Annotated in this window: 53 protein-coding genes, 8 tRNA genes and 1 other RNA gene (2 of these 62 running past the window's edge); 49 read left to right on the top strand and 13 right to left on the bottom strand. The window is 47.6% G+C overall.

All coding sequences use genetic code 11. From position 1 onward, the window contains the following. From serA to zapA, 5 genes are all read right to left on the bottom strand, one after another. A protein-coding gene (gene serA, locus Pcarn_RS11605; protein WP_261834024.1) for a phosphoglycerate dehydrogenase crosses the window boundary here: on the bottom strand, positions 1 to 717 show its 5' portion. The gene continues 513 nt to the left of window position 1, outside the view; 717 of the gene's 1230 nt are visible here — the first part of the coding sequence; its start codon is at positions 715 to 717; its stop codon lies beyond the left edge, outside the window. Between the two features lie 187 nt (positions 718 to 904). Continuing rightward, positions 905 to 1561 (bottom strand): ribose-5-phosphate isomerase RpiA, encoded by a 657-nt coding sequence (gene rpiA, locus Pcarn_RS11600; protein WP_261834023.1) that lies wholly within the window; start codon positions 1559 to 1561, stop codon positions 905 to 907. 101 nt (positions 1562 to 1662) lie between these two features. Beyond that, complete coding sequence (locus Pcarn_RS11595; RefSeq protein WP_261835677.1) at positions 1663 to 2244, bottom strand: 5-formyltetrahydrofolate cyclo-ligase; 582 nt, start codon at positions 2242 to 2244, stop codon at positions 1663 to 1665. Between the two features lie 5 nt (positions 2245 to 2249). Next, positions 2250 to 2434: non-coding RNA, 6S RNA (ssrS, locus tag Pcarn_RS11590), on the bottom strand. Between the two features lie 7 nt (positions 2435 to 2441). After that, positions 2442 to 2744: a cell division protein ZapA gene (zapA, locus tag Pcarn_RS11585; RefSeq protein WP_261834022.1), complete on the bottom strand. Its 303-nt coding sequence runs from the start codon at positions 2742 to 2744 to the stop codon at positions 2442 to 2444. Positions 2745 to 2985: 241 nt separating this feature from the next. On the opposite strand from zapA, the gene Pcarn_RS11580 reads away from it, so the two are divergent. Genes Pcarn_RS11580 through Pcarn_RS11570 form a run of 3 tightly spaced genes read left to right on the top strand, consistent with a single transcriptional unit; the run spans position 2986 to position 5928 of the window. Beyond that, the gene (locus Pcarn_RS11580; RefSeq protein ID WP_261834021.1) at positions 2986 to 3552 is read left to right on the top strand and encodes a UPF0149 family protein; all 567 of its coding nucleotides are present in this window, start codon (positions 2986 to 2988) and stop codon (positions 3550 to 3552) included. Between the two features lie 8 nt (positions 3553 to 3560). Then, positions 3561 to 4724 carry a 2-octaprenyl-6-methoxyphenyl hydroxylase gene (ubiH, locus tag Pcarn_RS11575; protein WP_390904438.1) on the top strand — a complete coding sequence of 388 codons (1164 nt, stop codon included), beginning with the start codon at positions 3561 to 3563 and terminating at the stop codon, positions 4722 to 4724. Between the two features lies 1 nt (position 4725). Then, on the top strand, positions 4726 to 5928 hold the full coding sequence (locus Pcarn_RS11570; RefSeq protein ID WP_261834020.1) for an FAD-dependent 2-octaprenylphenol hydroxylase: 1203 nt from the start codon (positions 4726 to 4728) through the stop codon (positions 5926 to 5928). 33 nt (positions 5929 to 5961) lie between these two features. Here the strand turns inward: Pcarn_RS11570 and Pcarn_RS11565 are convergent, their stop codons facing one another. The 3 genes from Pcarn_RS11565 to ygfZ all read right to left on the bottom strand — a co-directional run bounded on the left by Pcarn_RS11565 (position 5962) and on the right by ygfZ (position 7788). After that, the gene (locus Pcarn_RS11565; protein WP_261834019.1) at positions 5962 to 6168 is read right to left on the bottom strand and encodes a DUF1107 domain-containing protein; all 207 of its coding nucleotides are present in this window, start codon (positions 6166 to 6168) and stop codon (positions 5962 to 5964) included. 245 nt (positions 6169 to 6413) lie between these two features. Further along, on the bottom strand, positions 6414 to 6884 hold the full coding sequence (locus Pcarn_RS11560) for an aminoacyl-tRNA deacylase (protein WP_261834018.1): 471 nt from the start codon (positions 6882 to 6884) through the stop codon (positions 6414 to 6416). Next, the gene (gene ygfZ, locus Pcarn_RS11555) at positions 6877 to 7788 is read right to left on the bottom strand and encodes a tRNA-modifying protein YgfZ (protein WP_261834017.1); all 912 of its coding nucleotides are present in this window, start codon (positions 7786 to 7788) and stop codon (positions 6877 to 6879) included. Before ygfZ ends, Pcarn_RS11560 begins: the two co-directional genes overlap by 8 nt. Before the next feature lie 154 nt (positions 7789 to 7942). Here ygfZ and Pcarn_RS11550 point away from each other — a divergent pair, with 154 nt between their 5' ends. After that, complete coding sequence (locus tag Pcarn_RS11550) at positions 7943 to 8203, top strand: FAD assembly factor SdhE (protein WP_261834016.1); 261 nt, start codon at positions 7943 to 7945, stop codon at positions 8201 to 8203. Between the two features lie 28 nt (positions 8204 to 8231). Here the strand turns inward: Pcarn_RS11550 and nadB are convergent, their stop codons facing one another. Next, complete coding sequence (gene nadB / locus Pcarn_RS11545) at positions 8232 to 9842, bottom strand: L-aspartate oxidase (protein ID WP_261834015.1); 1611 nt, start codon at positions 9840 to 9842, stop codon at positions 8232 to 8234. A 364-nt stretch (positions 9843 to 10206) separates the two neighbouring features. On the opposite strand from nadB, the gene rpoE reads away from it, so the two are divergent. From rpoE to acpS, 11 genes are all read left to right on the top strand, one after another. Beyond that, entirely contained in the window at positions 10207 to 10785 is a 579-nt protein-coding gene (gene rpoE / locus Pcarn_RS11540; protein WP_261834014.1) for an RNA polymerase sigma factor RpoE, read from the top strand. Between the two features lie 20 nt (positions 10786 to 10805). After that, a complete protein-coding gene (locus tag Pcarn_RS11535; protein WP_261834013.1) occupies positions 10806 to 11411 on the top strand; it encodes an RseA family anti-sigma factor in 606 nt (201 codons plus the stop codon). Then, positions 11408 to 12367, top strand: a complete 960-nt coding sequence (gene rseB / locus Pcarn_RS11530) for a sigma-E factor regulatory protein RseB (protein WP_261834012.1) — start codon at positions 11408 to 11410, stop codon at positions 12365 to 12367. Before Pcarn_RS11535 ends, rseB begins: the two co-directional genes overlap by 4 nt. Then, positions 12364 to 12843: a SoxR reducing system RseC family protein gene (locus Pcarn_RS11525; protein WP_261834011.1), complete on the top strand. Its 480-nt coding sequence runs from the start codon at positions 12364 to 12366 to the stop codon at positions 12841 to 12843. Before rseB ends, Pcarn_RS11525 begins: the two co-directional genes overlap by 4 nt. Positions 12844 to 12942: 99 nt before the next feature. Next, positions 12943 to 14736 (top strand): translation elongation factor 4, encoded by a 1794-nt coding sequence (gene lepA / locus Pcarn_RS11520; RefSeq protein ID WP_261834010.1) that lies wholly within the window; start codon positions 12943 to 12945, stop codon positions 14734 to 14736. Positions 14737 to 14833: 97 nt separating this feature from the next. Further along, positions 14834 to 15730 carry a signal peptidase I gene (lepB, locus tag Pcarn_RS11515; RefSeq protein ID WP_261834009.1) on the top strand — a complete coding sequence of 299 codons (897 nt, stop codon included), beginning with the start codon at positions 14834 to 14836 and terminating at the stop codon, positions 15728 to 15730. 11 nt (positions 15731 to 15741) lie between these two features. Further along, on the top strand, positions 15742 to 16419 hold the full coding sequence (gene rnc / locus Pcarn_RS11510; RefSeq protein WP_261834008.1) for a ribonuclease III: 678 nt from the start codon (positions 15742 to 15744) through the stop codon (positions 16417 to 16419). Beyond that, complete coding sequence (gene era / locus Pcarn_RS11505) at positions 16412 to 17398, top strand: GTPase Era (protein WP_261834007.1); 987 nt, start codon at positions 16412 to 16414, stop codon at positions 17396 to 17398. Before rnc ends, era begins: the two co-directional genes overlap by 8 nt. A gap of 54 nt (positions 17399 to 17452) precedes the next feature. After that, positions 17453 to 18172 carry a DNA repair protein RecO gene (gene recO / locus Pcarn_RS11500; protein WP_261834006.1) on the top strand — a complete coding sequence of 240 codons (720 nt, stop codon included), beginning with the start codon at positions 17453 to 17455 and terminating at the stop codon, positions 18170 to 18172. After that, positions 18169 to 18900: a pyridoxine 5'-phosphate synthase gene (gene pdxJ / locus Pcarn_RS11495; protein ID WP_261834005.1), complete on the top strand. Its 732-nt coding sequence runs from the start codon at positions 18169 to 18171 to the stop codon at positions 18898 to 18900. The genes recO and pdxJ overlap by 4 nt, the downstream gene beginning before the upstream one ends. Beyond that, positions 18900 to 19280, top strand: a complete 381-nt coding sequence (gene acpS, locus Pcarn_RS11490; protein WP_261834004.1) for a holo-ACP synthase — start codon at positions 18900 to 18902, stop codon at positions 19278 to 19280. Before pdxJ ends, acpS begins: the two co-directional genes overlap by 1 nt. 14 nt (positions 19281 to 19294) lie before the next feature. Here the strand turns inward: acpS and barA are convergent, their stop codons facing one another. After that, positions 19295 to 22060 (bottom strand): two-component sensor histidine kinase BarA, encoded by a 2766-nt coding sequence (gene barA / locus Pcarn_RS11485; protein ID WP_261834003.1) that lies wholly within the window; start codon positions 22058 to 22060, stop codon positions 19295 to 19297. 142 nt (positions 22061 to 22202) lie between these two features. Here barA and rlmD point away from each other — a divergent pair, with 142 nt between their 5' ends. From rlmD to rpoS, 13 genes are all read left to right on the top strand, one after another. Continuing rightward, complete coding sequence (gene rlmD, locus Pcarn_RS11480; protein ID WP_261834002.1) at positions 22203 to 23516, top strand: 23S rRNA (uracil(1939)-C(5))-methyltransferase RlmD; 1314 nt, start codon at positions 22203 to 22205, stop codon at positions 23514 to 23516. A gap of 109 nt (positions 23517 to 23625) precedes the next feature. Next, positions 23626 to 25848, top strand: coding sequence for a GTP diphosphokinase (gene relA, locus Pcarn_RS11475; RefSeq protein ID WP_261834001.1), 2223 nt, complete (start codon positions 23626 to 23628; stop codon positions 25846 to 25848). 50 nt (positions 25849 to 25898) lie between these two features. Continuing rightward, positions 25899 to 26696 (top strand): nucleoside triphosphate pyrophosphohydrolase, encoded by a 798-nt coding sequence (gene mazG / locus Pcarn_RS11470; RefSeq protein ID WP_261834000.1) that lies wholly within the window; start codon positions 25899 to 25901, stop codon positions 26694 to 26696. 146 nt (positions 26697 to 26842) lie between these two features. Then, complete coding sequence (locus Pcarn_RS11465; protein ID WP_261833999.1) at positions 26843 to 28480, top strand: CTP synthase; 1638 nt, start codon at positions 26843 to 26845, stop codon at positions 28478 to 28480. Positions 28481 to 28564: 84 nt separating this feature from the next. Then, positions 28565 to 29863, top strand: coding sequence for a phosphopyruvate hydratase (eno, locus tag Pcarn_RS11460; RefSeq protein WP_261833998.1), 1299 nt, complete (start codon positions 28565 to 28567; stop codon positions 29861 to 29863). A 343-nt stretch (positions 29864 to 30206) separates the two neighbouring features. Then, entirely contained in the window at positions 30207 to 30482 is a 276-nt protein-coding gene (gene ftsB, locus Pcarn_RS11455; RefSeq protein WP_261833997.1) for a cell division protein FtsB, read from the top strand. Positions 30483 to 30501: 19 nt separating this feature from the next. Further along, positions 30502 to 31197, top strand: coding sequence for a 2-C-methyl-D-erythritol 4-phosphate cytidylyltransferase (gene ispD, locus Pcarn_RS11450; protein ID WP_261833996.1), 696 nt, complete (start codon positions 30502 to 30504; stop codon positions 31195 to 31197). After that, positions 31194 to 31673: a 2-C-methyl-D-erythritol 2,4-cyclodiphosphate synthase gene (gene ispF, locus Pcarn_RS11445; RefSeq protein ID WP_261833995.1), complete on the top strand. Its 480-nt coding sequence runs from the start codon at positions 31194 to 31196 to the stop codon at positions 31671 to 31673. Before ispD ends, ispF begins: the two co-directional genes overlap by 4 nt. A gap of 7 nt (positions 31674 to 31680) precedes the next feature. Beyond that, on the top strand, positions 31681 to 32709 hold the full coding sequence (gene truD / locus Pcarn_RS11440) for a tRNA pseudouridine(13) synthase TruD (RefSeq protein ID WP_261833994.1): 1029 nt from the start codon (positions 31681 to 31683) through the stop codon (positions 32707 to 32709). Next, on the top strand, positions 32706 to 33446 hold the full coding sequence (surE, locus tag Pcarn_RS11435) for a 5'/3'-nucleotidase SurE (protein ID WP_261833993.1): 741 nt from the start codon (positions 32706 to 32708) through the stop codon (positions 33444 to 33446). The genes truD and surE overlap by 4 nt, the downstream gene beginning before the upstream one ends. Before the next feature lie 3 nt (positions 33447 to 33449). Next, the gene (locus Pcarn_RS11430; RefSeq protein ID WP_261833992.1) at positions 33450 to 34076 is read left to right on the top strand and encodes a protein-L-isoaspartate(D-aspartate) O-methyltransferase; all 627 of its coding nucleotides are present in this window, start codon (positions 33450 to 33452) and stop codon (positions 34074 to 34076) included. A gap of 4 nt (positions 34077 to 34080) precedes the next feature. After that, on the top strand, positions 34081 to 34917 hold the full coding sequence (locus Pcarn_RS11425; RefSeq protein WP_261833991.1) for a peptidoglycan DD-metalloendopeptidase family protein: 837 nt from the start codon (positions 34081 to 34083) through the stop codon (positions 34915 to 34917). 48 nt (positions 34918 to 34965) lie between these two features. Beyond that, positions 34966 to 35943 (top strand): RNA polymerase sigma factor RpoS, encoded by a 978-nt coding sequence (gene rpoS / locus Pcarn_RS11420; protein WP_261833990.1) that lies wholly within the window; start codon positions 34966 to 34968, stop codon positions 35941 to 35943. Between the two features lie 44 nt (positions 35944 to 35987). Here rpoS and mutS read toward each other — a convergent pair whose 3' ends face one another. Continuing rightward, the gene (gene mutS / locus Pcarn_RS11415; protein WP_261833989.1) at positions 35988 to 38561 is read right to left on the bottom strand and encodes a DNA mismatch repair protein MutS; all 2574 of its coding nucleotides are present in this window, start codon (positions 38559 to 38561) and stop codon (positions 35988 to 35990) included. Between the two features lie 73 nt (positions 38562 to 38634). Between mutS and Pcarn_RS11410 the strand changes: the two genes are divergently transcribed. The 21 genes from Pcarn_RS11410 (at position 38635) to luxS (ending at position 55498) form a co-directional block, all read left to right on the top strand. Beyond that, positions 38635 to 39129: a CinA family protein gene (locus Pcarn_RS11410; protein WP_261833988.1), complete on the top strand. Its 495-nt coding sequence runs from the start codon at positions 38635 to 38637 to the stop codon at positions 39127 to 39129. A 106-nt stretch (positions 39130 to 39235) separates the two neighbouring features. Next, positions 39236 to 40261, top strand: coding sequence for a recombinase RecA (recA, locus tag Pcarn_RS11405; protein ID WP_261833987.1), 1026 nt, complete (start codon positions 39236 to 39238; stop codon positions 40259 to 40261). A 63-nt stretch (positions 40262 to 40324) separates the two neighbouring features. Beyond that, positions 40325 to 40792, top strand: a complete 468-nt coding sequence (recX, locus tag Pcarn_RS11400) for a recombination regulator RecX (protein WP_261833986.1) — start codon at positions 40325 to 40327, stop codon at positions 40790 to 40792. Between the two features lie 165 nt (positions 40793 to 40957). Next, the gene (gene alaS, locus Pcarn_RS11395) at positions 40958 to 43549 is read left to right on the top strand and encodes an alanine--tRNA ligase (protein WP_261833985.1); all 2592 of its coding nucleotides are present in this window, start codon (positions 40958 to 40960) and stop codon (positions 43547 to 43549) included. A 146-nt stretch (positions 43550 to 43695) separates the two neighbouring features. Beyond that, positions 43696 to 44868 (top strand): aspartate kinase, encoded by a 1173-nt coding sequence (locus Pcarn_RS11390; protein WP_261833984.1) that lies wholly within the window; start codon positions 43696 to 43698, stop codon positions 44866 to 44868. Between the two features lie 77 nt (positions 44869 to 44945). Then, positions 44946 to 45143, top strand: coding sequence for a carbon storage regulator CsrA (gene csrA, locus Pcarn_RS11385; RefSeq protein ID WP_004415691.1), 198 nt, complete (start codon positions 44946 to 44948; stop codon positions 45141 to 45143). Positions 45144 to 45316: 173 nt separating this feature from the next. Then, positions 45317 to 45409, top strand: a tRNA-Ser gene (locus tag Pcarn_RS11380). Between the two features lie 31 nt (positions 45410 to 45440). Beyond that, positions 45441 to 45517, top strand: a tRNA-Arg gene (locus Pcarn_RS11375). Between the two features lie 22 nt (positions 45518 to 45539). Further along, positions 45540 to 45632: transfer RNA gene (locus Pcarn_RS11370), tRNA-Ser, on the top strand. 83 nt (positions 45633 to 45715) lie between these two features. Then, positions 45716 to 45792 (top strand) — tRNA-Arg (locus Pcarn_RS11365). A gap of 56 nt (positions 45793 to 45848) precedes the next feature. Continuing rightward, positions 45849 to 45925 (top strand) — tRNA-Arg (locus Pcarn_RS11360). A gap of 56 nt (positions 45926 to 45981) precedes the next feature. Further along, a tRNA-Arg gene (locus tag Pcarn_RS11355) sits at positions 45982 to 46058 on the top strand. A gap of 58 nt (positions 46059 to 46116) precedes the next feature. Beyond that, a tRNA-Arg gene (locus tag Pcarn_RS11350) sits at positions 46117 to 46193 on the top strand. A gap of 58 nt (positions 46194 to 46251) precedes the next feature. After that, positions 46252 to 46328: transfer RNA gene (locus Pcarn_RS11345), tRNA-Arg, on the top strand. Between the two features lie 282 nt (positions 46329 to 46610). After that, positions 46611 to 46874, top strand: a complete 264-nt coding sequence (locus Pcarn_RS11340) for an oxaloacetate decarboxylase subunit gamma (RefSeq protein ID WP_261833983.1) — start codon at positions 46611 to 46613, stop codon at positions 46872 to 46874. Between the two features lie 24 nt (positions 46875 to 46898). Beyond that, positions 46899 to 48680 carry a sodium-extruding oxaloacetate decarboxylase subunit alpha gene (gene oadA / locus Pcarn_RS11335; RefSeq protein WP_261833982.1) on the top strand — a complete coding sequence of 594 codons (1782 nt, stop codon included), beginning with the start codon at positions 46899 to 46901 and terminating at the stop codon, positions 48678 to 48680. Between the two features lie 12 nt (positions 48681 to 48692). Beyond that, entirely contained in the window at positions 48693 to 49823 is a 1131-nt protein-coding gene (locus tag Pcarn_RS11330) for a sodium ion-translocating decarboxylase subunit beta (RefSeq protein ID WP_261833981.1), read from the top strand. A 120-nt stretch (positions 49824 to 49943) separates the two neighbouring features. Then, complete coding sequence (locus Pcarn_RS11325; RefSeq protein WP_261833980.1) at positions 49944 to 50399, top strand: YqaA family protein; 456 nt, start codon at positions 49944 to 49946, stop codon at positions 50397 to 50399. 9 nt (positions 50400 to 50408) lie between these two features. Further along, a complete protein-coding gene (locus Pcarn_RS11320; protein ID WP_390904436.1) occupies positions 50409 to 53279 on the top strand; it encodes a M16 family metallopeptidase in 2871 nt (956 codons plus the stop codon). 124 nt (positions 53280 to 53403) lie between these two features. After that, the gene (gene gshA, locus Pcarn_RS11315; protein WP_261833979.1) at positions 53404 to 54969 is read left to right on the top strand and encodes a glutamate--cysteine ligase; all 1566 of its coding nucleotides are present in this window, start codon (positions 53404 to 53406) and stop codon (positions 54967 to 54969) included. Between the two features lie 13 nt (positions 54970 to 54982). Further along, complete coding sequence (gene luxS / locus Pcarn_RS11310; RefSeq protein WP_261833978.1) at positions 54983 to 55498, top strand: S-ribosylhomocysteine lyase; 516 nt, start codon at positions 54983 to 54985, stop codon at positions 55496 to 55498. Positions 55499 to 55553: 55 nt separating this feature from the next. Here luxS and Pcarn_RS11305 read toward each other — a convergent pair whose 3' ends face one another. Beyond that, on the bottom strand, positions 55554 to 56816 hold the full coding sequence (locus Pcarn_RS11305) for an HlyC/CorC family transporter (RefSeq protein ID WP_261833977.1): 1263 nt from the start codon (positions 56814 to 56816) through the stop codon (positions 55554 to 55556). 91 nt (positions 56817 to 56907) lie between these two features. Continuing rightward, positions 56908 to 57671, bottom strand: the 3' portion of a protein-coding gene (locus Pcarn_RS11300; protein ID WP_261833976.1) for a cytochrome C assembly family protein. The gene runs 31 nt beyond the window's last position; only the last 764 of its 795 coding nucleotides appear in the window; its start codon lies off the right edge, out of view; it ends in the stop codon at positions 56908 to 56910.

Below are 57671 nucleotides of genomic sequence, written 5' to 3'. Positions count from 1 at the left end.
AGCAGCATTAATGAAGATTGAACCCGGTTTCATCATGGCAAACTCTTCGGCGCCCATCATGTTCTTGGTTCCTGCAGTTTCTGGTACGTGCAAGCTGATCACATCACACTTGTTTAGTAGCTCTGCCATGGTCGGGATCTGAGTAGCGTTACCAAGCGATAGCTTATTCTCGATATCGTAGAAATATACGCGCATACCTAGGTTTTCAGCGATGATGCCTAGCTGAGTACCGATATGGCCGTAGCCGATAATACCAAGGCGCTTACCACGTGCTTCGTAAGAGTGATCGGCACTCTTCTTCCAGATACCACGGTGGGCAAGGGCGTTCTTCTCTGGGATACCGCGAAGTAGCAGCAGGATTTGGCCTAGCACTAGCTCAGCCACACTGCGGGTGTTAGAGAAAGGTGCATTGAATACAGGCACACCTCTAGCTGCGGCGGCATTTAGGTCGACTTGGTTAGTACCAATACAGAAGCAGCCGATAGCAACTAGCTTGTTGGCTGCTGCAAGTACACGTTCATTAAGGTTGGTGCGAGAGCGGATACCGATAAAGTGAACATCTTTGATAGCTTCAATTAACTCTTCTTCCGATAGAGAGCCTTTAAGATATTCGATGTTGGAGTAACCAGCGCTTTCTAGTACCTCTACTGAAGAAGGGTGTAGTCCTTCCAAGAGTAAGATTTTGATTTTATCTTTATGAAGCGAGACTCTGGTCATGATAGTCGTTCCTTAACGTATAGATCGAAGAAGTTACAAAAAAGCAATCGTTTACCTGTGACGGTTTATGATTAAGTTAACAAAAAAACTAAGTCATGGGTAAGAAAATTACTTAAAAAAAAGCGATGGACCCATTTTAGGGCCCATCGCTGTAATTTTTTAACAATTTTTTAGAATTGCTTATTCTTTACTCTTCGACTTTTGCGCCTTCAGGAGTACCTGTGATTACCACGTCAGCACCACGGTGTGCGAATAGACCTACGGTTACTACGCCAGGAAGAGCGTTGATTTGATCTTCAAGCTGCTTAGGGTTCTCGATAGCCATACCGTGTACATCGAGGATAACGTTGCCGTTGTCGGTAATAACGCCTTCACGATACACAGGATCACCGCCAAGCTTCACTAGCTCACGTGCCACGTATGAACGTGCCATTGGGATAACTTCTACTGGAAGTGGGAATTCACCAAGAACGTCAACGCCTTTGGTGCCATCAACGATACATACAAACTTGTCAGAGATAGCCGCTACGATTTTTTCGCGAGTAAGAGCAGCACCGCCACCTTTGATCATCTCACGAGCTGGGTTGATTTCATCTGCGCCATCAACATAAACATCAAGACCTGCAACATCATTGCAGTCGAAAACCTGAATACCTAGTGCTTCTAGTTTCTCAGTAGAGGCTACTGAGCTAGAAACTGCCCCTTTAATTTTGTCACTCATGGTGCCCAATGCATCAATAAAGTGATTTACGGTAGAACCTGTACCAACACCAACAATAGATCCAGCTTCAACATATTTAAGTGCTGCCCAACCAGCTTCTTTTTTCATTTCGTCTTGGGTCATTTTTAGTTCTCCGAGAGTAAGGGGGAAAGACGTCGCGATTATATACAGATGCAGTATAGATGACACCTGTTAATCGTTTTCGTCTTCAATTTTCTCGACCTTTACCACTGCCAGATTTGGCTTGGGGTAACGATCTTCTGCAGTGGCATATCCCAGCTCTCTATCGGTACCTTGTCTATCTTTTGCTGGTCGAAAGCGAGTCCTATGGCTAGCGGTTTATGATTGGTCTGAAATGGCGCTAGTGTTCGGTCATAGTAGCCACCGCCCATACCTAAACGATGCCCAAGATCATCAAAGGCAACCAATGGAGTGAAAATGATATCCAACTCACTCACAGGGCAGATATTTTGCATGTCGAGTCTGGGTTCTGAGATCCCATACTTGTTGGTAACCAGTTCTGTACTTGCAGTGAAATGGAGAAACAATAAATGTCCCTTAGAGAAGGGATGCAGAACGGGAACATAAACGTCGATGCCTTGTTGCCACAGCCATTTGATACTCGGCATAGGGTTTAGCTCACCATCGTTAGCCAGGTACAGGGCAACTTTCTTAACGGATTTAAGCTCAGTTAACTGCGCAATGTGAGTTTTTAGATTAAGGCTAGCTTGGTCGATAAATGATGATGAAAGAGTGTTGCGTATGGAGCGCATCTGCTGTCGGATTTGTTGACGAGAAGAGGAAATCATAAGGGTACCCCAGAGTGCCGTTGAGGATTGTGGCCCTTGAACCAGCTGGTTCAAGGCGGATCAGCAATGATGACCGTAGGCTTCTCGATACGAGTCGAGCTTGCTCAATAGCTACCAAGTACTAACCCTTAAGGATTGCTTATCGGCTCAGGGACTTAAATCCTGCTGACGCACACCCCAGGGTAAATCTAATCTTATGCTATTTGACTTTTATCTTGCAACGCTTGTTCTAGCTTTCCATCCAATAGCTCGAGACGCTGTTCGATGTCGCTTTGTTGTTGCTCGTCAATTTGCCGTTCCAAGAGTTCATAACATACGTTCAAAGCGGCGATAGTCATCAATTTTTCGGTATTGGCTACCTTAGTTTTGTCTGCCATTTCTTTGATACGACGATCAAGGTCGCGGGCGGCTTGACGCAGTGCGTCTTCCTTCCCAGCGGGGCAATTTACTCGGGTAACTTTACCTAAAATTTCAATTTCTACTGCTTGGCTGCTCATGTTCGATAACTCGTGATGGCTTAAGTAAGCATGTGCGTCCGGTGCACCTACAGGAAAGAAACTATAGAAAAACCCATTTTAAGATTCAAGCTTTTCCGCCCTGTGGCGAGACGTCTGCGTCCTATTTACACAAAGGTTGGTGAAATCTGCTTCGCAAAACCGCAACCTGATGCTTTTTTGCGATGTATCGGTCTATAGCTAGTGTTACTATAACCTTAAACATTATCGTCGAGATTTAACTATGAGCCAAACTAAACTCCCTCAATATCAGTCAACTGCAGACCAATTTGCGAGCTCAGGCCTATCTGTGTCGCCAGCTGAAATGCACGGTTTGTTGGTGGGAATGCTAAGTGGTGGCTTACAGACAGATAGTGACGGCTGGCAACCACTTATTTTTGATTACACTAATGATGGTCAAGGTTGGCCAATGGCAAGCCTTGCTGCTGCTGAGTTAGCACTCAAGGCGACTCAGGAAGAACTAAATGACCAAGGCTTTGAATTGAGTCTTTTGCTTCCAGAAGACGATGAGTTAGTCGCTTATGCTGAAGCTCTGAGTGAATGGGTGAGTCACTTTGCATCAGGGCTTGGTTTGATTGGTGCGAAAGTAGATAAAGCAAGTGAGCAAGCCCAAGAGGCTCTTGAGGATTTGCTAGAGATTTCTAAGCTTGAGATTGACCCTGAGGATGATCTTCAAGAGCAAGCTCTGCTTCTTGAGCAAGTGATTGAGCACGTGAAGGTATGCGTGCTGACCATTCATGCTGACTTAGGACAAAAGCCAGCAGAAACAGAATCTAAAACTATTCATTAAGGATATCCGTGCGCTTCGATGTAGTAATTTCTGGAGCAGCGATGAGCGGAGCAACACTTGCTCTCGCTCTAACTAGACTTGCAGGTAAAAAGGTAGCTGTGGTCGACCCACACAGGCCAAGCAAGGAACACCCTGGGTTCGATGCCCGCTCCATCGCACTCTCATATGGCACCATAGAGCTGTTAAAGCGCTTCCAACTCTGGGATGCGCTTGAAGAGCAAGCGAGTCCAATACGCACCATTCATGTCTCTGATAAAGGACACTTCGGCCAAACCGGTTTCGAAGCCGATGCGATGAATAAGCCTTATTTAGGCTCCGTCGTAGAGCTTGAAAAGGTAGGCCAAAGCTATTTTCAGTTGCTTGAAAATGAGCCTGAAATCACCTTGTTTTGTCCCGATAGCGTAGCGTCGGTGACCCAGTTTCAGGACAAGGTTGAGGTTGGTCTTAGTAGTGGTGAGACGCTCGAGGCTGAGCTTCTGGTTGCAGCTGATGGCACTCGTTCTAAGGTGGCTGAACTCCTTAAAATACCGAATCAAATTGAAGAGCTGGGTCAGAATGCGCTGATAGCGAATATTGAACTTGCGGAGCCTCATCAAGGTCAGGCATTCGAGCGTTTTACTGAGAATGGCCCACTGGCCTTGCTACCTATGACACAGCAACGTATGTCGTTGGTGTGGTGTCTGGATGACGCTCAGCTTGCACAAGCTACACAATGGGATGACGAAACCTTCTTAGCGCAGTTGCAACAAGCCTTTGGTTGGCGTTTGGGTAAACTGGTTAAGGTAGGTTCAAGATTTTCTTATCCGCTCTCTTTGTATACTCGCGAGCGTACTATCCATCATAGAATTGCCTTTGTCGGCAACGCCGCACAAACCCTGCACCCAATCGCAGGGCAAGGTTTCAATCTAGGTATTCGAGATGTCGCCACGTTAACAGAGGTTATTGCTCAATCTACCGATGTAGGGAGCTACCGGTGTCTCTCTGAATACCGCAGTGCAAGAGAAGATGACAGGAATGCAACCGTGGGTATGACCACTGGGCTGGTTCGCCTTTTCTCAAATAATTGGGCGCCAACAGTAGTTGGACGAAATCTAGGCCTAATGGCCTTCGATACCCTGACACCGGTGCAAGCATGGATAACCAACAGAAGTTTAGGATTGGTAAAGAATTAGTATGATTAAGAACGTGGACTTAGCCATTGTTGGCGGGGGTATGGTCGGGCTTACTTTGGCGCTGGCACTGAAGGATACGGATATGCGTATCGCAATCATCGAAGGGGCAGAAACCAAAGAGATCAGTGATGAGCCGGCTTCTCGCGTCTCTGCATTGAGTCGTGCCAGTGAGCGTATTCTAGAGCGCTTAGGTGCTTGGGATAATATCGCCCAGCACAGGTGCACTCCTTACAATCAGATGCAGGTGTGGGAGAAGGATAGCTTCGCCAAGATTGAATTCACTGCCAATGATGTGCTTCAAGATAACCTAGGCTATATCGTTGAAAATCAGATTATCGCATCAGGCCTTCTAAAGCAGGTTGAGCAGATGCCAAACGTGACCTTTTATCGTCCTAATCGCTGTCAAAGCTTGGCAGTAGGTGAGCGAGAGGCATGGCTAACTCTCGACAATGGTCAGAATCTGACGGCAAAACTTGTGGTTGCCGCAGATGGCGCTAACTCTTGGGTGAGGCAGCAACAGGATATTCCTCTAACAGAGTGGGATTATGACCACACCGCGATAGTATGCAATGTTGAGATGGAAGAGCCACATCAGCATACTGCGCGCCAAGTATTTACTAAACACGGCCCGCTGGCTTTCCTACCTCTCGACGATGACAAATTGTGCTCTATCGTATGGTCTCAGCAGACAGATAGAGCGACCGAGTTACTCAACCTTTCTGAAGAAGATTTCATTAAACCCTTGGTAGTAGATTTTGACCTTCAACTCGGTCGAGTTCAAAGTATCTCAGAGCGTCAGGGGATCCCGCTTCGAATGCGTTATGCAAGAGACTTTGCTCGCTCACGTATCGCTTTGGTGGGGGATGCAGCACATACTATCCACCCGCTTGCGGGGCAAGGTGTAAACCTAGGCATGTTGGATGCCGCTAGCCTTGCTGAAGAGCTACAGAAACTTTGGGATTCGGGCAGGGATATAGGCGATTACCTTAACCTAAGACACTATGAACGTTGGCGTAAAGCTGAAGCTGTAAAAATGATCTCTGCTATGCAGGTATTCAAAGAGTTGTTCAGTGGGGACGATCCAGTGAAAAAACTGGTGCGTGGTATGGGCATGAACCTAGCAGGCAGTCTACCCGGATTTAAGAACGAGGTGATGCATCGAGCTCTGGGTCTCAAAGGCGACCTGCCTAAATTGGCAAGATAAAAAAAAGAGGAGGCTAAGCCTCCTCTTTTGGTATTACACGTAACATTCTCTAAGTCGTTTGATCTCTACGTTTACTTCTTTTACTGCTTTGAAGTGACGCTCCTCAGCGTGGTGAGGCAAGATCAGTTTACCCTGGTCAAATTCGAACTTACCAATGCCGTAGATATAAATTCGTCCCTTGAACAATCTACTTATGTGCTTGGCAATCAAAGATGGAATATAACGCTTAAACAGTCTCATTACTGATACCTTTTATAGTTTTGCTGTGCCTCCATGGCGAAGCACATTATAGGCTATTTGGTATTACGAAATTGTGATGTGGCTGGATTTATAAACAGAACGGCTCACATGCACGAAACTTTCATCTGAATAGGTGACATAAGTCGGAGTTATATTGCATAAAGGTGTAAGTGGTTGAACGTTAAAACTTTTGTCACTGATAGTTGGATGAATTAATGTTCAACTAGTTCAAAAATCATCGAACTCTATTTGTAACGAACTATGTCATTGATGTGTGGGGTGCACAGTTCAAGCATATCTTGGGTGCTGAGAAGCACACCTGCCATGTCTGTTCCACTACTGATGGTCACTTGAGGCAACTCTAATATCTGCCGATCAAAGATAACTTGAATATCTCGTGAAAGGTGAAAAGGAGTGAGTGTGCCAGGCTTATAACCTGTAATGGATTGCACCTCTTCAAAACCGACACAAGTAACGCGTCTGCACTCAAAGTGGGCTCGGACCTTTTTCGGGTCGACCTGCTGATCTCCGGGAACACAGGCGACGAACATCAGTCCTCCCATATCTCGAAGTAGCATGGTCTTTAGCATGATGCTAGGGCTGATGCCGCGTTGACGAGCCGCGTCTTCGATAGAAACGGCAGGGGTTTTATGTGGAAGCAGGGTGTAAGATACACCCTGCTGGTCTAGATATTGGGTTACTGAGGTATCAGTCATCGAGGGCGTAAGGCAGTGGTTCAAGCTTCCAGATGTTCTCGGGTGCTTCTTTTAGGCGAAGTTTGGTCTCGTCCTCTAGGTCTTTGTTAACCACGATAAGCGCCATAGCTGTACCGTCCTCGGCTACATAGTGCGCTAGCGCTTCACCTGCGCCGCGCCAGTTTTCACCTACCTGACGTTCAAACTCAAAACTATCACCCTGTGCCGTACCTGAGATGATGCGCATGACTCGCTTATTCATACCACGGTACTTAGCGCGAGCCACGGTTTCTTGGCCTGTGTAGCAGCCTTTCTCAAAGCTAACCCCACCTAGAGCTTGTAGGTTCAGGTTTTGCGGAATGTGCTGACTTTGATCTTTGGCTTCAATGCGAGGGATGCCTTGCGCGATATCCAGACCGTCCCAGATACCAGCGTCCAGTTGTTCAGTATCTGTCAGTTTGGCTTTGAGCTGCTCTGCTGTGTTGCTATCAACAAGCAGGAGCCAACGCTGGTCATCGACTTTAACCGCTGAACCACCTTCGATAGCGCGCACTGAATCTCGGCTCTCACTTAAGGTGTCGATAAAGGTTTCTGCTTTTTCACCCAGAACACCCAAGCTGACTGCATCACTGATGTTCATCTCTACCTTAGAGAACACAGAATACTTCTTTAGCTCTGTAAATGCGGTATCTATACCTGAGGCAGGCTGCCAAAGGGCATAGCCTTCAGCGTGATTAAATAGACGGAAGATGCTCCACATCTTTCCTTTAGCATCGCAGTGAGCACCTAGGGTTGAGGAGCCTAGGTCTAAGGTTACTAAGTCACAGGTAACTTGGCCTTGAAGATAGCTCTTCTTATCGTCGCCAGTTACTGTGATGGCTTTCCATTGGTTGAGCTCTGTCCATGCTAAAGCGGGTAGGTTCATGGTGTTTCCTTGCTTCGAAATTATAGGCACATGGTAATAGTTAAATCTGAGCTTGTCTAAGCGAGTTAAAAAGCTGTGATTTAATTAATGGTTACGACCTCTCGCTATTGATACACTCGGGTAAAACGAAAATGGATTATTAAGAGGTTAACTCATGTTTACAGTTGAGGATAAAGCACGTATCAAGTGGGCATGCCGTCGTGGAATGCTAGAGCTAGATGTGGTTATCATGCCTTTTTTCGAAGAGTGCTTCGAAGGTTTGACGGAACAGGAACAGAGAGATTTTGTATCCCTACTAGAATGCGATGACCCAGACCTATTTACTTGGGTAATGGGCCACGGTCGCAGTGAGAACTTAGCCCTTGCCTCTATGGTAGATAAGGTGGTTGCTCACAATATGAGTAAGGTTAGATAAAACAAAAAAGGCGCCGAGGCGCCTTTTTTTATGGTTCTAGGATGGTCGGTTTTGCCTCTGGTAAGGTGTCCGGATAATCCAAGGTGTAATGTAGGCCACGGCTCTCTTTGCGCTCCATGGCGCTTTTCACCATAAGCTCAGCCACCTGAAGTAGGTTACGCAATTCAAGCAGGTTGTTGGATACGCGGAAGTTGCTGTAGTAGTCGTGTACCTCTTGCTGAAGCAGCTGAATACGACGAAGTGCACGCTCAAGGCGCTTATCGGTGCGCACGATACCCATGTAGTCCCACATAAATAGACGCAGTTCGTGCCAATTGTGTTGCAGCACTACCTCTTCATCTGAGTTACATACCTGGCTTTCATCCCAGTTTGGAAGTTCGCCTGGCATATCGGCCGCATCGATTTCTTGCATGATGCTTTTAGCTGCCGCCCATGCATAAACCACGCACTCTAGCAGTGAGTTTGAAGCCATGCGGTTTGCACCGTGCAGACCTGTGTAGCTTACCTCACCGATGGCATACAGACGCTCAACATCCGTCTCACCCTTTGTGTTCACCATGACACCACCACAGGTGTAGTGAGCGGCAGGTACGATAGGGATCTGCTCTTTAGTCATGTCCAAACCAAGGTCTTGTAGACGCATATAGATGGTTGGGAAATGCTTCATGATAAATTCTGGAGACTTGTGAGTGATGTCCAGGTACATGCAGTCTGCACCCAATCGCTTCATCTCAAAGTCGATGGCGCGTGCCACGATATCACGCGGTGCCAGTTCTTCACGTTCATCGAAGTCCGGCATAAAGCGTGTGCCGTCTGGACGACGTAGGTAAGCGCCTTCACCACGCAGTGCCTCTGTTAGAAGGAAGTTACGAGCCTCTGGGTGGTACAGGCAAGTAGGGTGAAACTGGTTAAATTCCAGGTTAGCTACACGGCAACCTGCACGCCATGCCATCGCAATACCGTCACCAGAGGATACATCTGGGTTACTGGTGTATTGATACACCTTAGACGCACCGCCCGTTGCCAGAACAACGAATTTCGCAGCTACTGTCTCTACGTGTTCGGAATCACGGTTCCAGATATAAGCGCCGACGATCTTTTTGGCATTGCCGCCTTCTTTTATCTTGTCTTCAGTGATCAGGTCGACTGCATTGTGGCGTTCAAGAACAGTGATGTTCGGATGGTTGAGTACGTTTTCTTGCAGAGAAGTTTGCATCGCCATGCCGGTTGCATCGGCAGCGTGCAGGATACGTCTGTGACTATGACCGCCTTCACGGGTCAGGTGGTAGCGAGGTTCATCGCTCTCTTCATCTGTTTCTTCCTGATCGAAAGGAACACCGCCGTCGATGAGCCATTGCACACATTCACGTGCGTTTTCTGCAATAAACTGAACCTTATCTTTTTCACAAAGGCCAGCACCAGCAATCAAGGTATCATCTACGTGCGACTCAATAGTGTCGCTCTCGTCAAAAACGGCCGCTATACCACCTTGGGCATAGAAGGTCGCGCCCTCACGACTCAGGCTCTTGCTGAGTACTATTACCTTTGCCTTATTGGCGATACGAAGTGCCAGAGACAGGCCAGCCGCGCCACTGCCTACAACCAGAACATCGCACTGTTGCTGAGTATTTGAATTCATCGAAATGTCGTTCCCTATTTATATTTGCTAGCTCTAACTCACTGGATAGGTATTTGTAGTTTTTACTTGTTATTAACTTCAGTGATAGTTAGGGTGCTACTATTCGACTATGTGTCGTTTTTATGCGCCTTGTGTTGAATCAAAATGCGCCGAATTCGGACGCTAAATAAGAAGAAAAAGGCGTAAATACACGCGTAGTACATCACATTTTTGATTAAGTTTGAAAAAAACTTAATCAATTTGAACTTTTGCAGGCCCTATAGGTCACAATAGTGCTCAAGCGAATAGTGGTGTCAATCATAGATCACATTCTAATACACCCACACCTGAGAAGGTGCGGATGAACATAGGAGTATAAGCTCGAATGAACGAGCAGTTGACCGATCAGGTTCTGATTGAGCGCATTCAAAATGGGGACAAACAGGCATTTAACCTGCTGGTGGTCAAGTACCAGAATAAAGTATGTAACTTGATCTCCCGATACGTGAATAACCCGAGTGATGTGGCGGATGTAGCCCAAGAAGCTTTTATAAAGGCATACCGAGCTATCCCAAACTTTCGTGGAGAGAGTGCCTTTTACACTTGGCTTTACCGTATCGCCGTAAACACGGCCAAGAACCATATTGTTGCTCAAGGGCGCAGACCTCCTGCTACCGACGTAGATGCGGAAGACGCTGAATACTACGAAACAGGAAATGCGCTCAAAGAAATTTCGAACCCAGAGAATTTGGCATTGTCGAAAGAATTGAAGCAGGTGGTATTTGATGCGATCGAAGCACTACCTGAAGACTTGAAAACGGCGATGACGTTACGTGAATTGGATGGCCTCAGTTATGAGGAAATAGCGGCTGTAATGGAATGCCCCGTTGGGACAGTACGCTCCAGAATTTTCCGTGCGCGTGAAGCGGTAGAAAAGAAGATGAAACCGCTTCTGCAACGATAGTGACCATTAAGGTGAAACTAATGTCTAACAAAGAAAATATTTCTGCTCTACTCGATGGGGAGACCATCGATAAGGCCCTGCTTGCCGACCTAGAGCATGACAAGGATGCGCAGCAGACATGGCAGAATTATCATCTCATAGGTGATGTAATGCGAGGTGACGCCCCTCAATCTGCGGATTGGGATATCGCTTCTCGAGTAGCTCTTGCTCTAGAAGACGAACCAGCACACTCGACTAACGTTAAACCTATGATGGAGCCTCAGCCTACACCTTCGCAGGCTAAGAAGGCGTTGCCACAATGGCTAACCCAGTTTGGTCAAGTAGCGGTTGCTGCTTGCGTATCTTTTGCGGTTATTGTGGGCGTACAACAGTACGGTGGCAGTATTGACGGTAATGGCGTGGAGCAAAGTGAGATTCCAGTGCTTCAAACCGTTCCACTAGCAGGTAGTGTAGAGCCAGTGAGCCTGACCCGTGAGTCAGTGCGTCCTCAGGCTGAGACCGCAGCGAGCGATGAAAAAATCGCCGAACAGCGTCGTCGTATCAATACTATCTTGCAAGACTACGAACTACAGTTACGCTTGAACCAAGGTTCAGAACCATCCACACAAGATTCGGAAATCAAATGAAAAAATTCCTGGCCAGTGCCGTTGCACTGATCAGTCTTTCCCTTCCATCCATCGCGTCGGCCAACGAAGGTGCGTCGGTGCTGTTGGATAAGATGAGTGAAGCGAGCCATTCGCTTAACTACGAGATGTCTTACGTACTGATTCGTAAGAGCAGTATCGAACCCCTTGTATATCGCCAAGCCGTAGATAACGGCAATCAACTTGCACAACTGGTGTATCTCAGTGGACCTGTCCGCGAGGTGATCCAGCGTGGCAACCAGGTGAGCTACATTGAGCCTGGCATTGACCCTTTTACCATTGAGTCTGATAAGATGGTGGCCCCTTTGATGCCTATGCTGAAGGTGGACGTTAACAAGCTCAAAGACAACTATGACGTAGTCAAGGTAGGCAGAGCACGCGAGGCTGGTGCGGCAACGGATGTTATCCGTGTGGTCCCAAAAGATGGCCAGCGTTACTCCTATATCGTCTGGGTTGAAGAACAAAGTGGATTACCACTGCGTGCTGATCTCATTGACCGTGATGGTGAAATCCTAGAGCAGTATCGTACCGTTTCTTTCTCTGTTACTGACCATCTAGTCCCTGTAATGAAAGGGCTGGAAAAAGCGACATTGCCTGAGGTGGTAACTCTGCCTGATAGTCAGGTAACACAAGTAGGCTGGCAAGCCACTTGGATGCCGCAGGGCTTTAAGAGTAAGAAGATCCAGAGTCATCCATTGTTTGGCTCAAACCGTGTAGTAGAGAGTCAAATCTATACCGATGGTCTGTTCCAATTCTCTATCTATGTTGCACCGGAAGACGATTTCTCGTTGAAGCGCCAACTTGTGCGGCAAGGCCGACGTACTCTACAAAGTGCTGTAGTCGATAAGCACGAGGTGATCGTGGTGGGCGATATCCCGCCGAGCACTGCGCAACGTATCCTACAATCTGTAACCTTCCAGTCGGTACTCGTGCAATGATGCGAGCACTGGCTGAGGTGACTAGCGTGTCATCCGACCCAAAAGACTCTGCGAGTTACATCGTGGGGCTTTCTTGTGAGCAGCAAACCTCATGCAGTGGCTGCGCTTCCAAATCTCACTGCGCTACGGGTCAAGTTTCGAAGGCAATCGGCAACCGCCAACATGCTTGGAGCATGAGTACCACAGTAAAGCTTTCTGTTGGGGATGTCGTTGAGATTGGACTGCCTGAGAAAGAACTACTCTCGATTGCCTCTATTGTTTATCTAGTGCCTCTATTGGGTTTGTTCATTGGTGCTGCTATCGGCGCCTATATCTCTAATCTTGCTTTTGACGGAGTTGAGTGGCCTAGCATCGTACTCGGTGCTCTGGGTGCACTAATCAGTGGCCTTATCATTAAGGCTCGCCTTCGCTATAGCCAAGCGGACCAAAGGGTTACGCTAGTACGCACATTGGGTCAACCTTTAGAAATAAAATGAGGATAGCTACCTAGGCTGAAATTAGGTAGAATCTGCCCACTTGAGCAAAATGTAGCTACATTTTCCCTTTCAATTAGTAAGAGTCTAACCGCATCTAAAATGAAGAACATTCGTAACTTTTCTATTATTGCCCACATTGACCATGGTAAATCCACTCTATCGGATCGTCTGATCCAGGTATGTGGTGGCCTTAGTGACCGCGAAATGGAAGCGCAAGTTCTTGATTCTATGGATCTTGAAAGAGAGCGCGGTATCACCATCAAGTCACAGAGTGTGACTTTGGACTACAAAGCGAAAGATGGGGAAACCTATCAGCTAAACTTCATCGACACCCCAGGACACGTGGATTTCTCTTATGAGGTTTCTCGTTCTCTTGCTGCGTGTGAAGGTGCACTGCTAGTAGTAGACGCAGGTCAGGGTGTAGAAGCTCAGACGCTAGCGAACTGCTATACGGCTATCGAGATGGATCTAGAGGTTGTGCCAATTCTAAACAAGATTGACCTGCCTGCCGCTGATCCAGAGCGTGTATCTGAAGAAATCGAAGAGATCGTTGGTATTGATGCGATGGAAGCTGTTCGCTGTTCGGCGAAGACAGGCCTTGGCGTTGATGAGGTGTTGGAAGAAATCGTGAAGGCGATCCCTGCACCAGAAGGTGATCCTGATGCTCCTCTACAAGCACTAATTATCGACTCTTGGTTCGATAACTACCTAGGTGTTGTTTCTCTTGTGCGTATTAAAAATGGCGTATTGAAGAAGAACGACAAGATCAAGGTAATGAGTACCGGCCAAGTGTGGGGTGTAGACCGTCTAGGTATCTTTACTCCAAAACAAGTAGACACCACTGAACTGAATACCGGCGAAGTAGGCTGGGTAGTATGTGGTATTAAAGACATCCTAGGTGCACCAGTAGGTGATACCTTGACCCTAGCTAAGGGGGGTTGTGAGGAAGCTCTACCAGGCTTCAAAAAAGTGAAACCTCAGGTTTATGCAGGTCTATTCCCTGTATCTTCTGATGACTATGAAAGCTTCCGTGATGCGCTAGGTAAACTGAGCCTGAACGATGCGTCTCTGTTCTACGAGCCAGAGAACTCGGCAGCACTTGGTTTTGGTTTCCGTTGTGGCTTCCTTGGTATGCTTCATATGGAGGTTATCCAGGAGCGTCTAGAGCGTGAATACGACCTTGACCTAATCACCACAGCGCCAACCGTAGTGTACGAAGTAGCTAAGACTAACGGCGAAATCCTATATGTGGATAGCCCAGCGAAGCTTCCAGCGGTCAATGATCTAGAAGAAATCCGTGAGCCTATCGCTCGCTGTAACATCCTAGTACCTTCTGACTACCTTGGTAACGTAATTACCTTGTGTGTTGAGAAGCGTGGTGTTCAGGTTGACATGGTTTATCACGGCAATCAGGTTGCTCTGACTTACGATATTCCTATGGCAGAGGTAGTTCTAGACTTCTTCGACCGATTGAAATCGACCTCTCGAGGCTACGCATCACTGGATTACAACTTCCAGCGTTATGACGCGTCGAACATGGTACGTGTAGATGTATTGCTTAACGGCGACACCGTAGATGCACTGGCAATCATCACTCACAAAGACCAAGCGCAAAGCCGCGGCCGTCTACTGGTTGAGAAGATGAAGGAGTTCATTCCTCGTCAGATGTTTGATATCGCGATTCAAGCGGCGATCGGTAACCACATCATCGCACGCTCAACGGTTAAGCAGCTGCGTAAGAACGTAATCGCTAAATGTTATGGCGGTGACGTGAGCCGTAAGAAGAAGCTTCTGAAGAAGCAGAAAGAAGGTAAAAAGCGCATGAAGCAGATCGGTAACGTTGAGCTTCCGCAAGAAGCTTTCCTAGCGATTCTTCATGTTGGCAAAGATTAATAGATTGACCGTCTAATAATGAATTGTATAAAAGTGAAAGGGTCATCGGCTCTTTCACTTTCGTTGTTTTTGAAACAGGTAATTTTAAGGGATTTAAATGGCTAACACGTTTTCTCTAATCCTAGTCATCGTGACTCTTGTGACTGGTATTGTTTACGCCTTTGAAAAACTAAAATGGGGCAAGCAGCGTCAAGCCAAGGTTGCTGAAGTCGAGGCTCAAACCAATGAGTTGGATGAGCAAACCAAGGCAAAGATCACTGCTCAGCCATGGTGGATCGAGAACAGTGTTTCTATCTTCCCTGTAATTGCTTTCGTTCTGGTGCTTCGTTCATTTATTTATGAACCATTCCAGATCCCGTCTGGCTCTATGATGCCAACTCTGCTAGTGGGTGATTTCATCCTAGTTGAGAAGTATTCATACGGCCTGAAAGACCCTGTATTTCGTTCTCAGTTGATAGAGACAGGTAAGCCTGAGCGCGGTGATATCGCGGTGTTTAAGTTCCCACCTCAGCCAAATATTGACTACATTAAACGTGTTATTGGTCTGCCGGGTGATACGGTGCGTTACAGCCGTGACAAGCAACTGTGTGTGAAGCCAAAGGGTGAGAGTCGCTGTAATCCAGTGCCTCTGACTAATTATGCAGAGAGCGAATTTGTTCAAAACAACATTCCGATGATTCGTCTAGACGAGAGCCTAGGTGAGCATCAACACCAGATTTTGATCAACCCACTTCGTCAGGACAATGTGGCGGCGTATCAGCCTCGCTCTGGCGTGAATGAATGGGTTGTTCCTGAAGGTCATTACTTCATGATGGGCGATAACCGTGATAACAGCGCAGACAGCCGTTATTGGGGCTTCGTACCTGAAGCCAACTTGGTTGGCAAAGCGGTAGGTATCTGGATCAGTTTCGAGTTTGAGCGTGGTCAAGACAGCATCCTACCATCTTGGATCCCGACAGGGGTTCGTTTTAACCGCATTGGCGGTATTGAGTAACTAGAGAGAGTATGAATTCTCAACTATCAAGACTAGAGAAGAGCATAGGTTACAAGTTTGAGAACCTTGCTCATCTTCAATTGGCACTCACTCATAGGAGTGCCAATAGTAAGCATAATGAGCGACTAGAGTTTCTGGGCGATTCAATTTTAAGTTTTGTTATCACCGACGACTTGTACCATCGTTTTCCTCAGGTAAACGAAGGGGATATGAGCCGTATGCGTGCGACCCTAGTCCGAGGTAAAACCTTGGCTGAGCTTGCGCGTGAGTTCGAGTTAGGTGACTACTTAAAATTAGGTCCAGGTGAGTTGAAGAGCGGCGGTTTCCGTCGTGAATCTATCTTGGCGGATGCAGTTGAAGCCATCATAGGTGCGGTTTACCTAGACAGTGACACAGAAACAGTTCGCAAGATGGTACTGGGTTGGTATAAGACACGCCTCGAGGAGATCAAGCCTGGCGTATCTCAAAAAGACCCTAAGACTCGTCTTCAAGAATTCCTGCAAGGACGCCGTAAGCCACTTCCTAGCTATGAAGTGACTAGAATTAAGGGTGAGGCTCATAACCAAGAGTTCACCGTTATGTGTGCAGTAACGGGTATCGATCAGCCAGTAAAAGGCGTGGGTACTAGCCGTCGTAAGGCGGAACAAGCAGCAGCTGAACTTGCATTGGAGAAACTAACGAATGTCTAATCACGATAACTCAGAAGAGCAAGAGTTCGATCTAGACGCCTATTTTGCGTCTCACAATCAAGAGCAAGCGACCTCTGAAGAAAACCAACATTGTGGCTTTATCGCTATAGTTGGTCGTCCAAACGTAGGTAAATCGACTCTACTGAACCATATTCTGGGTCAGAAGATCTCTATCACCTCGCGTAAGCCTCAGACCACACGTCACCGCATCATGGGTGTTGATACTGACGGTGATTATCAGGCTATCTTCGTCGATACCCCAGGTCTTCATATCGAAGAGAAGCGCGCTATCAACCGTTTGATGAACCGCGCGGCGAACAGTACATTGAGTGATGTGAATCTAGTGTTCTTCCTTGTGGATGGCACCCACTGGACGGCAGACGATGAGATGGTTCTGAATAAGCTTAAGGCTGCCAACTTCCCAGTTGTTCTGTGTGTGAATAAGGTTGATCAGGTTAAAGACCGCAATCTAGTTATGACTCATATGCAAGATATGTCTGAGAAGATGGATTTCGTGGACATGGTGCCTATCTCGGCTAAGCAAGGTAAGAATATCGATGTGCTGCGTAAGCATGTTCGCGAGCATTTGCCGAAAGCTATTCATCACTTTCCAGAAGAGTATGTGACTGACCGCTCTCAGCGCTTTATGGCTTCAGAGATCGTACGTGAGAAGTTAATGCGCTTTACTGGTGACGAACTTCCATATTCAGTAACCGTTGAGATCGAGCGTTTTGACTACAACCCAGATACAGATGGGTTCCACATCAATGCCCTGATTCTGGTTGAACGAACAGGTCAGAAGAAGATGGTTATCGGTAAGGGTGGCGATAAGATCAAAACCATCGGCCGTGAGGCTCGTCTAGATATGGAAGAGCTGTTTGGCCGTAAGGTGTACCTCGAAACCTGGGTTAAGGTTAAGTCTGGTTGGGCTGATGATGAGCGAGCGTTGCGCTCTCTGGGCTACATGGACGACCTATAATTATTTCGAAACTCCACCGCTCAGGTGGAGTTTTTTGTCTCTAGGGTGTGATAAGTGAGTGTGATTGATGGCTTTCAGCGTTGCTTTGTGTTGCATCGCAGGCCCTACACAGAATCAAGCTTAATATTGGATGTCTTCTCCGAAGACTATGGTCGCGTCACCATACTCAGTAAGGGGGGACGTAGCAAACGCTCGCCCCTAAAAGGGGCACTGCAGCCCTTTACCCCATTACTGCTCAAGTGGGGTGGTGGTGGCTCAATGAAAACCCTGCGTCAAGCTGAGCCAATCAGCCTTGGTCTGCCCCTGTCAGGGGTAAACCTCTACTCGGCTATGTATGTGAATGAGATATTGGCTCGAGTGACAGCCCATGAAGTGCCATATCCAGAGCTATTCATCGACTATCTGCATGCATTGACTGAGCTTGCTCAAGCTACCAACCCAGAACCAGCTCTCCGCCGGTTTGAACTGGCCTTATTATCCGCGCTTGGCTACGGGGTAGATTTCATGCACTGCTCGGGTACTGGTGAACCCGTCGATCCTAAGATGACCTATCGCTATCGTGAGCAACAAGGCTTTATCGCCTCGGTGCGCAAAGACAACCTTACTTTTAGCGGTGAGGAGCTTATCGCCATAGCGGAAAGAAGATTTACAACACCGGCACAATTAAGTGCGGCCAAGCGCTTTACACGTATAGCATTAAAGCCTTATCTTGGTGGCAAACCATTAAAAAGTAGGGAACTTTTCCTTCCCCGCACACGGAGCATTGGACAATGAAACCGATTCTACTTGGCGTCAATATTGACCACGTAGCAACCCTAAGAAACGCCCGCGGCACCAAATACCCAGACCCTGTACATGCAGCAGAGATTGCTGAACGTGCAGGTGCTGATGGCATCACTATCCACCTTCGCGAAGACCGTCGTCATATCCTTGACCGCGACGTTCGTATCCTAGCTGAGACCATTCAAACGCGCATGAACCTAGAGATGGCTGTGACTGAAGAGATGGTCAACATTGCTCTTGAGACTAAGCCTGAGTATGTATGTCTAGTACCAGAGAAGCGTGAAGAGCTAACCACTGAAGGTGGTCTGGATGTGGTTGGTCACCTAGATAAGATCAAGGCGGCGACTGAAAAACTAACCGTAGCAGGCATCAAGGTATCTCTATTTATCGACCCTGAGCAGTCTCAGATTGATGCATCCAAAGCAGCAGGCGCACCATTTGTAGAGCTTCACACTGGTCACTACGCTGAAGCGACCGATGACAAAGAGCTAGCAAAAGAGCTAGAACGCATTGCAGAAGCGGCACGTTACGCTGATTCTCAAGGTATTACGGTGAATGCGGGTCACGGCCTGACGTATCACAATGTTGGCCCTATCGCTGCACTTCCTGAGATCTACGAGCTAAACATCGGCCACTCTATTATTGGTCGTGCGGTATTCGACGGTCTGCACAAAGCAGTAGCGGATATGAAGGCTGTGATGGAGCAGGCGCGTAAATAATGGCAATTCTTGGTTTGGGTACAGATATTGCTGAGATTGAGCGAGTAGAGAAGGCGCTGACACGCACTGGCGATCCCTTTGCTAGGCGCATTCTTACTGAAGCTGAAATGACTCAGTTTGATTCCATCAAACCCCAAGCCAAGTTTTTGGCTAAACGCTTCGCAGCCAAAGAGGCTGCATCAAAGGCTCTGGGAACGGGTATCGCTAAAGGTGTCTCGTTTCAAGACTTTGAGATCCGCAACGATGAATTTGGTAAGCCCTATCTAGAGTTATCAGGGCAGGCTAAGGTCATTGCTGACAAGATGGGTGCCACTCATTGCCACCTATCTATCTCAGACGAGCGCCACTATGCAGTGGCGACCGTTATCCTCGAGAGTTAACCTAGTTTTTTTAGTTAACTAAGGTATAGACGCGCTGTGGTCTGTACCTTCTCCATCTCATCCTGAAGCTCTAGCAATTCTGGTTCGATATCCTCAACAGTACCGCCGGAGCGAAGCATTTTCTCAACCTGTGCACAGGCGATTTTGAGCTTAGGCACACCGCAATAACTGCTACTGCCGTGCATCTTGTGTACATGATGGATAAGCTCATCTTTGGACACGGACTGCTCGTCGATGGCCTTTTCAATTACCTGATTTACCTCAGGGATATAGTCCACCAACATCTGCAGCATCTCTTTGGCGAGGTCTTCTTTATTCGCAGACTGAGTCAGAGCCGCGTCCCAGTCGATGATGACATCGCTTTTCTGGTCTTCAGGTTCAGCATGAATCAGCGTATTGATGGGCATGCTCTCGGTAACTGGTTCTTTCTGGCCCCAATGGTTTAGCACCTTGAGCAGAACCTGCTCCTCGATCGGCTTGGTCAGATAGTCATCCATACCTGCGCCTAGCAATCGGTCACGTTCTCCACTCATGGCGTGAGCGGTTACCGCAATCACCGGCGTATCTTTGTTAAGGTCACTCTGCTTGATGGCCTGACAGGCGGCAACGCCGTCCATACCCGGCATCTGAATGTCCATCAGAATCAGGTCGAAATGTCGGCTGTTAGCCTCTGTCACTGCATCATGGCCGTTGTTGCAGGTGACTACTGACTCTACGTGTTCTTCCAAAAGCGCACTGATGAGCTTGAGGTTGGCTGGGTTGTCGTCCACGGCCATCACTTTGAGAGGCAGTTTTTCTAGCAGCACAGGCTCTGGCTTAGTATATGGCAGGGCATGCATCTCTTGACCGTGAAGCAGTGCCTGCATCAACTTGGTACGTGTTAGCGGCTTGATCACACAGGTGACCGAGTGTTGTGACATCAACATCTCAGATAGTGCTAACTGATTACTCGGCAGACCCAGAATAATATTTGGTGATACCGCTTTGGCCCTATGGATAAAGTCGATCAGCTCGGTTTCGCTGTACACTTCATTAATCGGCAGGTTGTAGACGATATAGTCGTGCGAAGACAGCTTATCCGGTATCGAAGAGCGGTACTGAGTAATCACGCCTTCTTGAGTCAGAAGCTGCTGAACCACGTTTGCTGCCTGTAGGTTTTGCTCGATAAGCAGTACTTCTTTCTCACGGATAGAAGTAAGGTCAAGCTGCTCTAGAGGTAGGTCTGTGGTGGTTAATCGAATAGTGAACCAGAAGGTCGAACCTTGGTGTAGGCGACTAGTCAGGCTGATCTCACCGCCCATCTGACGAACCAGTTTTTGGGTGATAACCAGGCCAAGGCCTGTGCCGCCATAACGACGGGTAATACTCGCGTCTGCTTGGCTAAAGGCCTGGAATAGCTGGGCCTGCTGGCGCTCTGAGATACCGATACCGGTATCGCGAACCATGAACTGGATCTCGACCTGATCTTCTTTTTGCGAACGTAGCTCGATAGAGACATCGATATTGCCACGCTCGGTGAACTTGATGGCGTTCCCCACAAGGTTGGTCAGTACCTGCTGAATGCGCAGTGAATCACCCACAACCCCTGCAGGGATCTTAGGATCGACCTTAAGGGTGAGTTCTAGGCCTTTTTCATGGGCGCTTGGTGCTTGCAGGTTAACGACCTCTTCGAGAGACTCTTGCAGATCAAACGGAATGTTCTCAAGGAGCAGTTTACCTGCCTCAAGTTTCGAGAAGTCCAAGATGTCATTGATGATGTTAAGCAGGTTGTTTGCTGAGCGTTCAATGGTTTGCAGATAGTCGGTCTGACTGTGGCTGAGGTTGGTTTTCAGCATCTGACGGGTAAAGCCGATAACGCCATTAAGCGGGGTTCTTAGCTCGTGCGACATGTTGGCCAAGAATTCAGATTTCACACGAGCGGCTTCCTGGGCACGCTTCTTCGCAATATCCAGCTCAACGTTTTGGATCTCTAGCTGCTCTAGGGTCTCACGCAAGTCAGAGGTAGCTTGGTCGATACTGTGCTGCATCTCGATGTGATATTCAGACAGCGACATAGCCATGGCGTTGATACCGGTTTTTAGCGAGTTCAGCTCACCGTGCATCTTACCCTCGATACGCACGTCAAGCTGACCGCGGCGAATCCTATCCACGCTGTTTTTCAGGTGGGTGATCGGCATGGTGATGTCTTGCATCAGGCGATAGGCGAAGAATGCGGACAAACCGACACCCAGGAACATCACGATAAGCGCGACCACTATCTCTTGATACTGTTGCAAGCGAAGGCTAGAAAGATCTAGCTCGATAGCGATATAACCGAGCACCTGATCCGTCTCTTTGGCATCCGCTTGCGGGGCAATAAACTGAGCTTCGGCTATGATAGGTGCACGAATGATCAGCTTGGTATCGACAAGATCTACTGTGCTGTGCATAGGGATCGGTTGATCCTTCGAGAACATCAAGCTTTGAAAATTCGGATGGAAGTTTGAGGTTACGAATAGCTCGTGGTTGGCGTCGAATACCGCGATACTGCGCACCACGTCAGAACGCTTTCTGTGGCTATAACTGATAAGACGGCGCACCGCTTCTCGGTTTTGTTGCAACATGGCAAATTCACTGGCGATAGCCAAGGGTTCGACGATGTTGGTACCGGCAGTGATTAGCTGAGATTCAAGGTCGTTGTAGCGATTTGAAGTGAAAAAGACGCTCAATAGCAGACCCACAATAAGGGTAGGTGCAAGGGTCAATGTGATTACGCGAGCGCGTAAGCCGTATCTTGTCATGTTTTATTGGTGCGCTATCTGTGAAAAAATAAGCCGAATCCTTTCCTCACACCGGTGTGAGGGTGCAATGGATATAGTCTAACCCAATATTTCTTGCTAGCGAATGCATAGTATGGAAATTGTTTAACCGAGAATTTGATATATGGCCAACTTTTTTAAGCCGACGAAGAAAACCTCTACCTCTAATAAGCACTTTGCCGTCGATATCGAACGATATGACTACCAAGGGGCAGGGATTGGCTTTAATAACAAGAAGTTGGTATTTGTGGAGGGGGCTCTAGTTGGCGAGAAGGTGTTGGTTCAGCCTACCGAGACCAAGAGTAAATTTATCCGCGCTAAGCTAATTAAGGTTCAGCAGAAGAGCGATGCTCGACGCGAGCCTTTCTGCCCACATTTTGACAAATGTGGAGGGTGCTCACTGCAACATATGCCTTATCAAACCCAACTTGAGGTTAAACAGCAGGCCTTTAAGAAATTGATGTCCAAGCTGGCACCTTCAGTAGAGCTCTCCTCTATCATTCAAGGAGACGAGAGGGGATATCGCAGACGTTCTCGCATCAGTCTGCGTTGGAATCCTAAATCTCAGCAATTGGAGTTTGGTTTTAGGCAGGGTAAGAGCAACCAGATTGTCTCAATTGACCAGTGCCCTGTAATGTCGCCAAACCTGCAAGGCTTATTAGCACCTGCTCGTGCCACTCTTTCCTCTCTTTCTCAACCAAGAAACCTTGGGCATCTGGAGCTGGTGGATGCCGACAATACCCAAGTGGTATTGCTACGCACGACTGAGGAGCTCAAGGTTGCAGATAAAGAAGCCATGTTGGAATTTGCCAAAGCGCATCAAGTGAGCCTGTATCTGCATCAAGGCAAGACTGAGCCTGAGATTGTCCATGGCGATGCTCCAGTATGCTCTGAGACTGGCTCAGAGCTCTCATTTCTACCCACGGACTTTATCCAAGTTAACCGCAGTGTGAACCAGCAGATGGTTTCAGAGGCGATCAGTTGGCTAGATGTGCAAGCAAGTGAGCGCGTTCTGGATCTATTTAGTGGCATCGGTAATTTTACCTTCCCTATTGGTAAACTCAGTAGCAAGGTGATAGGTATTGAGGGCGTGCAAGAGATGGTTGACAGGGCTTCTCATAACGCAACTAAACTGGGCGTTGAGAATGCTGAGTTTTATCAGGCCAACCTTGCCGATCTGAATGGCAACGAGGAGTGGTCAAAGCAGGGCTTCGATAAGATCTTGCTCGACCCTGCTCGTGCCGGTGCGCAGGGTATCGTTGAGCAGCTTGGACAGTTTAATGCTAGTAAAATAGTGTATGTCTCCTGTAACCCATCGACCTTGGCTAGAGACAGCGAATCTTTGCTAGAGCAAGGTTACAAAATAAGCAAAATGCGTGTGCTGGATATGTTCCCGCAGACAGGACATCTAGAGTCCATGGTTTTATTTGAGAAATAACTGAAATTACTCAAAAAACGACAAATTCAATTACAGGGATGTGATTGAGAAAGGTATACTGGGCTGGTATTCCGCAAAGGTAATCAGAGCAAGATTTTAGGGAAGAAATATGGTTGCAATACGCAGTGCGCATATCAACAAAGACGAAGAGTTTAACCTCGAGCGCTGGGTAGATAGTCTTCACCAAGGACAGAAGACAGAGAATAAACTTAAGAAGCTGTACGGTGAGTGTCAGGAGATGCTTGTCGGACATGAACGCAAAGAGCTACTGCTCTGGCGTGGTCGCGAGATGATAGAGATTTTGATTACTCTGTCGATGGACCGCGCAACCCTTCAGGCCGCGATGCTGTTTCCAGTTGTGTCCAGTGGCCTATTCGATGCCGAAGAGCTTAAAGAGCGCTACGGACAGGAGATCATGAAGCTTATCGAAGGTGTGGAAGAAATGGCGGCCATTGGTCAGCTGAACTCCTCTCTCGATGGCTCTGGCGCTTCCGGTCAAGTGGATAACGTGCGTCGAATGCTACTGGCTATGGTAGATGACTTCCGCTGCGTGGTTATCAAACTTGCCGAGCGTATCTGTAATCTTCGTGAAGTAAAAAATGCACCTATCGAGGTGCGTCAGCGCGTTGCTAAAGAGTGCGCCAATATCTATGCGCCACTGGCGAACCGACTTGGTATAGGTCAGCTTAAGTGGGAGATAGAAGACTATGCCTTCCGTTATCAACATCCAGATATCTACAAGAAGATCGCCAAGCAATTGGCTGAGCGCCGTATCGACCGCGAAAAATACATCAAAGACTTTGTGGATGACCTCGAGCTTGAGATGGGTAAGTCCAACATCAAGGCAGAGGTAAGCGGTCGCCCTAAGCATATCTTCAGTATTTGGCGAAAGATGCAGAAGAAGAAACTGGCCTTTGACGAGCTCTTCGATGTGCGAGCGGTGCGTATCATCGCTGACCAACTGCAAGACTGTTATGGCGCTCTGGGTGTGGTGCATACCAAATATAAGCACCTGCCAAGTGAGTTCGATGACTATGTGGCAAACCCTAAGCCAAACGGTTATCAATCTATCCATACCGTGGTGCTTGGCCCAGAAGGCAAGACCATTGAAATCCAGATCCGTACCAAGCAGATGCATGAGGATTCGGAACTGGGTGTTGCTGCTCACTGGAAGTACAAAGAGGGCAGTTCGGGTGGCCGCAGTGGTTATGATGAGAAGATCACTTGGCTACGTAAGCTTCTGGATTGGCAAGAAGAGATGTCAGACTCTGGTGAAATGCTGGATGAGCTTCGCAGTCAGGTGTTTGATGACCGTGTCTATGCCTTTACTCCGCGTGGCGATGTCGTTGACCTACCTATGGGGGCGACGCCTCTAGACTTTGCTTACCATATTCACTCAGAGGTGGGACACCGCTGTATCGGCGCTAAGGTAGGCGGTCGTATCGTACCGTTTACCCACAAACTTGAGATGGGCGACCAGGTAGAGATTATTACGGCTAAAGAGCCCAACCCATCTCGAGACTGGCTAAACCCATCGCTAGGCTTTGTACATTCAGGTCGTGCGCGCGCTAAGATCAATGCTTGGTTTAGAAAGCAGAGCCGCGAGAAGAATATCGAGGCGGGCAAGGATATCCTTGAATCTGAACTATCCAAGATAGGGGCAACTCTGAAGGATGCGGACGTTTATGCGATGAAGCGCTTTAACGTCAACACTGCAGATGAGCTGTATGCCGGTGTAGGTAGTGGTGATATTCGTATCAACCAGGTGGTGAACCACATCAACGCTCTGGTGAATAAACCGACTGCGGAAGAGGAAGACCAGCAGGCTCTGGAAAAACTCCAGTCTTCAGAATCAGACCAACCGATGCAGGCTAAGCCGAACAAAGATGCGGTAGTGGTTGAAGGGGTCGATAACCTTATGACTCATCTGGCGCGTTGCTGTCAGCCGATTCCGGGCGATAACATCAGCGGATATATCACTCAAGGGCGAGGTATTTCGGTGCACCGAAGTGATTGTGTTCAGTTAAATGAACTGAGATTGCATGCGCCAGAGCGAATCATAGATACGGTGTGGGGCAGTGGCTTTGTGGGCTCATTTATCCTGACTCTACGTATCGAAGCGCTTGAGCGTAGCGGCCTGTTGAAGGATATCTCGACCCTTATCACCAATGAAAAGCTTAAGATCGCTAACATGCGTGCCCGCATAGACCACAAACGTCAGATGTCGATTATGGACATGGATATCGAGGTGAATAACATAGATATCAGCAGTCGACTGCAGTCGCGAATCGAACAGATAAAAGACGTCATCTCAGTGAAGCGTCTAAAATAGAAAAACCGACAAGCCCCTAACTCAGGGGCTTGATTTTTATAGGAAAGAATATGTCTACTCCAATCCAGCAACTCCTAGATATCATGGCTAAATTGCGCGATCCGAAGGACGGCTGTCCGTGGGATCTGAAGCAATCTTTCGACACTATTGTGCCGCACACTATAGAAGAAACCTATGAGGTAGTGGATGCCATTCACAACCAAGATTGGAGCAACCTGAAGGAAGAGTTGGGGGATTTGTTGTTTCAGGTGATCTTCTACTCACAACTCGCCAAGGAAGAAGGACTATTCGATTTTCAAGAGGTGGTCGAGCAGGTGAACGAAAAACTTGTACGTCGTCATCCACACGTGTTCAGTGAGCAGGAGTTTGTATCAGAACAAGAAGTTTCTGAGAACTGGGAGCGAGAAAAAGCCAAAGAAAAAGCGCGCATGGGCAAAGTTGAAGAAAGTATTCTAGACTCTGTACCTAAGTCTCTGCCGGCCCTTAGCCGAGCAGACAAGATTCAGAAGCGCTGTGCTAAGTTTGGCTTTGATTGGGATAGCCTCGGCCCTGTAGTTGACAAGGTTCATGAGGAAGTCCAAGAGGTGGTCGACGAGGCGCTCGCTGTGCCTGTTAAGCAAGAAAAAGTAGAAGAGGAGATGGGGGATCTACTCTTTGCTACGGTTAATCTTGCCAGACATCTAGGGTGCAATCCTGAATCTGCGCTGAGCAAAGCCAATGTGAAATTTGAACGACGTTTTCGTGGTGTGGAGCAGAAGGTGGCGCAAAATGGGCGAGAACTGGCAGAATGTGATCTAGATTACCTCGATAACCTATGGAATCAGGTAAAAAACGAAGAGTCGAATTAGTGATAAGATTGTGAATTGATTTGAAGCAAAAAATAAATCAAATGCGTGTGATAAGTTTCACGTTGTGGCGATAAGGGGCTTCTGGTATATTTTCATCCCGTCCAGAAGAAATCCATTTCCCTCATTCAACCAATTTCAGGTTAAACATGACGACAAATTACATTTTTGTTACTGGCGGGGTTGTATCCTCTCTAGGTAAAGGTATTGCAGCGGCATCGCTAGCAGCTATTCTTGAAGCTCGTGGTCTTAAAGTGACCATGATGAAGCTTGACCCTTACATCAACGTTGACCCGGGTACTATGAGCCCGACTCAGCATGGTGAAGTGTTCGTCACGGAAGATGGCGCTGAAACTGACCTTGACCTTGGTCACTATGAGCGATTCATTCGCACCAAGATGACCAAGCGTAACAACTTTACAGCAGGTCGTGTTTATTCAGACGTTCTTGCAGCAGAGCGTCGTGGTGACTATCTAGGTGCCACTATCCAAGTAATTCCACATATCACTAACGCAATCAAAGACCGCGTAATCAAAGGCTCTGAAGGCCACGATGTAGCGATCGTTGAGGTTGGTGGTACCGTTGGTGATATCGAATCTCTACCTTTCATGGAAGCGATTCGTCAGCTTGCAGTTGAGCTAGGCCGTGAGCGCGCTATGTTCATGCACCTAACGCTAGTTCCTTACCTAGCGGCAGCGGGTGAAGTTAAGACCAAGCCAACCCAGCACTCAGTTAAAGAACTTCTTTCTATCGGTATCCAGCCTGACATCCTAGTATGTCGTAGCGACCGCATGATCCCAGCGAACGAGCGTAAGAAGATTGCTCTGTTCTGTAACGTGTCTGAGAAAGCAGTTATCTCGATGAAGGACGTAGATTCTATCTACAAGATCCCTCAACTTATCAAGTCTCAAGGTTTGGATGACCTTGTATGTACTCGCTTTGGCATCAATGCACCAGAAGCAGATCTATCTGAGTGGGAACAGGTAATCTACGAAGAAGCGAACCCAACTGGTGACGTGACTATCGGTATGGTTGGTAAGTACATCGAACTACCAGATGCATATAAGTCTGTTAACGAAGCACTTAAGCACGCAGGCTTGAAAAACCGCCTAAACGTTAATATTAAATACGTAGACTCTCAGGATGTTGAGAGCAAAGGCGATGAAGCACTAGCAGGTCTAGACGCTATCCTAGTTCCAGGTGGCTTCGGTGACCGTGGTGTTGAAGGTAAGATCCTTGCGGCGAAATATGCACGTGAGAACAAACTTCCTTACCTTGGTATCTGTCTAGGTATGCAGGTAGCGCTTATTGAGTACGCTCGTAACGTTGCTGGTCTAGAGGGTGCACATTCAACAGAATTTAACAAAGAGACCAAAAACCCTGTGGTAGGCTTGATCACCGAGTGGGTAGACGGCGAAGGTAAAGTTGAAGAACGTACCGAAACGTCTGACCTAGGTGGAACAATGCGCCTTGGCTCTCAGCTATGTCACCTTGAGAAAGGGACTAAAGCATATGAGCTATACGGTAGCGCGAAGATCCATGAGCGTCACCGTCACCGCTACGAGGTTAACAACAATTTGCGTCCTCTGATCGAAAAAGCTGGTCTGAAAGTATCTGGCTTGTCGGCGGACAAAAAGCTGGTGGAAGTTATCGAGAACCCTGCACACCCATGGTTTGTAGCGGCTCAGTTCCACCCAGAGTTCACTTCGACTCCTCGCGATGGCCACCCGCTGTTCGCAGGTTTCGTAAAAGCAGCTGGTGAATTCCAGCGTGGCGAACTCAAGTAAGTAAAGGATTTAGGTGTCTGAAAGAGCGCGTAGGGCACCTTTAAAATATTGACATTTAAATTTGGAAAATAAGAGGAAACATTAATGTCTAAGATCGTTAAAGTTCTAGGTCGTGAAATCATCGACTCTCGTGGTAACCCAACTGTAGAAGCGGAAGTACACCTAGAAGGCGGTTTCGTTGGTATGGCAGCTGCTCCATCTGGTGCATCTACTGGTTCTCGTGAAGCTCTTGAGCTACGTGACGGCGACAAAGCTCGTTTCCTAGGTAAAGGTGTTCTTAAAGCTGTTGAAGCTGTAAACGGCGAAATCGCTACTGCTCTAACTGGCAAAGATGCTAAAGACCAAGCTACTATCGACCAAGTGATGATCGACCTAGACGGTACTGAAAACAAGTCTAAGTTCGGTGCGAACGCTATCCTAGCTGTATCTCTAGCGAACGCTAAAGCAGCTGCAGCTGCTAAAGGCATGCCACTATTTGAGCACATCGCTGAGCTAAACGGCACTGCTGGTCAATTCTCTATGCCTCTACCAATGATGAACATCATCAACGGTGGTGAGCACGCTGATAACAACGTTGACATCCAAGAGTTCATGATCCAACCAGTTGGTGCTAAGACTCTTAAAGAAGGTCTACGTATCGGTGCAGAAGTATTCCACAACCTAGCTAAAGTTCTTAAGTCTAAAGGCTACAGCACTGCAGTTGGTGACGAAGGTGGTTTCGCTCCTAACCTTAAGTCTAACGCTGAAGCTCTAGAAGTTATCGCAGAAGCTGTTGCAGCTGCTGGTTACGAGCTAGGCAAAGACGTTACTCTTGCTATGGACTGTGCAGCATCTGAGTTCTTCGACAAAGAAGCTGGCATCTACAACATGAAAGGCGAAGGTAAGACTTTCTCTTCTGAAGAGTTCAACCACTACCTAGCTGAGCTAGCTAACCAATTCCCAATCGTTTCTATCGAAGACGGTCTAGACGAGTCTGACTGGGATGGCTTCAAGCACCAAACTGAACTGCTAGGTGACAAGCTTCAACTAGTAGGTGACGACCTATTCGTTACTAACACTAAGATCCTTGCTGAAGGTATCGAGAAAGGCGTAGCTAACTCTATCCTAATCAAGTTCAACCAAATCGGTTCTCTAACTGAGACTCTAGCTGCAATCAAGATGGCTAAAGACGCAGGTTACACAGCTGTAATCTCTCACCGTTCTGGCGAAACTGAAGATGCAACTATCGCTGACCTAGCGGTAGGTACAGCTGCAGGTCAAATCAAGACTGGTTCTATGAGCCGTTCTGACCGTGTTGCTAAGTACAACCAACTTATCCGTATCGAGGAAGCTCTAGGTGAGCGTGCTCCTTACAACGGTCTAAAAGAAGTTAAAGGCCAATAATTCTTCGTATTTGCAGCCGTAGCGTTGTTGACTGCTTAGGTTTTTCTCCATTACATAGTTACCTATGCTCAGGAGCAAAAACCTAATTGTCGCCTAGCTACAACAGCAACTACTTCGAATTATAAGCACTAAGCTTTTTAGAGCGCTCCACTTAGGTGGGGCGCTTTTTTATTTGCTTGTTGCTAAAAGCAATCGAAACAAACGTCATCCTCGAGTGCTCCTATCGAGGATCTTCTTACCCTCCAATCTCCCCCATTTGTTTTCCGGCAACTAAGTTTTTCTGACTGATACCACCGGAATTGTGTTATAAATAGCGCAGTTACATCTAGAAGGATTTGGGCAAGTGCGTGTTTTCTCCGTCATACTGTTTGGGTTGCTGGTTTGGCTTCAGGCCGATTTGTGGTTTGGTAAAAACGGCATCAGTGAACTAAGACAAGTACAAGATGAGATTGCGGTGCAAAGCTCGGTCAACGCTGAATTGCAAAAGCGTAATGACGAGATGTTTGCCGAGATAGACGACCTGCGTCAAGGCTTGGACGCTATCGAGGAAAGAGCTCGCAACGAGCTTGGTATGGTGAAGAAGGGCGAAACCTTCTACCGTATAATTGATTCCGAATAACCCTAAAACGGTTCCTAATTTGAATAAGTATATCGCTATAGTTCCTGCAGCCGGTATCGGCAGTCGTATGCAGGCAGATAAACCCAAGCAATACTTGTCCCTACTGGGCAAAACCATCCTAGAACATACCGTTGAGCGCTTGCTTGCTCATCCTCAGATTGATGAGGTGATAGCCGCAATCAGTGCATCTGACGATTACTTCTCTCAAACCTCTTTGTCGGATAACCCTAAGGTGACTCAAGTACTTGGCGGTAAAGAGCGCTGCGATACCGTGCTAAACGCACTCGAGCACCTTAATCAACACAGCTATCAAGGCAAGGTTCTGGTGCATGACGCAGCTAGACCTAACTTTCAGTTGAATGACCTGACAGCCTTGATGGAGAAGGCAGAAGCACACTCTGTGGGGGCTATTCTTGCCTGTAAGGTGAAGGATACGATGAAGCGCTCAGATGAGGCTGCAAACATCAAATCTACTGTTTCTCGCGCTAATCTTTGGCACGCACTGACGCCACAAATGTTTGATTGTGAGGCCTTACGTCTGGCATTGCGCTCGGCACTGGACCAAAATCAACTAGTCACAGATGAGGCCTCGGCTATGGAGCTACTCGGAGAATATCCGGCTCTAGTGGAAGGCCGTGCGGACAACATCAAGGTCACTCAACCTGAGGACTTTGCATTGATGAAATTTTATCTATCTCAACAGGAGCAAGCATGATTCGTATCGGACACGGCTTTGACGTACATAAATTTGGTGGCGAGGGTCCGGTTATTATAGGTGGCGTTGCCGTCCCTTATGAGCAAGGCTTGCTAGCACACTCAGACGGTGATGTGGCGCTTCATGCGGTATGTGATGCTCTGTTGGGCGCAATAGCGGCCGGTGATATTGGTCATCACTTCCCAGACACTGACGACAAGTGGAAGGGCGCAAACAGTCGTGAGCTTCTAAAAGATGTTTATCGCAGGGTTTTAGAAGAAGGGTATCTACTCGGTAACCTAGATGTGACCATTATGGCTCAAGCGCCAAAGATGGCGCCGCATATTGAATCTATGCGTCAGGCGATTGCTGAAGACCTCAATGCTGAGCTTAGCCAGATCAATGTTAAAGCGACCACTACCGAGCGTCTCGGATTTACTGGTCGAAAAGAGGGTATTGCGGTCGAGGCCGTAGTCCTTATCACAAAGAATAACTAAGAGTTTTATGAGCGATATTCTCAACCATCTCGCTTACCTGCACGGTAAGCCAAGTGCCAAAGCCAAGCTTAAGGTTGAACCTGAGCATTTTATTGTAAAGGAAGATCTAGGCTTTGAGTTTACAGGCTCAGGGGAACACCTGATGCTAAAAATTCGCAAAACAGGTGAGAACACCAGTTTTGTTGCCAATGAGCTTGCTAAGTTCCTCGGTGTAAAGTCTAAGGATGTAAGCTGGGCTGGCCTGAAGGATCGCCACGCGGTTACTGAGCAGTGGCTCAGTGTTCATCTGCCAAAGGGCGATGTGCCTGATTTGAGCTTGTTTTCCAAGCTCCACCCTAGTGTAGAAATCCTAGAATCTAGTCGTCACAACAAAAAGCTTCGCCCAGGTGACCTGCAAGGTAATTTCTTTGAGATCACCTTGACCGAGGTTAGCGATATCACTGAGGTAGAATCTCGCCTGCAGAAGGTATCTGAGCTGGGTGTACCAAATTACTACGGTGAGCAGCGTTTTGGTCGCAATGGTAATAATGTTTCTGAGGCTGGTCGTTGGGGGCGTGAGAACGTTCGAACTCGTAATCAAAATAAGCGCAGCCTATACCTATCTGCCGCTCGCTCATGGATCTTCAACCAGATTGTCTCTAACCGTATTGAGCAAAGCTGTTTTGCTACGCCAATCGAAGGCGACATAGTTATGCTAAATGGTAAGCCGCAGCCTTTTGAACAGGAATTCGATGCGATTACAGCAACCCTTGCCGGTGATAATGAGTTGCCTACTCAAGTGGCAGCGCGTGCTCTTGAGCAAGAGGTGGTGGATTCTGAACCAGACCTAATGGCACTTATTCGTGGTAATCGCATGCGCCATGATCGTCGTGAGATAAGCTTGCATCCAACAGATTTGAGCTGGAGTGCTGAGCAAGATGAGGTAAAGGTCTGTTTCTGGCTTTCTTCAGGTAACTTCGCGACTTCTATCTTCAGAGAAGTAATTGAAGAGATTCCATTCGAGCGCGAATATAATCAAGAGAACAAATCAGCATGAAGATCTTAATAAGTAACGATGATGGGGTTCATGCTGAGGGTATTCAGACACTGGCAAATGCCCTAAAAGATATCGCGGAGATAGTGGTTGTTGCTCCTGACAGAAACCGCAGCGGTGCGTCTAACTCTTTGACCCTTGAGAGCCCACTTCGAGTTAACGAGATAAAACCCAACGTATTTTCCGTTCAAGGCACCCCGACCGACTGCGTCCACTTCGCCTTAAACGAACTGATGAAAGATGACTATCCAGACTTAGTGCTAAGTGGTATCAATCACGGTGCTAACCTAGGCGACGATGTGCTTTATTCAGGTACGGTAGCTGCAGCTATGGAAGGACATTTCCTTGGCGTGCAGGCAATTGCGATTTCTTTGGTTGGTAAAACCCATTTTGATACTGCTGCGCGCATCGCTAGAGAATTAGTCTTGCAGCACAGAAGTAACCCTATTCCTACCAACCGATTGATTAACGTAAACGTACCGGATGTGCCGTTCGAGGAGCTGGGCACTACAGAGGTCACTCGCCTTGGGGCTCGCCATCATGCTGAAAATATGATCAAGCAGCTCGACCCTCGCGGTCAGCAGATCTATTGGCTTGGTCCTCCGGGTAAAGAGCAGGACGCGGGGCACGGTACGGATTTTTATGCTATCGAGCAAGGTCAGGTATCGGTAACCCCTCTTCAGGTAGACCTTACTGCACATGAATCTCTGCCTTCGATGAAGGCTTGGTTAGAAAGGTAACGAATGGCCCTGTATCAAGCACAGAGACTATCAGAACAATTAAGACACCTAGGCATTCAAGATCAGAAGGTATTGGATGCCATTGCCCGCATTCCTCGTGATCAGTTCTTGTCAGAGGCAATGCGCCATCAGGCGTACGATAACAATGCACTGCCAATAGGCTGTGGGCAAACCATCTCTCAGCCATATATCGTTGCAAAAATGACAGAGCTTTTAGAACTTGATTACAAAAGCAAGGTCTTAGAGGTAGGTACAGGCTCTGGCTATCAGACCTCGATACTGTCGCAGTTGGTAGAAAAAGTTTACTCGGTGGAGCGAATCAAGGCCTTGCAATGGGATGCCAAGCGTCGTCTATCACGCTTAGACATATACAACGTCTCTACCAAGCACACGGATGGCTGGCTTGGCTGGAAGGCGAATGCACCATATGACGCTATTATTGTTACAGCAGCTGCGGCTGAGGTGCCAGCTGCATTGGTAGAACAGCTTAATGTTGGTGGTACGTTAATCATCCCGGTTGGCGAAGAACACCAGCGCTTGTTTAAGATTGTAAAAACGGAATCGGGAATTGAATCGCACTTTATAGAGGATGTCAGGTTCGTTCCTTTAGTACATGGAGAGTTAGCTTAACCCTATGAAGAGGTATTGGCCGAGTGTTGTGGCTGTCTGCTTGGGAGTGCTTCTAGCTGGATGTGCTCCCTCATCGATGAGTGGCAAGCGCGACTATCGTAGCGTAGACAAAGGAAGTTATAGAGGCAGTTTCTATGTGGTAAACAAGGGAGATACCTTGTACTACATCGCTTATATAACTGGACGTGACGTCAATAAACTCATCCGATTCAATGAGTTAAAGCCACCTTATACCCTTCGCATCGGCCAGAAGATAAAACTCTGGTATCCACACTATCAAGACGATACCCCGTCTTATATTGGCGGTGGAGGTACGGCGATTGCGAAAACCAATAATAGCCAACCAAGCTCGACCCAAACAAAAACTTCCACGGCTTCTCAAAAAAGTGCTAACACCAAGGTTGATCCGCAACCAACAAAGGAGTATGTTGGTGCTAAACAAAATGTTAACAAGGTCGCAACTTCTAGCTCTGCAAGCAAACCAGTCTCCTCATGGGTTTGGCCTACCAAAGGACGTGTAGTCAACAAATTCGATACAGGGGAAAAGGGCATAGATATAGCAGGGCAGAGAGGTCAAGCGGTCGTCTCGACAGCAAGCGGTAGTGTCGTTTATTCGGGTAGTGCGCTAAGAGGTTACGGTAATCTGGTTATCGTAAAACATAACAATGATTATCTCAGTGCCTACGCACACAACGACACCCTCCTCGTCCAAGAAGGACAATCAGTCAAGGCCGGCCAAAAGATAGCGACCATGGGCAGCTCAGGAACGAGCGGCGTTAAGTTGCATTTTGAGATTAGATATCAAGGGAAATCGGTTAATCCGGAAAGATATTTACCATAATAAGGTTGTCGGCATGTATGCCCCACCTGCCAAGCCATTGGAGGCGCTATGAGTATGGATAACACAGCAGCAAAAGTGGAAGACTTGGCTCAAAACAGTGATGAAATGGAAGTCGCTAGCGTTGAGCTTGAGCGTGTAGTCGAAGAGCCAGAGGTAAAAGAAGAGTTTGATGCCTCGGCGAAAAATCTAGACGCAACACAACTCTATTTGGGTGAGATTGGCTTCTCCCCACTCCTTACTGCAGAAGAAGAAGTTCTGTACGCCCGTCGCGCCCTTCGTGGTGATGAAGCAGCTCGCAAACGCATGATCGAGAGTAACCTTCGCCTAGTGGTGAAGATCTCCCGTCGCTATAGCAATCGCGGTCTAGCGCTACTAGATCTCATCGAAGAGGGTAACCTTGGCCTTATTCGTGCCGTTGAGAAGTTCGATCCAGAGCGTGGTTTCCGTTTCTCAACCTATGCAACTTGGTGGATTCGCCAGACCATTGAACGCGCACTGATGAATCAGACACGTACTATTCGTTTGCCTATTCACGTAGTAAAAGAGCTAAACATCTACTTGCGTACCGCGCGTGAACTGTCTCAGAAACTCGACCATGAGCCGACAGCGGAAGAGATCGCACAGCAACTTGATAAGCCTGTAGATGATGTAAGCAAGATGCTTCGCCTGAATGAGCGTGTGAGCTCCGTAGATACCCCAATCGGTGGTGACGGCGATAAGGCACTGCTAGACATTATTCCTGATATCAATAACTCTGATCCAGAGGTATCAACTCAGGATGAGGATATCAAACACTCGCTTATCGATTGGTTAGATGAGCTAAACCCAAAACAGAAAGAAGTGTTAGCCCGCCGCTTTGGTCTGCTTGGCTATGAGCCATCCACTCTGGAAGAGGTGGGACGCGAGATCAATCTAACCCGTGAACGTGTTCGCCAGATCCAAGTAGAAGGCCTACGCCGTCTGCGTGAAATCCTGCTGAAACAGGGTTTGAATATGGAGTCGCTATTTAACTTCGATAGCGAATAAGAAGCAGACAAAACAAAGGCCAGCAATATGCTGGCCTTTTTGCGTTATAGGAGTTTCTTCAATCGATACAGCTCTTCTAGAGCTTGTCTCGGAGTAAGCTCATCTGGGTCGATATTGGCGATAGCTTGTTCCACTTCACTTGGTTCAGGGATCAAGCTTAATTGATTAGCAATATCCACTTGAGGTGAGTTTGAGGTAGCTTTCGGTTCACTGTGACTCAATTGCTCAAGAAGACTCAGCTTTTGACGCGCTTGCTTGATAACCGACTTAGGCACACCTGCAAGGGCAGCAACGGCAAGACCATAAGACTTACTAGCAGCACCCTCCTGCACTGCATGCATAAAGGCAATCTCATCTCCATGTTCAACCGCATCTAGGTGCACGTTAGCTAGGCCTTTGATCTGTGCTGGCAGTTCGGTCAACTCAAAGTAGTGCGTGGCAAATAGGGTCAGAGCGTTGATTTGACTTGCCAACCATTCTGCACTTGCCCAAGCTAGAGAAAGGCCATCATAGGTACTGGTGCCACGACCAATTTCATCCATCAGCACTAGGCTTTTCTCGGTAGCGTTGTGCAGAATATTAGCCGTCTCTGTCATTTCCACCATAAAGGTTGAACGACCAGAAGCTAAGTCATCGGATGCTCCGATTCGGGTAAAGATCCTATCTAGAGTTCCGATTTGAGCGGACTCGGCAGGCACGTATGAGCCAATATGAGCCATGAGCGCAATGAGTGCGGTTTGACGCATATAGGTCGATTTACCACCCATGTTAGGGCCGGTAATGATCAGCATCTTGCGCTCAGGAGCCAACTCAACTGGGTTTGCAATAAACGGTGCATCAAGAACCTGCTCAACAACAGGGTGACGGCCATTTTGGATAGAAACGCCAATCTCCTTGCTTAGACTTGGGCGGCAGTAGTCTAGGGTTTCAGCCCGCTCTGCAAGGTTTTGTAGCACATCTAGTTGCGCGATGGCGTCTGACATTAATTGCAGCTGCTCAAGGTGTGGAAGCAGTAGATCAAACAACTGTTCCCACAACTGCTTTTCAACCGCTAGGGCTTTGGATTTGGAATTAAGTACCTTATCTTCATGCTCTTTCAGCTCAGGAATGATATAGCGCTCAGCGTTTTTTAGGGTCTGACGGCGAACATAGTAAGGTGGAACTAAGTGACTTTGACCTCGGCTGACTTGGATATAGAAACCATGTACCGCATTGTAGCCAACCTTTAGGGTGTCGATACCGTGGCGCTCACGCTCATCAGTCTCAAGTTTTTCGAGATATTCAGTAGCGCCGTTTGCTAAGTCTCGCCATTGGTCTAGCTCTTGACTATAGCCAGGTGCAATCACACCACCATCACGAATCACTACAGGCGGGTTTTCAATAATGGCTGATTCTAGAAGCTCACACAGCTCCTGCATTGGCTTGGCATTATCGCGAAGCATCTGCAATCTCTCTGCACTAACTTCACTGATACTTGCTTCCAGTTCTGGTAGCAATTGCAGTGCATTACGAAGACGCGCGAGATCGCGTGGTCTTGCACTGCGAAGCGCAAGTCTTGCAAGGATACGCTCAACATCTCCGATTTGTTTAAGGGTAGGGCTTAGCTCTTGTGCAAGACCGCTATCGATCAACTCAGAGATGGAGTCTAGGCGCTCGTTGATGGTGACAAGGTCTCGAGTAGGCTGATGTAGCCAGCGCTTGAGCATTCGACTACCCATGGCTGTAGCGCTATGATCTAGCACCTCTGCAAGGGTGTTATCCGTATCACCGGCTAGGTTTTGCGTTAGCTCTAGGTTACGACGAGTTGAGGCATCTAGGATAACCGAGTGATCTTGTCTATCTACAGTCAGCGAGCGAATGTGAGGGAGTGCGGTACGCTGAGTGTCTTTTACATATTGAATGAGACAACCAGCGGCGCAAAGACCACGCTCGGCTTGTTCTACGCCAAAACCAATGAGATCCTTAGTACCGAACTGTTGATTGAGCTGTTGTTTGGCGGTTGCCAGTTCAAACTCCCAACTTGGGCGACGACGATTTCCGTTACGTCCTTCAAATAGGCGCACTTGCTCAAAGTCTTCTGGAAACAGAAGCTCTTTTGGGTTGGTACGCTGAAGCTCGGCCAGCATCGCCTCTTCGGTTTCTGGCTGGCTCAGCATGAATCGCCCAGAGGTGATATCCAGAGTAGAGTAGCCAAATTTGCCATTGTGCTCATAGATAGCGGCAATCAGGTTATCAACACGCTCGCTGAGGAGCGCTTCATCACTCACTGTGCCTGGTGTAACTATGCGAACAACTTTGCGCTCGACTGGTCCCTTAGAGGTAGCCGGATCACCCACTTGTTCACAGATGGCGACAGACTCACCTAACTGAACCAGTTTCGCCAGATAGCCTTCCACAGCATGAAAGGGTACGCCCGCCATTGGAATTGGCTCTCCAGCAGAAGCTCCGCGTTTGGTGAGTGAGATATCGAGCAGTTGAGAGGCGTGCTTAGCGTCGTCATAAAACAACTCATAGAAGTCGCCCATACGATAGAACAACAATATATCGGGATTCTCCGCTTTTAAGCGCAGGTACTGTTGCATCATTGGGGTGTGTTTAGGCTTGGATTTTACCGACATATCTGGGCGAATTTCTTTTCATTAATCTTGTTGAGGCTTAGGATAAATGAATCGCAGAACAAGGGTAAAGGGTATGTCGGATCTTTCTTTACTGACTTTAAGTAAAAACGTGGGTGAACTCCTTAAAAAGCAAGGTTGGATGATGGCGACCGCAGAGTCATGCACAGGTGGGGGAGTTGCGCAATCCATCACTGAAATTGCTGGTAGCTCGGCTTGGTTTGACCGCGCCTTTGTGACTTACTCTAATGAAGCCAAGCAAGAGATGATTGGAGTAGATGCAGCGCTAATCGATGAGTTTGGTGCAGTGAGTGAGCCGGTTGCAAAAGCCATGGCGTTGGGGGCGCTAGAACATTCCAACGCACAAGTGGCGGTTTCTATTACTGGAATTGCAGGCCCTGGCGGAGGGACCGAAACCAAGCCGGTGGGCACTGTCTGTTTTGGATTGGCTGTAAAGGGCAAACTTATACAGGTAACTACTGTGTATTTCAGTGGCGATAGAAGCCAAGTAAGAAATCAGTCTATTTGTAATGCTTTGCAAATGATTGAAAAGTATATAGAAAATATCTAATTGCGAGCAGGTCTGCAAAAATTCACTTTTTTATCTAGACACTGTATGAATTAACAGTAATAATTGGTTTTAACAAACGAAGTTATCCGTCTTTTTGGAGCAAGTAATGGACGAAAATAAACAAAAAGCACTGGCCGCGGCGCTAGGTCAAATTGAAAAGCAGTTCGGTAAAGGCTCTATCATGCGCCTTGGTGACAACAAAGCAATGGACGTTGAAACCATTTCTACTGGCTCACTCTCTCTTGATATCGCTCTTGGTGCTGGTGGTTTGCCAATGGGGCGTATCGTTGAAATTTTCGGTCCTGAATCTTCGGGTAAAACTACTCTAACTCTAGAGCTTATTGCAGCTGCACAACGTGAAGGTAAAACCTGTGCATTTGTTGATGCTGAGCACGCTCTAGACCCTGTATACGCTCAAAAGCTTGGCGTAGATATCGACCAACTTCTTGTTTCTCAGCCAGATACGGGTGAGCAAGCTCTCGAAATCTGTGATGCACTGGCTCGTTCTGGCGCAGTAGACGTTCTGGTTGTTGACTCAGTAGCTGCTCTAACTCCAAAAGCAGAAATTGAAGGCGAGATGGGCGACAGCCACATGGGTCTTCAAGCTCGTATGCTTTCTCAAGCTATGCGTAAGCTGACGGGTAACCTTAAGCAATCTAACTGTATGTGTATCTTCATCAACCAGATCCGTATGAAGATCGGTGTGATGTTTGGTAACCCAGAGACTACCACTGGTGGTAACGCACTTAAGTTCTATGCTTCAGTTCGTCTAGATATCCGTCGTACTGGCGCTATCAAAGAGGGTGACGAAGTAGTAGGTAACGAAACTCGTATTAAGGTAGTTAAGAACAAGATTGCAGCTCCATTTAAGCAAGCGGAAACACAGATCATGTACGGCCAAGGCTTTAACCGTGAGGGCGAGTTAATCGACCTAGGTGTTAAACACAAGCTAGTAGAAAAAGCGGGTGCTTGGTACAGCTACAATGGTGACAAGATCGGTCAGGGTAAAGCGAACGCGTGTAAGTTCCTGCGTGAGAACCCAGAAGCGGCACAAGCTATCGATGCTAAGCTTCGTCAGATGCTACTGACTACCGCTCAGCTAGAAGAGTCTTCAGAAATCGAAGTTGAATAAGCTTAGATTCCTTTGAGATAGAGCCCTTAATTGGGCTCTATTTGTTTCTAAGAGAGGAGAAATATGTACGCAACAGCAAACAGAAAAACAGCCAATCAGTGGTCAGCCAAAGAAGCCGCACTGAACCTATTGAGTCGTCGTGACCATGGTCGCTATGAGTTAGGGCAGAAGCTTCTCAATAAGGGCTATGAGCTATCGGATATCGATGAGGCAATCTCTTTTTGCGTAGAGCACCACTATCTTGACGATTTTCGTTACGCCAAAAGTCAGGTGCGCCAACATGTTGCGAAAGGCCATGGTGAGCGTCGTATTCGCCAAGAGCTCAATATCAAAAAAGTGTCCGATCAAGTTGTGGAAGAGGCATTAGAGGCAGAGCCACAGGATTGGTTTGAACTTGCCAAAGAGACTGCGTTTAAAAAGTTCAAAGGTGCAGAGGCAAGCGACCCGAAAGAGTATGCAAAACAGGTTCGTTTTCTGCAGTATCGAGGCTTCAGCTTCGAGCAAATCAAGTATGCCCTAGGCAAAGACTAGTTTAGCCCCTTCATTTCCCTTCTAGCCTAACTCCTTGGCATTGCAGCTGATCCTAAAATTGAACAAATCATCTACGCCTAACTTGATGCAGAAACTAGCATATTAAAGCGACTTAAGTGTAGAATGTGGCAAAATTTTCCACATGATCATTTCAGGAATTGTCGCATGTACATGAGCACCGCAGAAATTCGTAGTGCCTTTTTAAAGTTCTTTGAAAGTAAAGGGCACCAGATCGTAGAGAGTTCTTCTCTAGTACCACACAACGATCCTACTCTGCTGTTTACCAACGCGGGTATGAACCAGTTTAAAGATTGCTTCCTAGGCGCTGAAAAACGAGCCTACACCCGAGCAACCTCTGCCCAGCGCTGTGTACGTGCTGGTGGTAAACACAACGACCTTGAGAACGTTGGTTTTACTGCACGTCACCACACCTTCTTCGAAATGCTAGGTAACTTCAGTTTCGGTGATTACTTCAAGCAAGACGCTATCAAGTTTGCTTGGGAATTCTTGACCGAAACTCTAGAACTACCAAAAGAAAAGCTTCTAGTAACTGTTTATGAAACAGATGACGAAGCATTCGAGATCTGGAACAAAGAGATCGGTATTGATGCCGAACGCATTATTCGAATCGGTGACAAGAAAGGCGGTAAGCCATACGAGTCAGATAACTTCTGGACTATGGGTGATACTGGTCCTTGTGGTCCATGTACAGAGATCTTCTATGACCATGGTGAGCACATCTGGGGTGGTCGTCCTGGTACGCCAGAAGAAGATGGTGACCGTTTCATCGAGATCTGGAACAACGTATTCATGCAGTTCAACCGTCACGCAGACGGCACTATGGAACCTCTTCCAAAGCCTGCTGTTGATACTGGTATGGGTATTGAGCGTATCTCAGCAATCATGCAGGGCGTTCACTCGAACTATGAGATCGACGTATTCCAAACGCTGATTAAGTCTGCTGCTGAAGTAATCGGCTATGAAGACCTGAGCAACCAATCGCTACGTGTTATTGCAGACCACATCCGTTCTTGTTCTTTCTTGATCGTTGACGGTGTAATGCCTTCTAACGAAGGCCGTGGTTATGTACTTCGTCGTATTATTCGTCGCGCTGTTCGTCACGGTAACAAACTAGGTGCACAAGGCGTATTCTTCCACAAGTTAGTGGGCGTACTTGCTGATGTTATGGGCGAGGCGGGTGCTGAGCTTAAGAAGCAGCAAGGCCTTGTAGAGAAAGTACTTCGTATCGAAGAGGAAAACTTTGGCCGTACGCTAGAGCGTGGCATGGTAATCCTAAACGAATCTCTTGAGTCACTAAGTGCGAAAGATGAAACCGTTCTTGACGGTGAGACAGTATTTAAACTGTACGACACCTATGGCTTCCCGGCTGACCTTACTAACGATGTAGCGCGTGAGCGTGAGTTCTCTATCGATGAAGAAGGCTTCGAAAAAGCGATGGAAGCACAGCGTCAGCGTGCTCGCGAAGCTGGTCAATTCGGTACTGACTACAACCAAGCAATTAAGATCGACAGCACTTCTGAGTTCTGCGGTTATTCGGCTAGCACAGTTAACAGTGAGCTTGAAGCTATCTTTGTAGAGGGCGTTGAGTCTGAAAACCTATCTGCAGGTCAAAAAGCTATCCTAATTCTTAAAGAGACGCCATTCTATGCTGAGTCTGGTGGCCAATGTGGTGACACAGGTGTGCTTAAGACTGAGACTGGTCTATTCACAGTAACCGACACTCAGAAGCTAGGTAACGCAATTGCTCACCACGGTGAACTTACCCAAGGCGTTATGAGTAAGGGTGAAGCGGTTGAAGCGGATGTTGATGCTGAACGCCGTGCATTGGTTTCTCTAAACCACTCTGCAACGCACCTTCTGCACGCGGCTCTTCGTCAAATCCTTGGCGAGCACGTTACTCAGAAAGGCTCACTGGTTAAGCCTGATGGCCTTCGCTTCGACTTCTCTCATCTTGAAGCTATGACAGCTGATGAGATCAAGCAGGTTGAGCGTCTAGTAAACGCTGAGGTTCGTCGTAACCATGTGATTGAAACCAACGTTATGGACATCGAGTCTGCTAAGCAGAAGGGTGCTATGGCGCTATTCGGTGAGAAGTATGACGATGAGGTTCGTGTACTTTCTATGGGCGACTTCTCTACTGAGCTTTGTGGTGGTATCCACGCGACTAACACGGGTGATATTGGTCTGTTTAAGATCGCATCTGAGGGTGGTATCGCAGCAGGTATCCGTCGTATCGAAGCGGTAACAGCAGATGCAGCACTTGATGTGTTTGAACAGCAGCAAGAGCAGGCTCAAGCTAAGCTAGCGGAGGCAGTGGCTAAGTCTAAGTCTCTTGAGAAAGAAATTGCTCAACTGAAAGATAAACTAGCTAACCAAGAGAGCGCTAACCTAATAGGTAAGGTTCAAGAGATCAATGGAACTAAGGTCCTGATCGCTGGACTAAAAGATGGTGACAGCAAAGCACTTCGTACCATGGTTGACGACCTGAAGAACCAAGTAGGTAGCGGCGTTATCTTGTTAGCAAATGTTGCTGGTGGCAAGATTGCTCTTATCGCTGGTGTAACTAAAGATCTAACCTCCAAAGTGAAAGCGGGTGAGCTAGTGAACTTGGTTGCAACTCAAGTTGGCGGTAAAGGCGGCGGTCGTCCAGACATGGCGCAAGCAGGTGGTAACGACGTTGACGCATTGCCAGAGGCAATGAAGTCAGTTCTTCCTTGGCTGGAAGAGCGCCTGTAAACAAAAGGGTTGCGTGCAGAGGCTAACTCAACTAGTCTCGCACCAGATTTGTGCAAACCAAGTTTTCTGAGAGGAAAACTTGGTTTTATTCGTTTTAAATGTCCAAGCAAAAAGCAGAAGACTTTTTTAGGAAGGTGGAAGAGTAAGTGAAAAAACCATTGATTGTGCAAAAATTTGGTGGGACCTCCGTTGGCTCTGTTGAGCGCATCCGCGCTGTGGCTGAGCAGGTAATCAAATCTAAGAACGAAGGTAATCAAATTTTGGTGGTCGTTTCAGCCATGTCTGGAGAGACCAATAGACTGCAAGGTCTAGCGTACGAAGTGGACAATGTACCCAATGCCCGAGAGTTAGATGTCATCCTCTCAGCTGGAGAGCAGGTGACGATAGCCTTGCTCGCAATGACACTGAATAAACTGGGTTATCAGGCAACCTCCTTAACGGGGTGGCAAGCAGGCATTGTTACTGACGATACACACAATCAAGCGACGATACAGTCGGTAGATAAACAGAAAATCTACGGTTTACTCGATGATGATCAGATAGTGATCGTGGCTGGCTTCCAAGGTATGAATCAAGACGGTGCTATCACTACCCTTGGTCGTGGTGGGTCCGACACCAGTGCGGTGACTCTAGCTGGCCTACTCGAGGCGCAAGAGTGCCAAATCTTCACCGATGTCGATGGTGTATATAGCTGTGATCCTAGGGTTGTTAGCAATGCACAGAAGATGGAGCAGGTAGATTTTCAAGATATGAAGGTGATGGCCGAGCACGGTGCTAAGGTTTTGCACCTGCCATGTGTGGAATATGCCGCTAATAGAAATCTAGACATTCGAGTGCTTTCATCTTTCTCTCCTCAAGGTGGGACACTAGTGACTAAATTGTCCTCACGCGAAGAGGTTTGTGGCCTAGCACTGCAACGAGACTTATCGAAAATCAAATTAATTTCTGATAACGCTGATAAAGTAGCGACCCAATGCCAACTGCTCGGAATTGCTGTGCAACACAGCACCTCTGATAGTTTGGTGGTGAACAGTCTAGACGTATCAAAACTGCTTCAAGTCCTTTCTGATGAAATCGAAAGTGTTGATATTACCAGCGCCCTTACGCTTGTAGGGTCTGCACTCGGGGGCATAAAAAGAGACGCAGAAACGAGACTCAAGGCAGAGAATATCAATGTTATTGATAGTTTTGAGTGTGATGGGGTAGTGAAGTTGCTATTATTACCCGCAGATTTGGACTCAGCAGCAAATTTGGTTCATGCTTTTTATATTGAGCAGGAATCAGCACTAATTGAAAACAAAAAAGCGCTTATTTTGTAATAAGTCCTTTACCATATTGTTATTTTTATTGAATAATAGATCTCAAAGTAATTTGAGTGAAAGCAAGGAGCTATCAAATGCTAATTCTGACTCGCCGAGTTGGCGAAACCCTAATGATTGGTGATGAAGTTACCGTTACTGTTCTTGGCGTTAAGGGAAACCAAGTACGTATCGGTGTTAACGCACCTAAAGAAGTTTCTGTTCATCGTGAAGAGATTTACATGCGTATCCAAGCTGAGAAAGGCAACGGAAACGTAGCATCAGGTAACTACTAATCTATACCTGACTAAAGCTAGCCAAGTGGCTAGCTTTTTTAATTTTTGGGCACTTAAATAGTAATTTTTGACCATTTGGTTGAAACTTGGTCTGTTAACTACTTTTTCCTACATTTTGCCAAGAAATTGTTTGACTTATTTTTGGTAAATCGTAATATGTGCCTCCGCAAGACGGTGAGGTGGCCGAGAGGCTGAAGGCGCTCCCCTGCTAAGGGAGTATACGGTTTGTAGCCGTATCGAGGGTTCGAATCCCTCCCTCACCGCCATTCTTGCTAAGTTCTTGATTTAGAACGTTGCGCGCTCGTAGCTCAGCTGGATAGAGTACCTGGCTACGAACCAGGCGGTCGAAGGTTCGAATCCTTCCGAGCGCGCCATATCGTTTCAACGAACTAATGCGGTGAGGTGGCCGAGAGGCTGAAGGCGCTCCCCTGCTAAGGGAGTATACGGTTTGTAGCCGTATCGAGGGTTCGAATCCCTCCCTCACCGCCATTTATTGACCTTTAGGTCAATTTTTTTGTTTCTAATAATAGAAAGTGTGATAAACTTCACGCCCTTCAATTTAGAAGCACCGTGCGTCCTTAGCTCAGCTGGATAGAGTACCTGGCTACGAACCAGGCGGTCGGAGGTTCGAATCCTCCAGGACGCGCCACTCTTACAATGAATTGCTTTTTAGCGGTTCTACAAAGTCTTCGAAAGAAGCATTGCGCGTCCTTAGCTCAGCTGGATAGAGTACCTGGCTACGAACCAGGCGGTCGGAGGTTCGAATCCTCCAGGACGCGCCACTCTTACAATGAATTGCCTTTTAGCGGTTCTATAAAGTCTTCGAAAGAAGCATTGCGCGTCCTTAGCTCAGCTGGATAGAGTACCTGGCTACGAACCAGGCGGTCGGAGGTTCGAATCCTCCAGGACGCGCCACTCTTTACAATGAATTGCTTTTTTAGCGGTTCTATAAAGTCTTCGAAAGAAGCAATGCGCGTCCTTAGCTCAGCTGGATAGAGTACCTGGCTACGAACCAGGCGGTCGGAGGTTCGAATCCTCCAGGACGCGCCACTCTTTACAATGAATTGCTTTTTTAGCGGTTCTATAAAGTCTTCGAAAGAAGCAATGCGCGTCCTTAGCTCAGCTGGATAGAGTACCTGGCTACGAACCAGGCGGTCGGAGGTTCGAATCCTCCAGGACGCGCCACTATCTCCAAGCCCTGCAAATCTGCAGGGCTTTTTTGTAACTTTCTCATAACAAAATCCGAACATTTCATTAACTTTAACTCCTTGTTTTCATTCGATAATTTGGTGTTTTCTAGCCAGATCGCAGTTTTAAAACACGCAATCGATTACTTTTTATGCTTACTGGTGCACAAAACTGTTGGTTTTGCGTTAAACAAAATTGACAAACTTTCACCAAATTAGATAATCGCTAATCAATGTCTGCTTATGCAGCCGTCAGGATGACGATTACAAGGATGAAAATATGGACAATATTGTAGAAGTGCTGCAAGAGGCAGCCTCAATCATGGTCTTAGGAATGACCATGGTGTTTATCTTTCTAACGCTTCTAGTGTTTGTGGTTAAAACCATGTCTAAATTGGTGGGCCCTGCGCCTGTCGAACCGCAAACCAGCCCAACGAATTCTCAAAAGATTACCAAAGCCCCGTCTGCTGATAACGTCGACCCTAATGTGGTTGCGGCTATTTCTGTCGCCGTGCATAAGTATCGAACAGCAGCCTCGCAATAAGAAAGATTTAGAAGGAGTTAAATTATGGTTAAGCCACTTGCGATTACAGATGTGGTGTTGCGTGATGCGCATCAGTCTCTGTTTGCCACACGCATGCGTCTTGAGGATATGCTTCCTATCGCCGCAGAATTGGATAAGGTCGGCTACTGGTCTCTAGAGACCTGGGGCGGAGCAACCTTTGACTCATGCATTCGTTTCTTGGGTGAAGACCCTTGGGAGCGTCTACGCGAACTTAAAAAGGCGATGCCAAATACACCGATGCAGATGCTGCTGCGTGGTCAGAACCTTCTGGGTTACCGTCACTATGCTGACGATGTGGTGGAAAAGTTCGTAGAGCGAGCACATAAGAACGGTATGGACGTATTCCGCATCTTTGATGCGATGAATGACGTACGCAACTTCGAGAAGGCCGTGAAGTCTGTAGTGGATGTGGGCGCACACGCTCAAGGCACGCTTTCTTATACTACTAGTCCTGTACATAACGCTGATACCTGGGTAGACCTTGCTAAACGCCTTGAAGACCTTGGCTGTCACTCACTGTGTATCAAAGATATGTCTGGCCTTCTTAAGCCTTATGAGGCTGAAGAGCTGATCACCCGTATTAAAGAGTCTTGTGATGTTCCGTTAGCGCTTCACTGCCATGCCACCACCGGCCTGAGCACGGCAACTGCAGTTAAAGCTGTTGAAGCAGGTGTGGATATTCTAGACACGGCTATCTCATCAATGAGCTGTACCTATGGCCACACACCGACCGAGACGGTCGTTGCCATGCTTGAGGGGACTGAGCGTGATACCAAGCTGAAGCTTGATCAGATCGAACCTATCGCTGCCTACTTTAGAGAAGTGCGTAAGAAGTACGCCAAATTTGAAGGTCAACTTAAAGGCGTAGACTCACGAATCCTGATCGCTCAAGTGCCAGGTGGCATGCTGACTAATATGGAAGGCCAACTGAAAGAGCAGGGGGCTGCTGATCGTCTAGACGAAGTGCTAGAAGAGATCCCTCGCGTACGTCAGGACCTTGGTTACATTCCTTTGGTAACTCCAACCTCACAGATCGTGGGTACTCAAGCGGTGATCAACGTTCTTACTGGTGAGCGCTATAAGAGCATCACTAAAGAGACCGCTGGTGTACTTAAGGGTGAATACGGCGCGGCTCCTGCTGAGTTAAACCCTGAACTACAAGCTAAGGTACTAGAGGGCGCAGAGCCTATTACCTGTCGCCCTGCAGACTTGTTGGAGTCTGAATTCGATAGTCTAACTCAAGAGCTTCAGAAGAAGGCGAAGCAAGAGCACATCTCTCTAGCTGAAGAGATTGAGGATGACGTGCTTACCTACGCTCTGTTCCCGCAAGTTGGTCTCAAGTTCCTGAAAAATCGCCACAACCCAGATGCGTTCGAGCCAGCTCCGACCGCAGAGGCTCAAGTGGCAGCACCTGTTGCTAAAACTTCAAGCAAGGGGACTGAGGCATACAGCGTTAAGGTGAATGGTCAGGTATACGATGTAGAAGTTGGCCCGCAAGGTGAGCTTACTTCTGTTGCTCCAGTTACTAACGCAGCACCTCAGCAAGCGGCAGCACCTGTAGATACAGGCCCAACCGAAGACGTGCCAGCGCCTCTTGCCGGTAATATCTTTAAGGTAAACGTGGTCAGTGGCACTTCTGTGGAAGAGGGCGATGTACTGCTTATTCTAGAAGCAATGAAGATGGAAACCGAGGTACGTGCTGCACGCAGCGGTGTGGTGCAAGATCTGCATGTTAAAGAAGGCGACTCGGTTACGGTCGGCTCACCTCTACTTAGCTTGACCTAAGGAAGGCGATACATGGACGGTTTATTAACTCTCTGGGAAGAGACGGGTATCGCTAACTTTGAATTCGGCCAGATCTGCATGATCTTAGTCGGATGTGGTCTGCTGTTTCTCGCTATTCGTAAGGGCTTTGAGCCCTTACTACTGCTACCCATTGGCTTTGGTGCCATCCTAGCTAACATTCCAAATGCTGGCTTTACCGAGCCAGGTGGTTTGTTGTATATGGTTTATGAGGTAGGTATTGCCACGGGTGTATTCCCGCTACTCATTTTCATGGGCGTTGGGGCGATGACCGACTTTGGTGCCCTAATCGCAAACCCTAAGACTCTATGGCTAGGTGCTGCAGCTCAGTTTGGTATCTTTGCTACTCTGTTTGGCGCTATCTTGCTTAACTATGTACCGGGGATGGAGTTCACCTTAGCGGATGCTTCTTCCATTGCGATTATCGGTGGCGCCGACGGTCCAACGGCTATCTTCTTGGCCAGCCGTTTGTCGCCTGATCTCTTGGGTGCGATCGCGGTAGCGGCATACAGCTACATGGCTTTGGTGCCAATTATCCAGCCGCCTATCATGAAAGCGCTGACCAACGAGAAAGAACGTTCTATCAAGATGGCTCAGCTAAGACCTGTAGGTAAGACAGAGAAGATCCTGTTCCCTCTTGGCGTACTCTTGATGACCATCTTGTTCTTGCCATCAGCAACACCACTAGTGGGTATGTTCTGCTTAGGTAACCTGATGCGTGAAGCCGGTGTTGTGGACCGCTTGAGTAAGACGGCTCAGAACGAGCTTATCAACATAGTGACCATTTTCCTTGGCCTTGGTGTTGGCTCTAAGCTTCAAGCGGATAAGTTCTTGAACATTGAGACGCTTGGTATTTTAGGTTTAGGTGCTGTGGCATTCAGCATAGGTACTGCCGCTGGTGTCTTGATGGCTAAGATGCTGAACAAGCTCTCCAAGGAAGACATCAACCCACTGATCGGTGCTGCAGGCGTATCAGCAGTGCCTATGGCTGCACGTGTTGTAAACAAGGTTGGCTTAGAGTCTAACCCGCAAAACTTCTTGCTTATGCATGCCATGGGGCCAAATGTGGCTGGCGTACTGGGCTCGGCGGTAGCCGCTGGTATTCTGCTAGCATTGGTTGGCTAAGCTCGAATCATTCATCAGATAAAGGATGCTGTATGGCATCCTTTTTTTTGACACTAAACTCATGATATTTGGTCAGTATCTGGGTAGTATGAGTGAATAGATTTTTCATTTAAGAATTTGATGGACGCGGTTTTTCAACAGCTGGGCGTGTGGCTTGCCGATTCAGCCCTGACCTTGCTATTTGTTACGGGCTTTTTAAGTGCAACCTTATTGCCCGGTGGCTCAGAGGCAGCCCTACTCGCTACCTTGAGCCTGAATCAATATTCTGTGACCAGTATTATCCTGGTTGCGACCCTAGGTAACACCCTTGGTGGATTAACTAACTACTGGCTTGGGCTGTGGATCCCAAATCGAACTCAAGACGAAAAACATGGTCATAAAGCTCTACAATGGATCAATAAATATGGCTACTGGGCGCTACTCTTTAGTTGGGCGCCGGTCATAGGTGATCCCCTATGCTTAGCTGCAGGTTGGCTACGCATGCGCTTTATCCCTTGTCTCATTTTAATTGCCATAGGCAAACTCTTGCGATACGCCGCTCTGGTGGGTTTGTTCGCGGGATTCGGAACTTTGTAAGGAAAGGCAATGATATCTCAAAAGCTTAAAAGCCAGCTTAAGATGCTTGTTGGTGTTGGCCTAGTAGTGGGCTTAGCCGCTTGCACTACCGCAGAAAAGATCTCCGTCTTACCCAAGCCTGCAATTCAGTTGCTTGAAGAGGTGCCTGCAACCCCAGGTAAGGCCTCAATTGCTTATTCTAAATATCAACTTGAGAACGGTTTGACCGTTATCCTAGCACCGGATCACTCTGATCCTTTGGTTCACGTGGATGTTACTTACCATGTGGGTTCCGCGCGTGAGGTGGAAGGCAAGTCTGGATTCGCTCACTTCTTTGAACATATGATGTTCCAAGGCTCCAAGCATGTGGGCGATCAACAGCATTTCAAGATGATCACTGAAGCGGGTGGTTCATTAAATGGTACCACCAACCGTGACCGCACCAATTACTTTGAAACCGTACCCTCGAACCAACTAGAGAAGGTGTTGTGGCTCGAATCGGACCGTATGGGCTATCTGCTTGAGGCGGTTTCTCAGCGCAAGTTTGAGATCCAACGCGACACGGTGAAGAACGAGCGTGCACAGAACTATGAAAACCGTCCTTACGGTCTTATGTGGGAGCGTATGGGCGAGGCTCTGTATCCGACGGATCACCCATATTCTTGGCAAACCATTGGCTATGTGGAAGACCTAGATAGGGTGGATGTAAACGACCTAAAAGCCTTCTTCCTGCGCTGGTATGGCCCCAACAACGCTGTGCTAACCATAGGTGGCGATTTCGAGAAAGAGCAGGCGCTAGAGTGGATCGAGAAATACTTTGGTCCTATCCCACGTGGTCCCGAGGTTGAGTCTGCACCTAAGCAGCCTGCTGTCTTACCTGAAGATCGTTACATGACCACAGAAGATAGGATTCAACAGCCTATGCTTCTTATCGGTTGGCCAACCACCTATCAAGGGGCTGAGGGTAACGAGAATATAGATATGCTCGCTAGGGTACTAGGTAGTGGGCGTAACAGTATCTTGTATCAAAAGCTGGTGAAGACTGAAAAGGCGCTCGATGCCGGAGCTTTCCACCAGTGTGCCGAGCTTGCGTGTAATTTCTTTGTGTATGTAATGGCGGACTCCTCTAAACGAGCAGATCTAAGCCCGCTTTATGACGAGGTGATGGGCATCCTTGATGGCCTGAAGCCAGAAGACATTGACCCTGATTTTCTTAAGCAAGTGCAAGGTCGCGCGGAAGCTGACTCGGTTTTCGCCTTACAAAGTGTTCGCGGAAAGGTGACCCAGCTAGCCTCTAACCAGACCTTCTATGGTCAGCCAGATAGACTGCAAACCGAGCTAGATAAGCTTGGTAAGGTGACACCTGATTCAGTATACAAGGCATACCAGACCTATATTCCAAACAAGCACAAGGTGGCGCTGTCTGTAGTGCCTAGAGGCAAACTTGAATTGGCGGCGCGAGAGGCAACCTTTGACACCCCACCGCGCAATCTGCCAGAGCAAAAGCCTATCCTCGACAGTGAGCTAGACTATCGCTTCGTAGAAGATACCTTTGATCGTTCTAAGGTTCCTGAAGCACAAGGGGCGGTACGCGGTACTATGCCAGAGTTGTATAGCTTCCATCTGGATAACGATATCGAGGTGCTAGGCACTCAAACCTCAGAGACTCCGACCGTAGTGATGCAGATAAAGATGCCGGCAGGTAATCGTTATGTGCCACGAGGCAAAGAGGGGCTGGCTGCGCTTACCGCTTCTATGGTCTCTGAAGGTGGTACCCGTTTGTCTAGTGAAGAGCTTCAAGCCGAGTTGGATAAGCTAGGTAGTAGTGCGTCTTTAGATGCAGGGCAATACCGCTCAACGGTAACTATTTCATCATTGAGCAAGAACTTTGTCCCAACCCTAAAGTTGGTAGAAGAGGCGTTATCTTCGCCTAAGTTTGATCCACAAGATTTCGAGCGTGTTAAGCGTCAGATGTTGGAAGGGGTTATCTATGAGCATCAAACACCTTCTTGGCTTGCCTCTCAAGCCACTCGTCAGGTGTTGTACGGAAATACCGTCTATGGTCGCTCAAGCTCTGGCACGATCGAGTCAGTAAAAGGCTTGACCCTTGACGATGTGAAGAACTTCTATAAGCAGTACTACACCCCTAAAGGAACTCAGGTGGTGATAGTGGGCGATCTTGAGCAAGCTAAGGTCAGAGATAGCCTAGATTCTCTGGCGAGTTGGCAAGGGGATATGCCACCGATCCTACGCAAGCAGCGCCTGCCGCAGCAGGAAGAGCGCAGTATTTACTTGGTGGATAAGCCGGGAGCGCCACAGAGCACAGTGCGTCTCGTTCGCCGAGGTCTACCATTTGACGCAACCGGTGAGATGTATCTGACTCAATTGGCTAACTTCAACTTGGGCGGTAACTTTAATAGTCGTATTAACCAGAATCTTCGTGAGGATAAGGGCTACACCTATGGTGCGAGCACCTATATTGCAGCTAACAGAGAGGTAGGTGCCTTGGTTGCAACCGCTCAGGTTCGTGCGGACTCTACGGGTGATGCTCTAGTTGAGCTAATCAAAGAGATGGAAGGCGCGGCTCAGGATGGTTTTACCGACCAAGAGATTGAGTTTATGCGATTGGCTGTAGGCCAGCAGGATGCCTTGAAATATGAGACTCCGGGACAAAAGGCCTCATTACTTGGCGCAATCCTTACCTACAATCTAGACTACGATTATCTGTCGACGCGCAATGATATCGTAGCCAATGTTTCTAAGCAGAGCCTAAATGAGGTGGCGAATAAGTGGTTTAACCCGGATGACTACCAAATTGTGGTGGTCGGGGACGCTGAAAAGATAACGCCTCAATTGCAGAAACTAAAATTGCCCATCAAGACCCTTGAAATTGAACCTTGATGAACCAATTTAAGAGATAAAATACGCGTCCTGCGCTTTTGCGCGGGACTCTTTTATTACAGGCAATATGCCGATTTCCATCTCCAGGCCTTGGCTTTGGAGAGAACATAAAAGTGGTTTCGTTTTGACTAGTTTTAACTCTCGCCTGCAACAAGTAGCTTCAAACAAGCAGGCGTTTACACAATTTGGACGTGGCGTGGAGCGTGAGACGCTTCGCTATAACCCAGACGGGTACTTGGCGACTACACCACACCCTAATACCCTAGGCTCACCATTGACTCATGAGTGGATCACCACTGACTTTTCAGAGTCTCTGATGGAGTTTATTACTCCGGTATCTCGTGATATCTCAACCTTGCTATCACAGCTTACGGACATCCACCATTTTGCACATAGCAAGCTAGATGGTGAGCGCCTATGGCCTCTGTCTATGCCATGCAAAGTGCACAGTGAAGATGATATTGAACTGGCTCAGTACGGCACCTCTAATTCAGGTAAGATGAAAACGCTTTACCGCGAGGGACTTAAGCACAGATACGGTAGCCTGATGCAAATCATCTCTGGTGTGCATTTTAACTTCTCTTTCCCTGAGAGCTTCTGGGATGCGTTGCATGGTGAGCAAACAGAAGAAGAGCGCCAAGCGACTAAATCGGATGCTTACTTTGGTCTTATCCGTAACTACTATCGCTTCGGTTGGCTGATCCCATACTTCTTTGGTGCGTCGCCGGCTATCTGTGAGTCTTTCCTGCAGGGCAAGAAAACGAACCTACCGTTTGAGAAACTAAACGGTACACTGCATCTGCCTTATGCGACCTCATTACGCTTAAGTGACCTTGGTTACACCAATAGTGAACAAAGCGCACTTAAGATTGGTTTCAACAGCGTTGAACAGTATCTTGAGGGTCTAAATCGCTCTATCCGCACTCCATCTGAGAAGTTCTCTAAGATTGGCGTAAAGGTGGAGGGGGAGTACAAGCAGCTGAATACTAACGTTCTACAGATCGAGAACGAACTGTATGCTCCTATTCGACCAAAGCGTGTGGCGAAGAGTGGCGAGAAACCTTCTGAGGCTTTATCACGTGGTGGTGTAGAGTACATTGAAGTACGCTCACTAGACGTGAACCCATTTAGCCCTATCGGTATCGACGACAAGCAGATCCGATTCCTAGATATCTTCCTAACTTGGTGTGCGCTAAGTGACTCAGCCAATATGGATGATTGTGAGCTTGAGTGCTGGAAGCGTAACTGGGAGTCTGTGATTACTGAAGGTCGTCGTGATGGTGTTGACTTGACCATTGGCTGTGATGGCGAAAAGCTGACCCTACAGCAATGGACACACCGTATATTTGATGAGTTCGATCAGATTGCAAAAGCCATGGATGAAGCACATCAGAGCAATGCCTATATCGAGGTGTGCAATGAGCTTCGAACTTGGATCGACTCTCCTGAGAAAACATTGTCTGGCCAGATGATGAAAGCGATTAAAGAGCATGGTGGTAACGGTGCTCTAGGTGAAGCCCTTGGTGAAGCCTACCTGGCTCAGTATCAACAGAGTGAGTATCAGGTGTACAATCAACAGATGATGGAGAGCGAGGTTCGTGACTCTGTCGAGAAACAAAAGCAAGTGGAAGCGGGTGATACCCTAGATTTTGACCACTTTCTTGAAAACTACTTTGACTATTTAAAATAAACCGGAGCGCAACATGCCTTTACTAGATAGCTTTACTGTCGACCACACTAAGATGCACGCACCAGCCGTGCGCGTAGCGAAGACAATGCAGACTCCGGGTGGCGATACCATCACTGTATTCGACCTTCGTTTTACTCAGCCAAACAAAGAGCTACTTTCAGAGAAGGGTATTCATACCCTTGAGCACCTTTACGCTGGCTTTATGCGTGATCACCTAAACGGTGACAGCGTTGAGATCATCGATATCTCTCCAATGGGTTGTCGTACCGGTTTCTACATGAGCCTTATCGGTACTCCAACTGAGAGCCAAGTAGCTGAAGCCTGGCTAGCAGCTATGCAAGACGTGCTTAAGGTAGAGGGTCAGAACAAGATCCCTGAACTGAATGAGTATCAGTGTGGCACTGCAGCTATGCACTCTCTAGAAGATGCAAAAGCGATTGCTCAAGCTATTATCGATGCAGGTATTTCGGTAAACAAGAACGACGAGTTGGCGCTTCCAGAAGAGATGTTAAAAACACTTAAGGTGTAATTAGACACCAGATAAATAAAAACCGGAACACGATGTTCCGGTTTTTTTATGGTTGCTATGCGGCGGGGAAGACCCTAACCATCTTGATTTTGTTCTCAGAGAAGTCGATCACCTCCATTCTATGATGGGCAATCTGCATGCTGATATGACTCTCAGGGATATCCTCAAGATGCTCGAGTATCAATCCATTTAGGGTTCTTGGACCATCGGTTGGCAGCGTCCATTGCAGGCCTTTGTTGATATCACGGATATTGGCACTGCCCTCGATAAGATAGCTACCATCGGCTTGCGGGGTGATCTCTTCAGCAAGGCTTGGTGCCATAGAGGTGGTAAACTCGCCCACTATCTCTTCAAGAATATCCTCTAGAGTAACCAGTCCTATGATGTCACCATATTCGTCTACAATCAGTCCGATACGCTCTTTGTTACGCTGGAACTTCAGCATCTGCACATTTAGTGGTGTCGCCTCAGGAATGAAATAGACCTCGTCAGCGGCTTTTAGTAGCGTCTGCTTGTTGAACTCATTTTTCTCCAGCATCAGGCGATAGGCTTCGCGCAGCCTTAGCATGCCTACCACTTCATCTATCTGGTCGCGGTAAAGCACCACACGTCCATGGGGGGAGTGGGTCAATTGGCGCACGATAGACTTCCAGTCATCGTTAACATCGATGCCGGTGATCTCGTTTCTTGGCACCATGATGTCGTTCACCGTCACTGTCTCGAGATCTAAGATGGAAATCAGCATGTCTTGGTGACGGCTTGGAATAAGACTGCCCGCCTCGTTTACCACAGTGCGAAGCTCATCTGAGCTTAAGTGATCATCTTTGCTGGTGGAGGCATTTATACCAAGTAGGCGCAAGAAACCATTGGTGATGAAGTTTACCAAGATCACTAGCGGTGATAGGAGTTTCATTAGGATGCGCAGCAATAGACTGCTGGCATAGGAAACACGCTCTGGATAGAGCGCCGCCAAGGTTTTGGGAGTTACTTCGGCAAAGACCAGAATTACTAGAGTCAGCACACCGGTTGCGATGGCCACTCCAAAGTCGCCATATAGGCGCATACCCAAGATGGTTGCGATAGCCGAGGCAAGGATGTTGACTAGGTTGTTGCCAATAAGGATCAGACCGATAAGACGATCCGGCCTGTCGAGCAGTTTCTCTACTCGACGCGCACCCTTATGACCTTGATTAGATAAGTGCTTTAAGCGATAACGATTCAAAGACATCATACCTGTCTCTGAACCTGAAAAATAACCTGAAATGATAATCAGACATGCAAGGAGGCCAAACAGCAACCCAGTTGATATGTCATCCAAAACGTCGTAAATCCTTAGTTAGTGCTGTTCAAAAAATGAATGATATTGAGCTAGCTGTCAACTCAAGCTGGGTGAGACTAGCTGAGTTTGGTTAAGTCAGTATGACTTCGCGCACAAAACGGCTACCAAAATAGGCGAGGGTTAGCAGGAAAGCGCCCACGATAGAGAACCAGGTCACTGTCTTTCCGCGCCAACCTTGTTTGTAGTGCCCCCACAGAAGAACGTTGAATACCACCCAGGCAATAAACGACAGCACAGCCTTGTGTGTCTTACCACTAGAGAAGAAATCATCCACGAACAGTGGACCACTCATTAGGGTAAGGGTAAGAAGACCGTTACCAATAAGAATGATGTTAAACAGTTGACGCTCTATCTTCATAAGAGGCGGAAGATTTGGGTTCAGCGCCTGCGAGGTCTTCTGCTTTAGCTTGAAATCCAGCCATGCCAGTTGCAAGGCGTATAAAGCGGCAATCATTAGCGTCGCATAAGAGAACAGGGCTAGGGTGATATGTGCAACCAAGCCAGGTGAATGCTCAAAGTGGGTGATAAATGTGCTCGGTACGAAAGAGGCGACCAACAGACATAAGGCAGAAAAGCCATAGGCTATAGGAAGCAAGAACCAGAGTCGGGTCTTAAACATGGCGCAGGTCAGCACTACCGAGATCAGGAAACTCACCAAAGAGGTGACGTTTAAGATGCTAAGATTTTGCCCTTCGGGATTAAACACAGTGCCTACTAGGGTCGAAAAATGCAGAAGTAGGGCAACAAATGCCAGACCTAATACACCTTTTGCGTTGATACCTGTCTTATTTAGAAGGCCAGGGAGTATCAATAATAAGGCGGCGAGGTATAAGA

This window comes from Vibrio ishigakensis (assembly GCF_024347675.1).
In the GTDB taxonomy this organism is placed as follows: Bacteria; Pseudomonadota; Gammaproteobacteria; order Enterobacterales; family Vibrionaceae; genus Vibrio; species Vibrio ishigakensis.
The sequence above is the reverse complement of the archived record's forward strand: the minus strand, read 5'-3'. Positions and strand labels throughout refer to the sequence as shown.

What these genes read in the sequence shown, in the direction of transcription:
- rpiA (WP_261834023.1), bottom strand. Translation starts at nt 1,561, where the DNA reads ATGACCCAAGACGAAATGAAAAAAGAAGCTGGTTGGGCAGCACTTAAA.
- zapA (WP_261834022.1), bottom strand. Translation starts at nt 2,744, where the DNA reads ATGAGCAGCCAAGCAGTAGAAATTGAAATTTTAGGTAAAGTTACCCGA.
- Pcarn_RS11580 (WP_261834021.1), top strand. Translation starts at nt 2,986, where the DNA reads ATGAGCCAAACTAAACTCCCTCAATATCAGTCAACTGCAGACCAATTT.
- Pcarn_RS11570 (WP_261834020.1), top strand. Translation starts at nt 4,726, where the DNA reads ATGATTAAGAACGTGGACTTAGCCATTGTTGGCGGGGGTATGGTCGGG.
- Pcarn_RS11565 (WP_261834019.1), bottom strand. Translation starts at nt 6,168, where the DNA reads ATGAGACTGTTTAAGCGTTATATTCCATCTTTGATTGCCAAGCACATA.
- Pcarn_RS11560 (WP_261834018.1), bottom strand. Translation starts at nt 6,884, where the DNA reads ATGACTGATACCTCAGTAACCCAATATCTAGACCAGCAGGGTGTATCT.
- ygfZ (WP_261834017.1), bottom strand. Translation starts at nt 7,788, where the DNA reads ATGAACCTACCCGCTTTAGCATGGACAGAGCTCAACCAATGGAAAGCC.
- Pcarn_RS11550 (WP_261834016.1), top strand. Translation starts at nt 7,943, where the DNA reads ATGTTTACAGTTGAGGATAAAGCACGTATCAAGTGGGCATGCCGTCGT.
- nadB (WP_261834015.1), bottom strand. Translation starts at nt 9,842, where the DNA reads ATGAATTCAAATACTCAGCAACAGTGCGATGTTCTGGTTGTAGGCAGT.
- rpoE (WP_261834014.1), top strand. Translation starts at nt 10,207, where the DNA reads ATGAACGAGCAGTTGACCGATCAGGTTCTGATTGAGCGCATTCAAAAT.
- Pcarn_RS11535 (WP_261834013.1), top strand. Translation starts at nt 10,806, where the DNA reads ATGTCTAACAAAGAAAATATTTCTGCTCTACTCGATGGGGAGACCATC.
- rseB (WP_261834012.1), top strand. Translation starts at nt 11,408, where the DNA reads ATGAAAAAATTCCTGGCCAGTGCCGTTGCACTGATCAGTCTTTCCCTT.
- Pcarn_RS11525 (WP_261834011.1), top strand. Translation starts at nt 12,364, where the DNA reads ATGATGCGAGCACTGGCTGAGGTGACTAGCGTGTCATCCGACCCAAAA.
- lepA (WP_261834010.1), top strand. Translation starts at nt 12,943, where the DNA reads ATGAAGAACATTCGTAACTTTTCTATTATTGCCCACATTGACCATGGT.
- lepB (WP_261834009.1), top strand. Translation starts at nt 14,834, where the DNA reads ATGGCTAACACGTTTTCTCTAATCCTAGTCATCGTGACTCTTGTGACT.
- rnc (WP_261834008.1), top strand. Translation starts at nt 15,742, where the DNA reads ATGAATTCTCAACTATCAAGACTAGAGAAGAGCATAGGTTACAAGTTT.
- era (WP_261834007.1), top strand. Translation starts at nt 16,412, where the DNA reads ATGTCTAATCACGATAACTCAGAAGAGCAAGAGTTCGATCTAGACGCC.
- pdxJ (WP_261834005.1), top strand. Translation starts at nt 18,169, where the DNA reads ATGAAACCGATTCTACTTGGCGTCAATATTGACCACGTAGCAACCCTA.
- acpS (WP_261834004.1), top strand. Translation starts at nt 18,900, where the DNA reads ATGGCAATTCTTGGTTTGGGTACAGATATTGCTGAGATTGAGCGAGTA.
- barA (WP_261834003.1), bottom strand. Translation starts at nt 22,060, where the DNA reads ATGACAAGATACGGCTTACGCGCTCGCGTAATCACATTGACCCTTGCA.
- rlmD (WP_261834002.1), top strand. Translation starts at nt 22,203, where the DNA reads ATGGCCAACTTTTTTAAGCCGACGAAGAAAACCTCTACCTCTAATAAG.
- relA (WP_261834001.1), top strand. Translation starts at nt 23,626, where the DNA reads ATGGTTGCAATACGCAGTGCGCATATCAACAAAGACGAAGAGTTTAAC.
- mazG (WP_261834000.1), top strand. Translation starts at nt 25,899, where the DNA reads ATGTCTACTCCAATCCAGCAACTCCTAGATATCATGGCTAAATTGCGC.
- Pcarn_RS11465 (WP_261833999.1), top strand. Translation starts at nt 26,843, where the DNA reads ATGACGACAAATTACATTTTTGTTACTGGCGGGGTTGTATCCTCTCTA.
- eno (WP_261833998.1), top strand. Translation starts at nt 28,565, where the DNA reads ATGTCTAAGATCGTTAAAGTTCTAGGTCGTGAAATCATCGACTCTCGT.
- ispF (WP_261833995.1), top strand. Translation starts at nt 31,194, where the DNA reads ATGATTCGTATCGGACACGGCTTTGACGTACATAAATTTGGTGGCGAG.
- truD (WP_261833994.1), top strand. Translation starts at nt 31,681, where the DNA reads ATGAGCGATATTCTCAACCATCTCGCTTACCTGCACGGTAAGCCAAGT.
- surE (WP_261833993.1), top strand. Translation starts at nt 32,706, where the DNA reads ATGAAGATCTTAATAAGTAACGATGATGGGGTTCATGCTGAGGGTATT.
- Pcarn_RS11430 (WP_261833992.1), top strand. Translation starts at nt 33,450, where the DNA reads ATGGCCCTGTATCAAGCACAGAGACTATCAGAACAATTAAGACACCTA.
- Pcarn_RS11425 (WP_261833991.1), top strand. Translation starts at nt 34,081, where the DNA reads ATGAAGAGGTATTGGCCGAGTGTTGTGGCTGTCTGCTTGGGAGTGCTT.
- rpoS (WP_261833990.1), top strand. Translation starts at nt 34,966, where the DNA reads ATGAGTATGGATAACACAGCAGCAAAAGTGGAAGACTTGGCTCAAAAC.
- mutS (WP_261833989.1), bottom strand. Translation starts at nt 38,561, where the DNA reads ATGTCGGTAAAATCCAAGCCTAAACACACCCCAATGATGCAACAGTAC.
- Pcarn_RS11410 (WP_261833988.1), top strand. Translation starts at nt 38,635, where the DNA reads ATGTCGGATCTTTCTTTACTGACTTTAAGTAAAAACGTGGGTGAACTC.
- recA (WP_261833987.1), top strand. Translation starts at nt 39,236, where the DNA reads ATGGACGAAAATAAACAAAAAGCACTGGCCGCGGCGCTAGGTCAAATT.
- recX (WP_261833986.1), top strand. Translation starts at nt 40,325, where the DNA reads ATGTACGCAACAGCAAACAGAAAAACAGCCAATCAGTGGTCAGCCAAA.
- alaS (WP_261833985.1), top strand. Translation starts at nt 40,958, where the DNA reads ATGTACATGAGCACCGCAGAAATTCGTAGTGCCTTTTTAAAGTTCTTT.
- csrA (WP_004415691.1), top strand. Translation starts at nt 44,946, where the DNA reads ATGCTAATTCTGACTCGCCGAGTTGGCGAAACCCTAATGATTGGTGAT.
- Pcarn_RS11340 (WP_261833983.1), top strand. Translation starts at nt 46,611, where the DNA reads ATGGACAATATTGTAGAAGTGCTGCAAGAGGCAGCCTCAATCATGGTC.
- oadA (WP_261833982.1), top strand. Translation starts at nt 46,899, where the DNA reads ATGGTTAAGCCACTTGCGATTACAGATGTGGTGTTGCGTGATGCGCAT.
- Pcarn_RS11330 (WP_261833981.1), top strand. Translation starts at nt 48,693, where the DNA reads ATGGACGGTTTATTAACTCTCTGGGAAGAGACGGGTATCGCTAACTTT.
- Pcarn_RS11325 (WP_261833980.1), top strand. Translation starts at nt 49,944, where the DNA reads ATGGACGCGGTTTTTCAACAGCTGGGCGTGTGGCTTGCCGATTCAGCC.
- Pcarn_RS11320 (WP_390904436.1), top strand. Translation starts at nt 50,409, where the DNA reads ATGATATCTCAAAAGCTTAAAAGCCAGCTTAAGATGCTTGTTGGTGTT.
- luxS (WP_261833978.1), top strand. Translation starts at nt 54,983, where the DNA reads ATGCCTTTACTAGATAGCTTTACTGTCGACCACACTAAGATGCACGCA.